The sequence below is a fragment of the Halomonas sp. PBN3 genome (assembly GCF_000475415.1).
GTDB classification, from domain to species: domain Bacteria; phylum Pseudomonadota; class Gammaproteobacteria; order Pseudomonadales; family Halomonadaceae; genus Halomonas; species Halomonas shengliensis.
Genome location: NZ_AXCA01000156.1, coordinates 1 through 44,382 on the forward strand (window position 1 = coordinate 1; position 44,382 = coordinate 44,382).

General features: G+C 69.4%; 42 protein-coding genes. 25 read left to right on the forward strand and 17 right to left on the reverse strand.

The features are described 5' to 3' along the window. The 5 genes from Q673_RS26505 to Q673_RS26520 form a co-directional block, all read left to right on the forward strand. Positions 1-654, forward strand: a 654-nt coding sequence (locus Q673_RS26505; protein WP_023005717.1) for an MFS transporter, incomplete at its 5' end; no start/stop codon positions are given. 81 nt (positions 655-735) lie between these two features. Further along, positions 736-861 (forward strand): hypothetical protein, encoded by a 126-nt coding sequence (locus tag Q673_RS37090; RefSeq protein WP_268744279.1) that lies wholly within the window; start codon positions 736-738, stop codon positions 859-861. Further along, positions 858-1,049 (forward strand): hypothetical protein, encoded by a 192-nt coding sequence (locus Q673_RS37160; RefSeq protein WP_023005718.1) that lies wholly within the window; start codon positions 858-860, stop codon positions 1,047-1,049. Before Q673_RS37090 ends, Q673_RS37160 begins: the two co-directional genes overlap by 4 nt. A gap of 25 nt (positions 1,050-1,074) precedes the next feature. Beyond that, entirely contained in the window at positions 1,075-1,500 is a 426-nt protein-coding gene (locus tag Q673_RS26515; protein WP_023005719.1) for a GFA family protein, read from the forward strand. Positions 1,501-1,679: 179 nt separating this feature from the next. Beyond that, entirely contained in the window at positions 1,680-2,090 is a 411-nt protein-coding gene (locus Q673_RS26520; protein ID WP_023005720.1) for a GNAT family N-acetyltransferase, read from the forward strand. 22 nt (positions 2,091-2,112) lie between these two features. On the opposite strand, the gene cobA is transcribed toward Q673_RS26520, so the two are convergent. Together cobA and Q673_RS26530 are read right to left on the reverse strand one after the other, a co-directional pair. Continuing rightward, complete coding sequence (cobA, locus tag Q673_RS26525; RefSeq protein ID WP_023005721.1) at positions 2,113-3,054, reverse strand: uroporphyrinogen-III C-methyltransferase; 942 nt, start codon at positions 3,052-3,054, stop codon at positions 2,113-2,115. Next, positions 3,014-5,782, reverse strand: coding sequence for a nitrate reductase (locus Q673_RS26530; RefSeq protein WP_023005722.1), 2,769 nt, complete (start codon positions 5,780-5,782; stop codon positions 3,014-3,016). Before Q673_RS26530 ends, cobA begins: the two co-directional genes overlap by 41 nt. A gap of 462 nt (positions 5,783-6,244) precedes the next feature. Between Q673_RS26530 and Q673_RS26535 the strand changes: the two genes are divergently transcribed. The 7 genes from Q673_RS26535 (at position 6,245) to Q673_RS26565 (ending at position 15,193) form a co-directional block, all read left to right on the forward strand. Next, positions 6,245-6,877 (forward strand): ANTAR domain-containing response regulator, encoded by a 633-nt coding sequence (locus Q673_RS26535; protein WP_023005723.1) that lies wholly within the window; start codon positions 6,245-6,247, stop codon positions 6,875-6,877. Further along, on the forward strand, positions 6,874-7,905 hold the full coding sequence (locus tag Q673_RS26540; protein ID WP_023005724.1) for a CmpA/NrtA family ABC transporter substrate-binding protein: 1,032 nt from the start codon (positions 6,874-6,876) through the stop codon (positions 7,903-7,905). Before Q673_RS26535 ends, Q673_RS26540 begins: the two co-directional genes overlap by 4 nt. A gap of 237 nt (positions 7,906-8,142) precedes the next feature. Further along, on the forward strand, positions 8,143-9,453 hold the full coding sequence (locus tag Q673_RS26545) for an NAD(P)/FAD-dependent oxidoreductase (protein WP_023005725.1): 1,311 nt from the start codon (positions 8,143-8,145) through the stop codon (positions 9,451-9,453). Further along, the gene (nirB, locus tag Q673_RS26550; RefSeq protein ID WP_023005726.1) at positions 9,450-11,987 is read left to right on the forward strand and encodes a nitrite reductase large subunit NirB; all 2,538 of its coding nucleotides are present in this window, start codon (positions 9,450-9,452) and stop codon (positions 11,985-11,987) included. Before Q673_RS26545 ends, nirB begins: the two co-directional genes overlap by 4 nt. 71 nt (positions 11,988-12,058) lie before the next feature. Then, complete coding sequence (nirD, locus tag Q673_RS26555; protein WP_031218057.1) at positions 12,059-12,430, forward strand: nitrite reductase small subunit NirD; 372 nt, start codon at positions 12,059-12,061, stop codon at positions 12,428-12,430. Positions 12,431-12,516: 86 nt separating this feature from the next. Further along, complete coding sequence (locus tag Q673_RS26560) at positions 12,517-13,542, forward strand: patatin-like phospholipase family protein (protein ID WP_023005728.1); 1,026 nt, start codon at positions 12,517-12,519, stop codon at positions 13,540-13,542. Between the two features lie 250 nt (positions 13,543-13,792). Continuing rightward, positions 13,793-15,193: a PhoH family protein gene (locus Q673_RS26565; RefSeq protein WP_023005729.1), complete on the forward strand. Its 1,401-nt coding sequence runs from the start codon at positions 13,793-13,795 to the stop codon at positions 15,191-15,193. A gap of 80 nt (positions 15,194-15,273) precedes the next feature. Here Q673_RS26565 and Q673_RS26570 read toward each other — a convergent pair whose 3' ends face one another. The 7 genes from Q673_RS26570 to Q673_RS26600 form a co-directional block, all read right to left on the reverse strand. Further along, positions 15,274-15,495 (reverse strand): hypothetical protein, encoded by a 222-nt coding sequence (locus Q673_RS26570; RefSeq protein WP_023005730.1) that lies wholly within the window; start codon positions 15,493-15,495, stop codon positions 15,274-15,276. 88 nt (positions 15,496-15,583) lie between these two features. Beyond that, complete coding sequence (locus Q673_RS26575; RefSeq protein WP_152527094.1) at positions 15,584-16,225, reverse strand: GGDEF domain-containing protein; 642 nt, start codon at positions 16,223-16,225, stop codon at positions 15,584-15,586. Positions 16,226-16,276: 51 nt separating this feature from the next. Continuing rightward, complete coding sequence (trpB, locus tag Q673_RS26580; RefSeq protein WP_023005732.1) at positions 16,277-17,479, reverse strand: tryptophan synthase subunit beta; 1,203 nt, start codon at positions 17,477-17,479, stop codon at positions 16,277-16,279. 81 nt (positions 17,480-17,560) lie between these two features. After that, positions 17,561-18,229, reverse strand: coding sequence for an alpha/beta hydrolase (locus Q673_RS26585; RefSeq protein WP_023005733.1), 669 nt, complete (start codon positions 18,227-18,229; stop codon positions 17,561-17,563). A 242-nt stretch (positions 18,230-18,471) separates the two neighbouring features. Further along, the gene (locus Q673_RS26590; protein ID WP_023005734.1) at positions 18,472-18,678 is read right to left on the reverse strand and encodes a cold-shock protein; all 207 of its coding nucleotides are present in this window, start codon (positions 18,676-18,678) and stop codon (positions 18,472-18,474) included. Positions 18,679-18,886: 208 nt separating this feature from the next. After that, entirely contained in the window at positions 18,887-20,533 is a 1,647-nt protein-coding gene (locus Q673_RS26595) for a GMC family oxidoreductase (RefSeq protein ID WP_023005735.1), read from the reverse strand. A 71-nt stretch (positions 20,534-20,604) separates the two neighbouring features. Then, the gene (locus Q673_RS26600) at positions 20,605-22,116 is read right to left on the reverse strand and encodes a CoA-acylating methylmalonate-semialdehyde dehydrogenase (protein ID WP_023005736.1); all 1,512 of its coding nucleotides are present in this window, start codon (positions 22,114-22,116) and stop codon (positions 20,605-20,607) included. Between the two features lie 167 nt (positions 22,117-22,283). On the opposite strand from Q673_RS26600, the gene Q673_RS26605 reads away from it, so the two are divergent. The 3 genes from Q673_RS26605 (at position 22,284) to Q673_RS26615 (ending at position 24,622) form a co-directional block, all read left to right on the forward strand. Beyond that, the gene (locus Q673_RS26605; RefSeq protein ID WP_023005737.1) at positions 22,284-23,192 is read left to right on the forward strand and encodes a LysR family transcriptional regulator; all 909 of its coding nucleotides are present in this window, start codon (positions 22,284-22,286) and stop codon (positions 23,190-23,192) included. Positions 23,193-23,267: 75 nt separating this feature from the next. Beyond that, complete coding sequence (locus tag Q673_RS26610; RefSeq protein ID WP_023005738.1) at positions 23,268-23,840, forward strand: gamma-glutamylcyclotransferase; 573 nt, start codon at positions 23,268-23,270, stop codon at positions 23,838-23,840. After that, a complete protein-coding gene (locus tag Q673_RS26615) occupies positions 23,840-24,622 on the forward strand; it encodes a sulfite exporter TauE/SafE family protein (RefSeq protein WP_023005739.1) in 783 nt (260 codons plus the stop codon). Before Q673_RS26610 ends, Q673_RS26615 begins: the two co-directional genes overlap by 1 nt. A gap of 88 nt (positions 24,623-24,710) precedes the next feature. Here the strand turns inward: Q673_RS26615 and Q673_RS26620 are convergent, their stop codons facing one another. Continuing rightward, complete coding sequence (locus tag Q673_RS26620; RefSeq protein ID WP_023005740.1) at positions 24,711-25,178, reverse strand: PepSY domain-containing protein; 468 nt, start codon at positions 25,176-25,178, stop codon at positions 24,711-24,713. Between the two features lie 76 nt (positions 25,179-25,254). Here Q673_RS26620 and Q673_RS26625 point away from each other — a divergent pair, with 76 nt between their 5' ends. From Q673_RS26625 to Q673_RS26635, 3 genes are read left to right on the forward strand one after another with little or no spacing between them, the layout of a single operon-like run. Continuing rightward, a complete protein-coding gene (locus Q673_RS26625; protein ID WP_235048504.1) occupies positions 25,255-25,668 on the forward strand; it encodes a PepSY domain-containing protein in 414 nt (137 codons plus the stop codon). After that, positions 25,665-26,336 carry a response regulator transcription factor gene (locus Q673_RS26630; protein WP_023005742.1) on the forward strand — a complete coding sequence of 224 codons (672 nt, stop codon included), beginning with the start codon at positions 25,665-25,667 and terminating at the stop codon, positions 26,334-26,336. The genes Q673_RS26625 and Q673_RS26630 overlap by 4 nt, the downstream gene beginning before the upstream one ends. Then, on the forward strand, positions 26,333-27,688 hold the full coding sequence (locus tag Q673_RS26635) for a sensor histidine kinase (RefSeq protein ID WP_023005743.1): 1,356 nt from the start codon (positions 26,333-26,335) through the stop codon (positions 27,686-27,688). The genes Q673_RS26630 and Q673_RS26635 overlap by 4 nt, the downstream gene beginning before the upstream one ends. On the opposite strand, the gene Q673_RS26640 is transcribed toward Q673_RS26635, so the two are convergent. The 5 genes from Q673_RS26640 to Q673_RS26660 form a co-directional block, all read right to left on the reverse strand. Beyond that, the gene (locus tag Q673_RS26640; RefSeq protein WP_023005744.1) at positions 27,685-28,587 is read right to left on the reverse strand and encodes a cation diffusion facilitator family transporter; all 903 of its coding nucleotides are present in this window, start codon (positions 28,585-28,587) and stop codon (positions 27,685-27,687) included. The two genes, Q673_RS26635 and Q673_RS26640, sit on opposite strands and share 4 nt — an antisense overlap. A gap of 248 nt (positions 28,588-28,835) precedes the next feature. Continuing rightward, a complete protein-coding gene (locus Q673_RS26645) occupies positions 28,836-29,639 on the reverse strand; it encodes an ABC transporter permease (protein WP_023005745.1) in 804 nt (267 codons plus the stop codon). Positions 29,640-29,669: 30 nt separating this feature from the next. Continuing rightward, positions 29,670-30,557 (reverse strand): ABC transporter permease, encoded by an 888-nt coding sequence (locus Q673_RS26650; RefSeq protein ID WP_200861405.1) that lies wholly within the window; start codon positions 30,555-30,557, stop codon positions 29,670-29,672. Continuing rightward, positions 30,550-31,704 carry an ABC transporter ATP-binding protein gene (locus Q673_RS26655; protein ID WP_031218060.1) on the reverse strand — a complete coding sequence of 385 codons (1,155 nt, stop codon included), beginning with the start codon at positions 31,702-31,704 and terminating at the stop codon, positions 30,550-30,552. Before Q673_RS26655 ends, Q673_RS26650 begins: the two co-directional genes overlap by 8 nt. Positions 31,705-31,728: 24 nt before the next feature. Continuing rightward, a complete protein-coding gene (locus Q673_RS26660; RefSeq protein ID WP_023005748.1) occupies positions 31,729-32,847 on the reverse strand; it encodes a substrate-binding domain-containing protein in 1,119 nt (372 codons plus the stop codon). A 296-nt stretch (positions 32,848-33,143) separates the two neighbouring features. Here Q673_RS26660 and Q673_RS26665 point away from each other — a divergent pair, with 296 nt between their 5' ends. Next, positions 33,144-35,066: an alkaline phosphatase D family protein gene (locus tag Q673_RS26665; protein WP_023005749.1), complete on the forward strand. Its 1,923-nt coding sequence runs from the start codon at positions 33,144-33,146 to the stop codon at positions 35,064-35,066. Here the strand turns inward: Q673_RS26665 and Q673_RS26670 are convergent. Next, complete coding sequence (locus Q673_RS26670) at positions 35,051-35,524, reverse strand: phosphatidylglycerophosphatase A family protein (RefSeq protein ID WP_023005750.1); 474 nt, start codon at positions 35,522-35,524, stop codon at positions 35,051-35,053. The two genes, Q673_RS26665 and Q673_RS26670, sit on opposite strands and share 16 nt — an antisense overlap. Further along, positions 35,524-36,273, reverse strand: coding sequence for a tellurite resistance TerB family protein (locus Q673_RS26675; protein WP_023005751.1), 750 nt, complete (start codon positions 36,271-36,273; stop codon positions 35,524-35,526). The genes Q673_RS26670 and Q673_RS26675 overlap by 1 nt, the downstream gene beginning before the upstream one ends. 151 nt (positions 36,274-36,424) lie before the next feature. On the opposite strand from Q673_RS26675, the gene Q673_RS26680 reads away from it, so the two are divergent. From Q673_RS26680 to Q673_RS26705, 6 genes are all read left to right on the forward strand, one after another. Next, positions 36,425-37,672, forward strand: a complete 1,248-nt coding sequence (locus Q673_RS26680; protein WP_023005752.1) for a threonine ammonia-lyase — start codon at positions 36,425-36,427, stop codon at positions 37,670-37,672. Positions 37,673-38,043: 371 nt separating this feature from the next. Next, positions 38,044-39,777: an isocitrate/isopropylmalate family dehydrogenase gene (locus Q673_RS26685; protein WP_023005753.1), complete on the forward strand. Its 1,734-nt coding sequence runs from the start codon at positions 38,044-38,046 to the stop codon at positions 39,775-39,777. Between the two features lie 124 nt (positions 39,778-39,901). Then, on the forward strand, positions 39,902-40,144 hold the full coding sequence (locus Q673_RS26690) for a hypothetical protein (protein WP_023005754.1): 243 nt from the start codon (positions 39,902-39,904) through the stop codon (positions 40,142-40,144). 274 nt (positions 40,145-40,418) lie between these two features. Next, the gene (gcvT, locus tag Q673_RS26695; protein ID WP_023005755.1) at positions 40,419-41,534 is read left to right on the forward strand and encodes a glycine cleavage system aminomethyltransferase GcvT; all 1,116 of its coding nucleotides are present in this window, start codon (positions 40,419-40,421) and stop codon (positions 41,532-41,534) included. 133 nt (positions 41,535-41,667) lie between these two features. Then, on the forward strand, positions 41,668-42,906 hold the full coding sequence (sstT, locus tag Q673_RS26700; protein WP_023005756.1) for a serine/threonine transporter SstT: 1,239 nt from the start codon (positions 41,668-41,670) through the stop codon (positions 42,904-42,906). Positions 42,907-42,960: 54 nt separating this feature from the next. Then, positions 42,961-44,340 (forward strand): L-serine ammonia-lyase, encoded by a 1,380-nt coding sequence (locus Q673_RS26705; protein WP_023005757.1) that lies wholly within the window; start codon positions 42,961-42,963, stop codon positions 44,338-44,340. Positions 44,341-44,382: the final 42 nt, after the last annotated feature.

The window sequence follows — 44,382 nt, forward strand, 5'->3', positions numbered from 1 at the left end:
TTCAAGGCCGCCGCCAAGGACATCCGTGTCTGGGCGCTGTTCGTGGTCTATGCCGCCTGTTTCGGGGTCGAGCTGACCATCAACAACATCGCCGCCATCTATTACTTCGACCACTTCGACCTGAGCCTGGCCACCGCCGGGATGATCGCCGGCCTGTTCGGCCTGATGAACCTCTTCGCCCGCACCCTGGGCGGCATCTTCTCCGACCTGTTCGCCAAGAACGGAGGCCTCAAGGGGCGCGTGCGCTGGCTGTTCATCGCCATGCTCTGCGAGGGCGTGGCGCTGATGTTCTTCTCGCAGATGCACGTCCTGGCGCTGGCCATCGGCATCATGCTGGTGTTCAGCCTGTTCGTGCAGATGGCCGAGGGCGCCACCTTCGGCGTGGTGCCCTTCATCAACAAGAAGGCGCTGGGCGCCGTGGCCGGCATCGTCGGCGCGGGCGGCAACGCCGGAGCCGTGGCCGCCGGCTTCCTGTTCCGCTCCGAGGAACTGAGCTATCAGCAGGGGCTGTTCTATCTCGGCATCGCCGTGGTGGTCGCTTCGCTGTGTGCGCTGGTGGTGCGCTTCTCGCCCGAGGTCGAGGCCGAGGAAGCCAAGGCCTACAGCGACGCCGTGGGCGAGGATACCGGCGCCGCCGCCCTCACGCTGCGCTGATCCCATCGACCCGCTTCTCCACCGATGCCCCGTCGTTTCGCGACGGGGCATCGGCGTTTGTAGGCGATCGCGGATATGGCCATGCTGGAGGACGGCGGGCTCGTGGCATTGCACGCCCCCGGCCTGCGCGCGCCCCTGAACGCCGCGGGCCGGCTCGGCGAGGCCCGCCCTCGACTTCATCCGACCGAAAAGGAGTTTCCCCCATGACGATCGCCACCGGTGACCGCCTGCCCGACGTCACGATCAAGACCAACGGTCCCAAGGGGCCCGAGGACCTCGCCACCGGCGACTTCTTCGCCGGGCGACGGGTGGTGGAATACCTGGGCGTCGATACCCAGAAGGGCATGATCGAAGCCAGCAGCGCCGACACCATCCTCGCCCAGCTCAAGGGCTGATCCGCACGCCAGGAGGCGATACACGATGGATGCCATGACCCTCACCGGCAGCTGCCTCTGCGGCGCCGTGACCCTCGCGGTGGAGGCCTCGCGCCAGAACATCGGCGCCTGCCACTGCCGGATGTGCCGCACCTGGGGCGGCGGCCCGCTGTTGGCACTGGAGTCGGTGTCCCGCGTCACCGTCGAGGGCGAGGACAGCGTCGCCGTCTTCGCCTCCTCGGACTGGGCCGAGCGCGCCTTCTGCCGCCACTGCGGCACCCACCTCTTCTACCGGCTCAAGACCGGCGAGCACTATGCGGTGCCGGCGGGGCTGGTCGACGAGGGGCAGGCCTGGACCTTCGACAGCCAGATCTTCATCGACGAGAAGCCGCCCTGGTACGCCTTCGCCAACGACACCCAGGACCTGACCGGCCAGGAGGTGTTCGAGGCCTTCGAGCGTCGCGACGGCTGAATGGCCGCGTCGGCCCCGCTCCGGCGGGGCCGCCTCGAGCGAGTGAGCGCTCGTCCCCAACCATCGCATCGGAGAGCCACCCCCGTCCCACTGGCCGTCCCCGGGGGCTGCGGTTATGCTGCGCCTGCGGCGCGGTGGCGCCGCTTAACCCCCTGCTGTGTTCCCCCAGGACCGACACCATGACCCCGAGGAAGTACCGAGAGGGTGACGCGCCCCGACTGGCCGCCCTGTGGCGGGCCAGCTTTCCCGACTACACCGGCTACAATGCTCCGGAAGCCATCCTCGCGGCCAAGCTGGCCGTGGACGACCATCTCTACGTGATCGAGGATGCCGGGGAGCTCGTCGCCAGCTGCCTGGTCGGGTACGACGGCCACCGGGGCTGGCTGTATGCCGTCGCCGTAGCGACGGAAAGGCAGGGGCAAGGACTCGGCAAGTGGATCGTCGAACACGCCATCGAGCAGCTAAGAGCCATGGGCTGCGTCAAGGTCAACCTGCAGATCCGCGGCGGCAACGACGCGGTGGCGGACTTCTACCGCCGACTCGGCTTCGATGTCGAGGAGCGCATCAGCATGGGCCGCCGGCTGAGCTGAACCAGCCTGATGCCCAAACGGCTCAGGCGGCGTTTGCACACGCCCGCGGCGCCGCCGGGCTGGTCTCGACCATGCGTACCACGCTGCCCACCACGATCAGGCAGGGCGAAGACAGCGGCAAAGCGGCCAGCTTCTCCGGCATGTCGGCCAGGGTGCCCACCAGCGAGGCCTGCGCGGGCAGGCTGGCGTTGGCCACTAGCATGATCGGCCAGTCGTCGGGCAGCCCGTTGCGGCGCAGCCCGGCGCAGATCGCCTCAACCTTGGTCAGCCCCATGTAGAAGATCAGCGTCTCGTCCTGACGCGCCAGGGTGGCCCAGTCGGGCTCGCCGTCCTTGCGGCACAGCTGGGCGGTGATGAAGCGCAGCTGCTGGGCGTGGGCGCGGTCGGTGAGCGGAATGCCCATGCCGGCCGCCGCCGCCGAGGCGGCAGTGATGCCCGGCACGATCTCGGCCTGAATACCGGCCTCGGCCAGTGCGGCCAGTTCCTCCCCCATGCGCCCGAACACGCCGGGGTCGCCGCCCTTGAGCCGCACCACGGATTTACCCTGCTGTGCCAGCTTCACCAGCAGCGCACCGATCTCGGCCTGGGGCACGCTGTGGTGGCCGCGCTCCTTGCCCACGTAGTAGCGCTCGCGGCCGGTGGGAATCAACGCCAGCGCGTCGCCACCCACCAGGCGGTCGTAGACCACCGCATCGGCCTGCTGCAACAGACGCGCGGCCTTCAGCGTGAGCAGCTCGACGTCGCCGCTGCCCGCCCCCACCAGGTAGACACAGCCGGCGCGGCAATCGCCATCCAACGTCACGGTGGGTGCCGGCGTGGTGCGCGACCCGCCGAACGGCGAGCGCACGATATGGCCGAGGCCGTGCAGGCGCGACAGTGCGGCCTGACCCAGCGTTTTCGGCAGCAGCGCCTTGAGCCAGGCCTCAGGCGACAGCAGGGTCTTCAATTGGCTCAGCGAGCGCATGGGCCTTCTCCTCTTCGATCAGCGATTTCAGCTCGGGAATGCAGCTTCCGCACTGGGTGCCACAGGCTATCCGGGCGCCCAGTGCCTCGACGCTGTCGTCGCCTTCACGGATGGCTCCTAGGATAGCGCGTTGACCCACCTGATGGCAGCTACATACCACCGGTCCCTGATTGGCGGCGCCATCGTCGCAGCCGGCCAGCAGGCGGCGGCGGTGCTCGGCGGCCATGCTCTTGCCACTTACCGCCTCGCCGAAGCGCTCGGCGAGCCAAGCCAGGTTGGGCAGCTCACGAGACGGCCCCGACATGAACCACCAGCGCAGCCGCCCGGCGTCATCGACCCCCGCGGCACGCAGGCGCCCGCTGGCCGGGTCGGTGCACCACAGGGTGGGCGGCACCGGCAGGGTCGCCTCGAGCCAGCTCAGCCACTCCGGCGAGGCGCTCTCCATCTCACCGTGGGCGCTGGTCGGCTCTCCGCCGGCCAACTGCCAGCGCTGGGCGGCGCCCAGCGGAATCCGCGCCCAGTACTGGCAGCGGTCGCACCAGCGCGATTCCGCCACACCCAGGTCGTCCGCCACCAGCAGGGTGGCTTCCCACGCCACCGCCAGCGGCGCCAGCGCCACCGCCCCGTGCTTGGATTCCGGCTGGCCGGAAACGGGATCGACATGGGCCTCGATCAGCGCCCCGGAGAGGGCCGAGCCGCTAAAGTAGCCGTTCCAGTGCATCGGCACGAACACCTCGCCGCGGCGCTGTCCGCGCGACACCCGCACCCGGCCGACATAGCGGCTGCCGACGCCTTGCAGGCAGGCCAGGCCCTGCTCCTCCACCCCCAGCGCAGCGGCATCTTCCGGGGCGATCTCGATGAACGGCTCGGCGCGGTGGTTCATCAGCCGCGGCGCTCGGGCGGTACGGGTCATGGTGTGCCACTGGTCGCGAATGCGCCCGGTGTTGAGCCGCAGCGGGCGCGCCGCGTCCAGCTCTTGGGCCGGCGGACGCGAACGCACCGGCACCATCCGCGCCAGCCCGTCGGGCGTGGCGAAGCGGCCGTCGGTGAAGAGCCGCGCGGTGCCGCGGGGGGCGGCAGCGTTGACCGGCCACTGGATCGGCTCGAGGGCATCGTAGGCGGCGCGGTCGAGCCCGGCCAGGCCGGAGATGTCGAACAGCCGGCGCCGCTCACCCGGACCCTCGCCGTTCTCGAAGCCAGAGAGCCGGGCATGCTCGTCGAAGATCTCGCTGGGGTGGGTGTAGCCGAAGGCCTCGCCGAAGCCCAGCCGCTTGGCCACCTCGCACAACGCCCACCAGTCGTGCCGGGCCTCGCCAGGTGGCGGCAGAATGCCGCGCTGGCGCGAGATGCGTCGCTCGGAGTTGGTCACCGTGCCGTCCTTCTCCGACCAGCTCGAAGCCGGCAGCACGATGTCGGCATAGGCCAGCAGGTCGGCATTGGCCATGCAGTCGGAGACGATCACCAGCGGACATTTCGCCAGTGCCGCCCGCACGCGGTCGGTGCGCGGCAGGCTCACCGCCGGGTTGGTGGCCATGATCCACAGCGCCTGCACCTCGCCGCGCTCGATCGCTTCGAACAGCGCCACCGCCTTGTGCCCCGGTCCTTCGGGCAGGCACGGCACCAGCCCTTCGGTAGCCCAAAAGCGCGTCACACGGTCCCGCGCGCCGGGGGTGTCGTAATCCATATGGGCGGCCAACTGGTTGGCCAGCCCGCCCACCTCGCGCCCACCCATGGCGTTGGGCTGGCCGGTGATCGAGAACGGCCCCGCTCCGGGCAGGCCGATCTTGCCGCCGGCCAGATGACAGTTGATGATGGCGTTGCCCTTGTCGGTACCGCTACTCGACTGGTTCACCCCCTGGGAGAACAACGTGACCACATGCAGGTGGCTGGCGAACCAGTAGAAGAAGGTCTCCAGACGTTCCGCATCCAGGTCGCAGTCGGCAGCGATGGCTTCCACACCGGCCTCCTGCTCCCGCGCCGCGGCCAGCGCCTCCTCGAAGCCCTGGGTATGCGCCTCCAGATAGACCCGGTCGAGCTTGTTGCGCGCAGCCATCCATGCCAGCAGCCCGGTGAACAGGCGGGCGTCGCTGCCCGGCTTGAGCCCCAGGTAGAGGTCGGCGAGCTCGCAGGTATCGGTCACCCGCGGGTCGATCACCACCACCCGCAGCAGCGGGTTGCGCTGCTTGGCCACCTTGAGGCGCTGATAGAGCACCGGATGGTTCCAGGCCAGGTTGGAGCCCACCAGCACCACCAGCTCGGCCTCTTCGAGATCCTCGTAGCAGCACGGCACCGCGTCGGCGCCGAAGGCGCACTTGTGGGCCGCCACCGCCGAAGCCATGCACAGGCGCGAATTAGTATCCAGGTGCGGCGTGCCGAGAAAGCCCTTGAACAGCTTGTTGGCGACGTAATAGTCCTCGGTGAGCAGCTGCCCGGAAAGGTAGGCGGCAAGTGCCTCGGGGCCGTGGGCGTCACGCACCTTCCGCAGGCGGCTGGCCACCGCTTCCAGCGCGGTATCCCAATCGCTCTCCACACCGTCGACGATGGGCCGGGTCAGACGACCGCCATGACCCAGCGTCTCGTGCAGGGCCGAGCCCTTCACGCACAAACGACCGAAGTTGGCGGGGTGCTGCGGGTCGCCCTGCACGTCGACGATCTCGTTCTTCTCGACGCTGGCCACCACGCCACAGCCAACGCCGCAGTAGGGGCAGGTGGTTCGGGCCTCGCGCATGTCGATCTCCTCTGGAGAACTCTTGAAACGACGATCTCGAAACGACGACGCCCGCCAACTCCCCGAATCATGCTGAGGGAAAATTGGCGGGCGTCGTTGCCGCTCGGGCGCTGACGGTGCGCCCATGTCGATATTTACTGATATGGATCAAGCAGAAAGCGTGCCATGGTGAGAATAACCATCCCCTTTCAGGCAGATGTCACACTTTGCCTTAACGCCCAGGGACTTGTTTCATGCTGCTTCGCACCATGACCCGGCGCCTCGGGCCAGCCATGCACCAGGCTGGTGCCGAGTGGCCAATTCCGCAGCCGCTGTGCGGCCTTTCGCCCACCAGGAGAGTGACGACTGGCGGGCGCATGGACGTGAAGAAGCACAACTGGAATATCTCTTGCATGTTTCTTGCCAGATGCCCGGTAGCAAAACCAGAGCCAGACCCGATAACGCCAGACACGAGCGATGCCTATGCCCTCACCCCTGAACATTCTGCTGGTCGACGACGAGGTAGTTCGCGCCGCCATGGTCGAGGAAGCGCTGATGGCCGAGGGGCACCGGGTCATCTGCCGGCTGACCAGCCCCGCCAGCCTCAACGAGATGGTCGCGCGTCACCAGCCCGACGTGGTGATCATCGACATGGAAAGCCCCGACCGCGACACCCTGGAGAGCATGGCCCTGCTCAACCGCGAGAACCCGCGGCCGGTGGTGTTCTTTGCCGACCAGCATGACTCCGACATGCTGCAGGCAGCGCTCAAGGCCGGGGTCAGCGCCTACGTGGTCGACGGCCTGGTGCCCGAGCGGGTCAAAGCCATCGTCGAGGTAGCCATTGCCCGCTTCGACGCCTTTCACAGCATGCGCCAGGAGCTCGACAAGGCACGCAACCAATTGGCCGAACGCAAGCGCATCGAACGCGCCAAGGGCCTGCTGATGAAGCATCAATCCTGCGACGAGGAGCAGGCCTACCGCATGCTGCGCAAGCTGGCCATGGACCGGGGCCAGCGCATCGCCGAGGTCGCCGACAGCGTCATCGACGTACTCGACCGCCTGAACCTGACATCGCCCCAGGGGCGAACCGCTGACAAACGGGGTCCCCGCTCATGAGCCACCCGCACCATCACGCCACCTCGCCGGAACTGGCACGCCTCACCCTCGGCTTCGTGCCCCTGCTCGATGCCGCTCTGCTGATCGTCGCGCGCGAACGCGGCTGCTTCGCCGACCAGGGGCTCGACGTCTCCCTCTCGCGGGAGAACGCCTGGGCCACCCTGCGCGACAAGGTCGCTGCCGGCCTGCTCGACGGCGCCCAGATGCTCGCGCCCATGCCGCTGGCCATGAGCCTGGGGCTGGGCCGGGCCCCCTGCGACACCCTGGCTCCGCTGCTACTCAGCCGTAACGGCAACACCGTGACGCTTTCCACGGCCCTGAGCGAGGCCAGCGGCGCGACGCTAGGCGACGCCCCGGTCGTCAGCGCGCTGGCACTTGGCAACTGGCTGCGCAGCCCTGGCAACGGCAAGCGCCCCCGCCTGGCCATGGTCTATCCCTACTCCTGCCAGCACTATCAGCTACGCGAATGGCTGACCCTCGGCGACATCGATCCCGAGCGCCACGTGGAGCTGGTGGCCCTGCCGCCGCCGCGCATGGTGGAGGCGTTGCGCAGCGGAGAGATTGACGGCTTCTGCGCCGGCGAGCCATGGGGCACCCTGGCCCGGCACTGCGGCGCCGGACGGCTGGTGGCCACCGGCGACCAGCTATGGCCCGGCCACCCGGAAAAAGTGCTTGGCGTGACCCGCTCCTGGGCCGAGCACTACCCGGCCACCCTGGCGGCCCTGTTGCGTGCTCTGGTAGCGGCCAGCGAATGGCTGGCCGCCTCCCCGGCGAATCGCCGTCAGGCGCGGGACTGGCTGGCGCTGCCACCTTATCTGGATCGCGCCCTGGACCACCTGCCGACCCTGCCGCTGAGCGAGGCGCCGGTGGACCAGCGATTCTCCCAGCTGCGCCCGGAGGCCGGCGAGATGGCAAGGGTCGTGGACCACCTGGCCCGCCAGTTCGATGTCCCCCTCCGGCGCGGCGTGGTCGATGCCTGCTACAGCCCCGTGCATTTCGATGCCGCCACGCACCAGGGCTGTGCATGATGCTCGGTCGGGGGCAAGGCTCCGCTCCCGCCGCGCGAAAGACTTACAACCCAACATAATGTATTAAAAGGATTTTTACAGGAATTGGCCCGATAATTGATTGTTACTGATCGAACGGAGGGCCGAGGCCCCCGGCGGTCAACGGCGATCGCACATCGAATGCCAGACGAAGACGTCTCCACGCTCCCCACCGACGGGGCGCGTCGAGGCGTCTTCTGCGTTTCAGGAGGTAATCCCATGTGCTCCGATGGCTCCACCAGGGCTCAGGCAGCGCCAGACCCCATCGATCATCTCGTGATCGTGGGTAACGGCATGGCCGGCCAGCGGCTGGTCGAAGGCCTGGTCCGCCGGGACGGCGCACCGCGCCGCATCACCCTGGTCGGCGAGGAACCCTGCCCGGCCTACAACCGCATCCTGCTCTCGCCGCTGTTGGCCGGCGAGATGGAACGCGAGGCCCTGACCCTGCGCGACGCCGCCTGGTACGCCGAACACGGCGTCGAGCTGGTGCTCGGCGAGCGGGTCGAGACCATCGACCGCGAGGCGCGGCGCCTGACCACCGACGGCGGTCGCGAGATCGCCTACGACCGCCTGGTGCTGGCCACCGGCTCGCGCCCCGCCATGCCGCCGATCCCCGGGCTCGACCTCGACGGCGTGCGTGCCTTCCGCGACCTCGACGACGCCGCGGTCCTGACTCGCACCGCCGAGAACGGCGGCCGGGCCGTGGTCATCGGCGGCGGCCTGCTGGGCCTGGAGGCCGCCGAGGGCCTGCGCAAGCGTGGCATGACGGTGAGCATCGTCCAGCGCGACGACCGGCTGATGAACCGCCAGCTCGACGCCACCGCGGCCGACCTGCTCGAACGCGAACTCGCCGGCCGCGGCCTGGAGATCGTCACCGGGGGCCAGCTCGATCACCTGGAAGACGACGGCCGCGGTCATGTCATCGCCGCCCGCCTGGCCGACGGCCGTCGGCTGCCCGCCGAGTGCGTGGTGGTGGCCATCGGCATTGCGCCCAACGTGGCGCTGGCTCAGGCGGCCGGGCTCGAGGTCAACCGCGCGGTGGTGGTCGACGCCCATCTCACCAGCTCCGACCCGGCGATCCACGCGCTGGGCGAATGCTGCGAGTTCGAGGGCCAGACCTTCGGGCTGGTCGAGCCGATCTGGCGCCAGGTCGAGGTGCTGGCCGCCCGGCTGGCCGGCGAGGACGTCGAGGGCTACGTGGAAGCGCCCACCGCGACCAAGCTCAAGGTCAGCGGCATCTCGCTGTACGCCTTCGGCCCCATCGAGCCCGACGTCGACCACGAGGTGCTGACCTACCACGACCCCGAACACGGCGACTACCGCCGCCTGCTGCTGAGAGGCGGCCGCCTGGAGGGCGCCGTGCTCTACGGCGACACCGCCTCCGGCCCCTGGTACTTCGAGCAGGCCCTGGCCGGTCGCGACCTCACCGCCTGCCGCGCCGCGCTGCTGCTCGGCGCCGCCGACGCCCAGGCCCTGCTCGACGACGCATCGAACGAATCACCGCACAGCCCCGCCAAGGAGGCCGCATGAACACGCCCGTCAAACCGCAACTGATCGTCATCGGCAACGGCATGGTCGGCCACCACCTGGTCGAGCAGCTGGTCGAACAGGGCGCCACCGAGCGTTACGCCGTCACCGTGTTTGGCGAGGAGCGTCACCTGGCCTACGACCGCGTGCACCTCTCCGAGTACTTCAGCGGCCGTGACGCCGCCTCGCTCGCCCTCTCCACCGCCGACTACTATGCCGAGCACGGCATCGAACTGCGCCTGCATGAAGCGGTCACCGAGATCGACCGCGACAAGAGCGAAGTGGTGACACCCCAGGGCCGCTACCCCTACGACCGCCTGGTGCTGGCCACCGGCTCCTACCCCTTCGTGCCGCCGATTCCCGGCAACGACCGCGAGGGCTGCCTGGTCTACCGCACCTTGGAGGACCTCGACGCCATTCGTGCCGCTGCCGAAACCGCCACCACCGGCGTGGTGGTGGGCGGCGGCCTGCTCGGCCTGGAAGCCGCCAACGCCCTGCGCGGGCTCAACCTCGATACCGCCGTGGTGGAATTCGCCCCGCGGCTGATGCCAATGCAGGTCGATGCCGAAGGCGGCGAGCTGCTGCGCGAGAAGATCGAAGCGCTGGGCGTACAGGTGCTTACCGGCCGCGCGACGCAGGAGATCGTCGACGGCGAGGCCAGTCGCCACCGCATGGTGTTCCAGGACGAGAAAGTGCTGGAGACCGACCTCATCGTCTTCTCCGCCGGCATTCGCCCCCGCGACGAACTGGCCCGCGACAGTGGCCTGGAGATCGGCGAGCGCGGCGGCGTGGTGATCGACGACAACTGCCTCACCAGCGACCCGGCCATCCTCGCCATCGGCGAAGTGGCGCTGTGGAACAACAGCATCTTCGGCCTGGTCGCCCCCGGCTACCAGATGGCCAAGGTCGCCGCCGCCACCCTGCTCGAGGGAAATGAAGCCTTCAAGGGCGCCGACATGAGCACCAAGCTCAAGCTGATGGGGGTCGACGTGGGCTCCATCGGCGATGCCCACGGCGACCGTACACCCGGAGCACGCCAGTTCCGTTTTCTCGACCCGCTCAAGCAGCAGTACCGCAAGCTGGTGGTCTCCAGCGACGGCAAGCGCCTGGTCGGCGCCATGCTGGTGGGCGACAACAGCGTCTACGACACCCTGCTGCAGTACTACGCCAACCGCATCGAACTGCCCGAGGACCCGGCCGCGCTGATCCTGCCGGCCGGCAGCAGTGCCGCCCCCGCGCTGGGGCCGGACGCCCTGCCGGACACCGCGATGATCTGCTCATGCCACAACGTCACCAAGGCGGATGTTTGCACCTCCATCGACGGCGGCGCGGTGGACCTGGGTGCAGTGAAAGGCGCCACCAAGGCCAGCACCGGCTGCGGCGGCTGTGCCGCCCTGCTCAAGACCCTGGTGGATCACGAACTCGAAAGCCGCGGCGTGGAGGTCGACAAGTCGATCTGCGAACACTTCCACTACACCCGCCAGGAGCTCTACGACATCGTGCGGGTGGAGGGCATCAAGACCTTCAGCGAGCTGATGGAGAAGCACGGTTCCAAGGTGGGACATGGTCTCGGCTCTTCATCAGCCCCGGGGCTTGGCTGTGACATCTGCAAGCCGGCGGTGGCCTCGATACTGGCCTCCTGCTTCAACGAGCCGATCACCGACGCGGCCCACATTCCGCTGCAGGACACCAACGACACCTTCATGGCCAACATGCAGAAGAACGGCACCTACTCGGTGGTGCCGCGCATCGCCGGCGGGGAGATCACCCCCGACAAGCTGGTGGTGCTGGGCCAGGTGGCGCAGAAGTACGAGCTCTACACCAAGATCACCGGCGGCCAGCGCATCGACCTGTTCGGCGCCCGCCTGGAGGACCTGCCGGCGATCTGGGGCGAACTGATCGAAGCCGGCTTCGAGACCGGTCACGCCTACGGCAAGTCGACCCGTACCGTGAAATCCTGCGTGGGCAGCACCTGGTGCCGCTACGGCGTGCAGGACAGCGTGCGCATGGCAATCCGGCTGGAGGACCGCTACAAGGGTCTGCGCGCGCCGCACAAGCTCAAGTTCGCCGTTTCCGGTTGCACCCGCGAGTGCGCCGAGGCCCAGAGCAAGGACGTCGGCGTGATCGCCACCGAGAACGGCTGGAACCTGTACGTGTGCGGCAACGGCGGCATGCGCCCGCGCCACGCCGAGCTGTTCGCCACCGACCTCAGCGACGAGGAGCTGTTCCGCTACATCGATCGCTTCCTGATGCTCTATATCCGCACCGCCGACCGCCTGCAGCGCACCTCGGTATGGCGCGAGAACCTGGAAGGCGGCCTGGACTACCTCAAGGAAGTGATCCTCGAGGACAGCCTCGGCATCGGTGAAGAGCTGGAGCGGCAGATGCAAGCCGTGGTCGACACCTACGAGTGCGAATGGGCCAACGCCATCAGCGACCCGGAGAAGCTCAAGCGCTTCCGCAGCTTCGTCAACGACGCGCGCCCGGACCCGGACATCATCTACACCACCGAGCGCGGCCAGCTTAGGCCAGCCTAAGGAGAGTGGCGGCGCCCAGCGCGCCGCCCTTCCCTGACCGCTACTGGCATAAAAGATCAAAAGGATTCGAAATGAGCACAGCAACTGCGGCGAAGACCATGACCCAGACCTGGCAAACCCTCTGCACCCGCGCCGACCTGGTGCCCTACTCCGGCGTCGCCGCCTGGGTGGAAACCCCGGAAGGCCCCGTCCAGGTGGCCATCTTCTATTTGCCTGGGTACGCGCAGGAACTCTACGCCCTCGACCACCACGACCCTTTCTCCGGTGCCAACGTCATCGCCCGCGGCATCGTCGGCGACCTCAAGGGGCAACTGGTCGTCGCCTCGCCGATCTACAAGCAGCACTTCCGCCTGGAAGACGGCCAGTGCCTGGAAGAAGAAAGCGTCACCCTGCGCACCTGGAAGGTGAGCTTCAAGCACGATGAGGTGTGGATCCAGGCCTGACAGCAGCGCTGGCCGCCCCGAGGTGAACTCTCTATGCTGTTCGTGATGCAATGCAGCACAGCGTAACCGCCATGAGAGGCAAGCCGATGAGCGAGACCAAACGGATCGACCTGGCCCTGCAGGGCGGCGGCGCCCACGGCGCCTTCACCTGGGGCGTGATGGACCGCCTGCTGGAGGATCCCCGTATCGAAATCGAGGGCATCAGCGGCACCAGCGCCGGCGCCATGAACGGCGTGGTGATGGCCGACGCCCTGACCCGTGGCGACCGCGACACCGCCCGCCAGGCGCTCCACGACTTCTGGGCCGCGGTGAGCCGCGCCGGCATGGCCAGTCCCGTTCGTCGCACCCCGCTGGACATGCTCACCGGCAACTGGAGCCTCGACCACTCGCCGGGCTATGTCGCCATGGACCTGATGAGCCGGCTGGTCTCGCCCTACCAGTTCAACCCCTTCGACCTCAACCCGCTGCGCGACATCGTCACCGAGCGGGTCGACTTCGAGCGCGTGCGACGCAGCCCCGACCTCAAGCTCTTCGTCACCGCCACCAACGTGCGCAGCGGCAAGCAGCGCGTCTTCTCCCGGGAGGAGATGAGCGTCGATGCGGTGATGGCGTCGGCCTGCCTGCCCACGCTGTTCCATGCCGTGGAGATCGACGGCGAGGCCTACTGGGACGGCGGCTACACCGGCAACCCGGCACTGATGCCGCTGATGGAGCACTGTGGCTCCCGGGACATCGTCATCGTGCAGATCAACCCCATCTACCGCGACGAGGTGCCCACCAGCGCCGCGGGGATCATGAACCGCCTCAACGAGATCACCTTCAACGCCTCGCTGATCAAGGAGGTGCGCATGATCGCCATGCTCCAGCGCCTGCTCGGCGACCACGGCGTCGACATCGGCTGCTACGCCGGCGCCCTGTTTCACCGTATCAGCGGCGACGAGGCCCTCGCCGAGCTCTCCGTGTCGAGCAAGATGAACGCCGAATGGCCCTTCCTCTGCCACCTGCGCGACGCGGGCCGGCGCACCGCCGAGGCGTGGCTGGCCGAACACTTCGCGGACCTGGGCAACCGCTCCACCCTGGACGTCGAACAAGTCTATCACCACGCGGAGTGAGCCCGGCTGCATTGCCCCTTCTGCGTTGACCCTGCATCGACCGCTCGCCTTGCCACGTATCGCGGCGCCGACCATGCTCGGAGACAGCGGGGCACCCTGTTCCCCGCCGCTTGTCCAAGGCCACAGGAGGAGTTACCAGCGCTACTGACGCCGTCAGGCCGCTGTCACCTTCCTGACATCGTGCGCTGACAGTGTCGAAAGGAGGGCGTCACATGACGCCTGTCTCGCGACAATCAGGAGAGCTGCGCCGATGGTACGCATCGACAAGAAGGCCACCCGGCTGTACGTGCTGGACACCAACGTGCTGCTGCACGACCCCGCCGCCCTCTACCAGTTCGACGAGCATGAGGTGGTCATCCCCATGACCGTGCTCGAGGAGCTCGACAAGCACAAGAATGGCATCCGCGAGATCGCCCGCACCGCCCGCCAGGTCAGCCGCACCCTGTCCGACCTCACCGCCGACGTCGGCCTCGAGCAGATCCGCGACGGCATCCCCATCCCGCGCCTCGAGGGTCACCAGGGGCGGCTGCGGCTGCTCTGCTACCCCGACCTCGAACCCCTCGACACCCTGGAGGACAGCCCCGACAACCGCATCCTCGCCGAGACCTGCCGGTTGCGCCGCGAGCGCGACGACGCCTCGGTGATCCTGATCACCAAGGACATCAACCTCAGGGTCAAGGCGGCCGCCCTGGGCGTGCCGGTGGAGGACTACCTCACCGACCGCGCCTTCGACGACAGCGACGCCATGCTCGAGGGGGTGCGGGTCTATCCCGACGCGGGCAGCGAGCTGTGGAACGGCCTGGCGCTCGAGGTCGAGGTGGAGCGCGACGAGCACCGCGTGCTCTACCGCCTGGTGGGCGAGATCCCCGCCGAGTGGCACCCCGGCATGCTGGTCGCCGACGGCGACTGCGAGGCCGGCTTCGAGGCCATCGTGCGTGCCACCAGCCGCCGCCAGGCCACCCTGGAGCTGCTCACCAACTACCGCCACGGCGCCAGCGTGTGGGGCGTGCACGCCAGCGACTGCCGCCAGAACTTCGCCCTCAACCTGCTGATGGATGACGATATCGACCTGGTCACCATCGCCGGCAGCGCGGGCACCGGCAAGACCTTCATGACCCTGGCCGCGGCCTTCCAGCAGACCCTGGACAGCAAGCGCTTCGAGCGCATCGTCTTCACCCGGGCACCGATCTCCATGAGCGAGGACATCGGCTACCTGCCCGGCACCGAGGAGGAGAAGATGTCACCCTGGATGGGCGCCTTCCACGACAACATGGACAACCTGCTGCGCGACGAGGATGGCGGCTCGAGCTGGGACAACGGCGCCACCCGCCAGCTGCTCGGCGCCCGAGTGCAGATCCGCGCCCCGGGCTTCATGCGCGGGCGCACCCTCAACGACACCTTCCTGATCATCGACGAAGCCCAGAACTTCACCCCCAAGCAGCTCAAGTCGCTGGTCACCCGCGCCGGGCGCAACACCAAGATCGTCTGCCTGGGCAATGTCGGCCAGATCGACACCCCCTACCTGACCGCCAACAGCTGCGGCATGGCGGCGGTGGTGCAGCGCTTCCGCGACTGGCCCCACGCCGGCCACGTCACCCTGAAGAGCGTGGAGCGCTCGCGCCTGGCCCTGGCCGGCGAGGAGCTGCTGTAGCCCAGGGCAGGTGCCGCAACGGCGGAAGGCCGGCGCCATCGGCGCCGGCCTTCCTGTTGCCACCTCGCGGCTGACGCCACTCAGCCGCGGCGATTGACCGCGGCCTCGATCAACGCTTCGCTCTCGCTGCCGGGGCCCTGGCGGATCACCGTCTGGGCCTCGTGCCACAGGCAGACCGTCTTGCCGCAGGAGGCGCAGTGCACCGCGTCGTCGGGATTCTTCACCTGGGAGACCCGCATCAGGTGGCTGCCGCAACCCGGGCAGGCCACCGGCAGGCGAAAGTCTTCGGAGAGTCCGGACATGCTGATGTGCTCCTTGTGCTTGGGGTCAACCTGGGATCAGGTCTCACTGATCGTGACGGGGTGCGACGTTGATTTCCAGCCTCCCTCCTCACGGAGCCCCGGGATCCTGGATGAGTGCCTCGGGGCCGCAGATCCGGTTGCGCCCGCTGCGCTTGGCGCGATAGAGCGCGCGATCCGCCTGGGCGAGACCCGATTCCAGTGAGCCCTCGCCCCCGAGTACCGCAAGCCCCAGGCTGACGGTGAAGCGTATGGTCTCGCCGTCGGCCTCGAGCTCGATGGCCGCCACCGCCTGGCGCAGCCGCTCGAGGATGGCCCAGGCCTCCTCGGGGCGGCTGTCCACCAGCAGCACCACGAACTCCTCGCCACCGATGCGGGCGAAGAGGTCGTAGGGGCGCAGCGACTCGCGGCAGGTGGTGGCGAAGGCCTGCAGGGCCAGGTCGCCCGCGGCGTGGCCATAGGTATCGTTGAGGGCCTTGAAGTGATCCAGGTCGAGCATGGCCAGCGACAGCGTCTGGCCGTGACGGGCGGACCGGGCCAGCGCCGCCTCCCCCTGCTCGAGGAAGGCGCGTCGGTTGAGGGCACCGGTCAGCATGTCGGTGCCCACCAGGCGCTGGATGCGCTGCTCGACCTGCTTGCGTTCGTCGATGTCGATCAGCACCCCGTCCCACATCTGCTCCCCTTCGCGGCGTGCCAGGGGGATGGCGCGGGCCTCTCCGAGCCCTGGCCCCACCCTACTCCAGTTTTCCGCGCAGGGCACCACCCGACGGCCGCGGCGCGCCGCCTACAGCCCCAGCCGCGCGGCCACGTAATCGGCATCCTTGTCGCCGCGGCCGGAGAGGTTGACCAGGATATGCTGGTCGGCGGGCAGGGTCGGGGCCATGCGCATCGCCCAGGCCACGGCGTGGGCGCTCTCCAGCGCCGGGATGATGCCCTCGACCCGCGACAGCGTCAGGAAGGCCTCCAGGCACTCGTCGTCGCTGGCGCTCTGGTAGTCGACCCGTCCCAGCTCCTTGAGGTAGCTGTGCTGGGGCCCCACGCCCGGGTAGTCGAGGCCGGAGGCGATGGAGTGCACCGGCATGGGATTGCCGGCCTCGTCCTCCAGCACGTAGCAGGCCATGCCGTGGATCTCGCCGGGCTTGCCCAGCGTCAGGGTCGCCGAGTGGCGCGGGGTGTCGAGGCCCTCGCCGGCAGGCTCCACGCCCACCAGGTGCACGGAGTCATCGTCCAGGAAGGCGGTGAACATGCCCATGGCGTTGGAGCCACCGCCCACGCAGGCGGTGACGTGGTCCGGCAGGCGGCCGTGGCGCGCCAGGAACTGCTCCCGCGACTCGCGGCCGATGACCGACTGGAAGTCGCGCACCATCTTGGGGAAGGGGTGCGGCCCCACCACCGAGCCGATGGCGTAGATGAAGTGCTGCGGGTCCTTGAGGTACTCCTCGAAGGCGCTGTCCACGGCGTCCTTGAGGGTCGCCGTGCCGCGTGTCACCGGGATCAGGGTGGCCCCCAGGATCTTCATCTTGGTGACGTTGGGGTGCTCCTTCTCGATGTCCACCTGGCCCATGTGGATCTCGCAGGGGATGCCCACCAGGGCGCAGGCGGTGGCAAGCGCCACGCCGTGCTGGCCGGCGCCGGTCTCGGCGATCACCTTGGTCTTGCCCATGAACCTGGCGAGCAGCGCCTCGCCCAGGCAGTGGTTGATCTTGTGGGCGCCGGTGTGGTTCAGGTCCTCGCGCTTGAGGTGGATCTGGGCGCCGCCCAGCGTCTCGGAGAGACGCCGGGCATGGAAGATCGGGCTGGGGCGACCCACGTAGTCGGCGAAGAGGCTGGCGAGCTCGGCCTGGAAGTCCTCGCAGACGCGGATCTCCTCATAGGCGGCGTCGATCTCGTCCATCACCGCCTTGAGCTCCGGGGGGATCAGCTGGCCGCCAAAGCGGCCGAAGTAGCCCTGGGCATCGGGGAGGTTGGCGTAGGGGGAGGTGCTCATGTCGGATACCTGCGGGCATGGAGGGTCGTGAGACGCATCCTGCCCGCCGGCGACGGGGCTGTCGAGGCGACCTTCGGCGACTCAGCGCGCCAGGCGCTGGCCGAGCCAGTGGCCGATGTCCGCCACCTGCTGGGGGCAGACGGCGTGCGCCATGGGGTACTGGCGGTAGTGGGCCGGGTAGCCCAGCCGCTTGACCGTCTCGAAGCCCGCCTTGCCCAGCGCCTCGGGCACCACCGGGTCGAAGCTGCCGTGGTGCACCTCGATGGGCAGCTCGCGGTTGGCCTCGGCGAGCGCGATGGAGTCGGCGGTGGCGAAGTAGGTGGAGAGCGCCAGCAGTCCGCCCAGCGGCTGCTCGAAGGAGAGCGCCGCCTGATAGGCCACCGCGCCGCCCTGGGAGAAGCCGGCTAGGATGATGCGCCGGCTGTCGATGCCGTGGCCGATCTGCTCGCGCACCAGGCCCTGGATGCGCTCCGCGGAGGCGATCAGCTGCGGCTCGTCGACGCGACGGTCGAGGCTCATCTCCTTGATGTCGTACCACGCCGGCATCACCATGCCGCCGTTGATGGTCACCGGCAGGCGCGGGGCGTGGGGCAGGATGAAGCGCACGCTGGCATCCCGCGGCAGCGACAGGGCCGGCACCAGCGGCTCGAAGTCACGACCGTCGGCGCCCAGGCCGTGGAGGATGAAGACGCAGGCGTCGGCGGGGGTGCCGCCCTGGGGATCGATGATCAGCTCACCGGGTTCGCTCATGGCTCGGGGTCTCCAGCGGGAAAAGGACTTACCCTAGCGCACTGCGCCGGGGCTGGCCATGGCGGGAACGAGTCCCCCAGGGTGATCGCAGACAGAAGCAAGGCGCAAGGCGCTACCGGCGCCTTTCGCTATCGCCGCATGGCTAACGGCGATAGCCCTGACGGGCACCCAGACAGCAGAAAGGCCCGCCGAGGCGAGCCTTTCATCATGCGCAGGGCTTACGCCCGGGCAATCACATCAGATCAGTCGATGACCTTGATGTTGGAGGCCTGGAGGCCCTTCTTGCCCTGAGTGACCTCGAAGGAGACCTTCTGGCCGTCCTGCAGGGTCTTGAAGCCGTCGGCCTGAATCTCGGAGAAGTGTGCGAACAGATCGTCGCCGCTGTCGTCCGGAGAGATGAAGCCGTAGCCCTTGGTGTCGTTGAACCACTTGACGGTACCGGTAGCCATGATCGAATTCCTCGAATAGCGTTTTGATTTGCCGGGAAATACCCGAGTTGCAGTGGGTAAAACAAGAAACGTTCCCGGGAAAATCGAGGCGCTAGAGCGTTCGATGCCTACCTGGGGTGTTACGACTTGCTAACCAACTGCGTGCAGCATGCGCCCTTGGCGGGCGCACGTCAAACACTATTTGCACTGGATGACCGGAACGTGACGCTCAGGCCCCGGCGAGGATCCAGCGTGCCGCCTTCTCGGCGATCATCAGCGTCGGCGAGTTGGTGTTGCCGCTGGTGATGGTGGGCATCACGCTGGCGTCCACCACCCGCAGGCCCGCCACGCCCCGCACCCGCAGGTGCGGGTCGACCACCGCCATGGGGTCGTCATCGCGCCCCATCTTCGCCGTGCCCACCGGGTGGAAGATGGTGGTGCCGATGTCGCCGGCCAGGCGCGCCAGGTCGTCGTCGCTCTGGTACTCGAGGCCGGGCTTGACCTCCTCCGGCGCGTACCTGGCGAAGGCGGGCTGGCTCGCGATGCGCCGGGTGACCCGCAGCGAGTCGGCCGCCACCTGGCGATCCTCGGGGGTGCTCAGGTAGTTCGGCGCGATGGCCGGGGCCTGGCGCGGATCGCGGCTTCGGATGCGCACCGTGCCGCGGCTGGTGGGGTTGAGGTTGCAGACGCTGGCGGTGATCGCCGGGAAGGTGTCGAGGGGCTGGCCGAAGGCGGGCAGGCTCAGCGGCTGCACGTGGTACTCGATATTGGGATGCGTGAAGGCCTCGCTGCTGCGTGTGAAGGCGCACAGCTGCGAGGGCGCCATGCTCATGGGCCCCGAGCGCTTCAGCGCATACTCCAGGCCGATCTTCGCCTTGCCCACCAGGGAGTTGGCCATGGTGTTGAGGGTCCTGGCCCCGGTTACCTTGTAGACCGAACGGATCTGCAGGTGGTCCTGGAGGTTCTCCCCTACCCCAGGCAGGTCGGCCACCACCGGGATGTCGTGTTCGGCGAGCAGCGCCGCCGGGCCGATGCCGGAGAGCTGCAGCAGCTGGGGCGAGCCGATCGCCCCGGCGGCCAGGATCACCTCGCGCCCGGCGCGCACCACGGTTTGCTCACCGCCGCGCTCGACGCGCACGCCGCGGGCCCGGGGCTCGCCTTCCTCGCGGTCGAGCTCCAGCCCCAGCACCTGGGTGGAGTGCCACAGGGTCAGGTTGTCGCGCCTCTCGACGTCGCGCAGGAAGGCCTTGGCGGTGTTCCAACGGAAGCCGCGGCGCTGGTTGACCTCGAAGTAGTCGACCCCCTCGTTGTCGCCACGGTTGAAGTCGCGGGTGCGCGGGATCCCCGCCTCCACCGCCGCGGTGGCGAAGTCGTCCAGCACCTGCCACCTGAGGCGCTGCTTCTCCACCCGCCACTCGCCGCCGTGGCCGTGGTAGTCGGCGTGATCGGGGTCGGCATCGCCCCCCTCGTCCAGGCGATAGTGGTGCTCGTGACGCCGGAAGTCGGGCAGGCAGCGCTCCCAGCGCCACTCGGGCTCGCCGGTGAGCTCGGCCCAGCCGTCGTAGTCGCGGGCCTGGCCGCGGATGTAGAGCATGCCGTTGATGCTCGAGCAGCCGCCCAGGGTCTTGCCGCGGGGGTAGATCAGCGAGCGGCCGTTGAGGCCGGCGTCCGGCTCGGTGCGGTAGCGCCAGTCGGTGCGCGGGTTGTCGATGCAGTAGAGGTAGCCCACCGGGATATGGATCCAGTGGTAGTTGTCGCGGCCCCCCGCCTCGATCAGCAGCACCCGGTTGGCCGGGTCGGCGCTCAGGCGGTTGGCCAGCAGGCAGCCGGCGGTGCCGGCTCCCACCACGATATAGTCGAATTCTTGTTCTGCCATGGCGTGCTCTCACGTCGCAATCGGCGAGAGGCGAAACCGGCGCCTCTCGCCTGGGCATTGGGTGGCCGGAGTTACTTATGGGTCGGCATGGCGAACTCGGCGCCGCCGCGGATGGAGTCGGACCAGCGCTGCATGATCGACTTCTGCTTGGTATAGAAGCGCACACCCTCTTCGCCGTAGGCGTGGGTGTCGCCGAACAGCGAGCGCTTCCAGCCACCGAAGCCGTGCCAGGCCATGGGCACCGGGATCGGCACGTTGATGCCCACCATGCCCACCTGGATGCGCCGGCCGAACTCGCGGGCCACGCTGCCGCTCTCGGTGAAACAGCTCACGCCGTTGCCGAACTCGTGGGCGTTGATCAGCTCGATGGCGGTGGCGACGTCCGGGACCCGTACGCAGACCAGCACCGGGCCGAAGATCTCCTCCCGGTAGATGGTCATCTCCGGGGTGACATGGTCGAACAGGGTGCCGCCCATCCAGAAGCCCTGCTCGCAGCCCTCGCCAGTAGTGGAGGCATCGAACTCACGGCCGTCGACCACCAGCTCAGCGCCCTCCTCCACGCCCTTGGCGATGTAGCCGGTGATGCGCTCGTGGGCCTGGCGGGTGACGATGGGCCCCATCTCGGCGTCAAGCTGCATGCCGTCCTTGACCTTGAGGGCGCGCGCCCGCTCGGCCAGGCGCGGCACCACCTGGTCGGCCACGTCGCCCACCAGCACCGCCACGCTGATCGCCATGCAGCGCTCGCCGGCGGAGCCGTAGGCGGCGCCGACCAGGGCATCCACCGCCTTGTCGAGGTCGGCATCGGGCATCACCACCATATGGTTCTTGGCCCCGCCCAGGGCCTGCACCCGCTTGCCATGGCGGGCGCCACGCTCGTAGATCAGGTTGGCGATGGGCGTGGAGCCGACGAAGGAGAGCGCGCGCACCTCGGGGTGGTCGATCAGCGCCTCGACGCTCTCCTTGTCGCCCTGCACCACGTTGAAGACGCCGTCCGGCAGCCCGGCCTGCTTGAGCAGGTCGGCGATCATCAGCGAGGCGCTGGGGTCGAGCGGGCTCGGCTTGAGGATGAAGGTGTTACCGGTGGCGATGGCCACCGGGAACATCCACATCGGCACCATGGCCGGGAAATTGAAGGGGGTGATGCCGGCCACCACGCCCAGCGGTTGGCGCATCGTCCAGTTGTCGATGCCGCCGCTCACCTGCTCGGTGTAGTCACCCTTGAGTAGCTGCGGGATGCCGCAGGCGAACTCGACGATATCGATGCCCCGGGCCACCTCGCCCTGGGCGTCGGTGAACACCTTGCCGTGCTCCCGGGTGATCGCCTCGGCCAGGGCATCCTTGTTGGCGTTGAGCAGCTCGAGGAACTTGAACAGCACCCGGGCACGGCGGATCGGCGGGGTGTCGGCCCAGGCCGGGAAGGCCGCGGCGGCGGCACTCACCGCGCCATCGACATCGGCGGCGCTGGCCAGCGCCACCTGGCCGGTGACCTCGCCGGTGGCCGGGTTGGTGACCGGCTGGGTGCGCCCGGACTCGCCGCCGGAGATGGCGCCGTTGATATAGTGCTGGATGCTGGCAGTGCTCATATCTCGCCTCGTCATTGTCATCGGGATGCTCCCGAGGGGTGTGGCTCGGGACGCCCGTATCATGGGGATGCAACGCTTCCAGACTAACGCGCCGCCGGCCGGGATCAATTGAGAAATCCAAAAGCAGCGTATAAGTTTCTCTGATATCACTCCTCCCGGAGCGCCCCATGGCCGACCTTCAGACCCTGCGTGCCTTCGTCGGCGTGGCCCGCGCGGGCAGCGTCTCCCGCGCCGCCGAGCGCCTGCACCTGACCCAGCCCGCGGTCAGCCTCAAGCTCAAGCAGCTCCAGCAGGAGGTGGGGCTGACCCTGTTCCGTCGCCGCCCCCAGGGGCTCGTGCTGACCGAGGATGGCGAGGCGCTGCTGCCCGCCGCCGACAAGGCGCTGGCCGCCATGGCCGCCTTCGAGCAGCAGGCCCGGGCCCTGCACAGCACCCTGCGCGGCCGGCTGCGCATCGGCACCATCGTCGACCCCGAGTTCATCCGCCTGGGCGCCTTCCTGCACCGCCTGGTGGAGCGCGCCCCGCAGCTGGAGACCGAACTCTCCCACGGCATGAGCGGCAGCGTGCTGGCCCGCCTGGGACGAGACGAGCTCGACGTCGGCTTCTACCTGGCGCCGCCCGGCGAGGGGCCCGGCGCGCAGGCCGACACCATCGCCCACCGCGAGCTGACCCACTTCGACTACCGGGTGATCGCCCCGGCGGGCTGGGGCGGTCGCCTGGCCGGGGCGGACTGGACCCGGCTCGCCGGCCTGCCCTGGATCGTCACGCCGCCCGACTCGGTGCACCAGCGCCTGCTCGAGGGGACGCTGGCGCCCCTGGGGCTGGCGCCGCGCGGGGTGGCCCGGGTCGACCAGGAGGCGTGCATGCTCGACCTGGTGCGCGCCGGCGTGGGGCTGAGCCTGGCGCGGGACACCCTGGCCATGACCGAGCGCCAGGAGCGCGGCCTGGCACTCGCCGAGGGGATTCGCCTGCCCTGCGCGCTGTGCTTCCTGTGGCCCCGGGGGCGAGAGGAGGAGCCGGTGATCGCCGAGGCCCTCTCGGCCCTGGAGGCGGTGTGGGGAGGCTCGGAGGCCTGAGGCTGTCTTCGACATCGCGCCGGCGGCGGCGCATCATGGACGCTTTTCCGCCTAACAATCTCCACGACCTCACTCATGAGCCACGATACCACCCAGCAGAATCGTCAGCGCAACCACTTCGCCGGCCACGACGCCATCTGGCTGTTCGGCTACGGCTCGCTGATCTGGAAGGCCGATTTTCCTTATATCGAACGCCGCCCGGCGCATATCCACGGCTGGGTGCGGCGCTTCTGGCAGGGCTCCCACGACCATCGCGGCACCCCTGAGGCCCCCGGCCGGGTGGTCACCCTGGTGCGCGAACCGGGTGCCGTCTGCCACGGCATGGCCTACCGCATCACCCCGGAGGTGCTCGCGCCGCTCGACGTGCGCGAGAAGAATGGCTACCTGCGCGAGGTGATCACCCTGGGCTTCGACGACGACGCCGGGGGGCATGCGGAGGGGCTGGTCTACCTGGCCGGCGCCGACAACGCCGCCTACCTCGGCGACGCCCCGCTGGACGCCATCGCCGCCCAGATCGCCGCCGCCCACGGCCCCAGCGGCCCCAACCGCGACTACCTGCTGCACCTGGCCGAGGCGCTGCGCGCCCTCGAGGTCGAGGATGAGCACGTCTTCGCCCTGGCCGCCAGGCTGCCCGGAGAACGTGACTGATGGAGGCGCTCGCGACCTGGCAGTACCTGGCGATCGCCCTGATCTTCGTGTGGAGCGGCTTCGTGCGTACCAGCCTGGGCTTCGGCGGCGCGGTGCTCTCGCTGCCCTTCCTGCTGCTGGTCCACGACCAGCCGCTGGTGTTCCTGCCGATCATCGCCATCCACCTGCTGATCTTCTCCAGCTGGATCGCCTGGAACGGCCATCGCCAGCTGGTGGCCGAGAACGGTGGCCGCAAGCCGGCCGAGGGCAACATCGACTGGGCCTACCTGTGGCGGGCCATGAAGGTGATGATCGTGCCCAAGCTGGTCGGGGTGGTCGGCCTGCTGACCCTGCCCGGCCATGTGATGACCAGCATCATCTTCGTGATCGTGATGGTCTATGCGGTGGGCTACGTGCTCGACAAGCCCTTCCGCAGCCACCACCCCTGGGTCGACGCCCTGCTGCTGGCGCTGGGTGGCTATGTCAGCGGCACCTCGCTGATCGGCGCGCCGCTGATCGTGGCGGTGTTCGCCACCCACGTGGCGGCCCGCCAGCTACGCGACACGCTCTTCGTGCTGTGGTTCATCCTGGTGCTGATCAAGATGGTCTCCTTCCTGATCGCCGGGGTCGACCTGCAGCTGATCCACCAGCTGTGGCTGCTGCCCTGCGCCCTGGTGGGGCACCTGCTGGGCGAGCGTGCCCACCGCTACCTGGTGGGCAGCCGCACCAACCTCTACTTCCGGGTGCTGGGCGCGGTGCTGATCCTGGTCAGCCTGGTGGGGCTGCTCGCACCCCTGCGCTGATGGGCACGCCCCTGCCCCGCCAGGGGCGGGGGCCATGCAGCAAGGCACGCACAAGAGAGCCCGGCGCCTGTCGCGCCGGGCCCTCGAATCACTCGTGCTCGACCTCGAGCACCTCGCCGTCGCGGCTCTTGACCTCCAGCTCACGGCCGTCGGCGTCATAGCCCTCGATGTCGACGCGGCCGTCGCGGTCGACCTGGAGCTCCTCGAACGCGACCAGGCCCTCGGCCACGGCCAGCGCCATGGCGTCGCGCACCTCGGCCTCGGAAAGGCCCCAGGCGCCGCCGTCGCGCTTCCTGCGCTCCTCCTTCAGGCTCTCGCCGCTGGCCAGGTCGAAGCTCACCTCGGCCTGCCACTCGTCGTCGAGCCAGCCCTCGACCTCGACGCGGTCGTCGCGCTTCACCTCGATCTCCTCATAGGTCTGGAAGCCGAAGTCGCCGGCCTGGGCCAGCACCTCGTCGAGGCGCTCGCTGGCCAGGCGATCGTCCGCGGCCTGGGCCAGGGTGGCGGCGCCCAGCAGGGCGGCCATGGAGGCGGTCAGGATCATCTTGCGTTGCATGGTGTCGTCCTCTTGTCTGCGGGTTGCCGGGCTATTACACGCCTTCCCACCTTGCCCGAAGGTGACGAGGCCGTTCATGCTCTGTTCATGTTGCCCCTGGCACCCTGAGCCCATGCTGATACCTCGCCCCTACACTACCCTCCTCCATCGTGCCCGCGCGCTGCTGCCGGCAGCCCTGCTCGCCGGGCTGCTGGTACCGTTGGCCGCCGCTCCCGCGGTCGCCGAGGAGCACTGGCAGGAGCTCCACGAGGCGGTGCGCGAGGAGCGGATCGTGGCCCTGCCCGAGCTCCTCGACTGGCTGGAGGCGCGCTACGCGGGCCAGGTGCTGGAGGTGGAGCTGGAGCGCGACGACGGCCGGCTGGTCTACGAGATCGAGATGCTGGGGCCCCAGGGGCAGAAGGTGGAGTTCGAGTTCGATGCCGAGAGTGGCGAGCTGGTCGGCATGGAGGGCGTGAGAATCGACGCCATGCGGCGCAAGGAGGCACCGTGAAGGTACTGCTGGTGGAGGACGACCCGGCGCTGGCCGAGGCGCTGGGCGAGGCGCTCGGGGATGCCGGCCTGCTGCTCGAGCACACCGCCAGCGGCGGCGAGGCGGACTTCCTGGTGCGCACCGAGGCCTACGACGCGGTGATCCTCGACCTGGGCCTGCCCGACGGCGACGGCAGCCGCTGGCTCGCCGAGTGGCGTGAGGACGGCCTCGAGCTGCCGGTGCTGGTGCTCACCGCCCGCACCCGCTGGGCCGACAAGGCCGCCGGCTTCTCCGCCGGCGCCGACGACTACGTGACCAAGCCCTTCGAGACCGCCGAGGTGCTGTTCCGACTCCACGCCCTGGTGCGCCGCAGCCACGGCCACGCCCACCCGGTGATCCGGGTCGGCGAGCTGGCCTTCGACACCCACACCGGCAGCGTCACCCTAGCCGGGCGCCCGGTCAGCCTCACCGCCCAGGAGTCGCGGCTGCTCGCCTACCTGGCCCACGCCGCGCCACGGGTGGTCAGCCGCAGCGAGCTCGCCGAGCATGTCTATGACCGCGACCACGAGCCCGACTCCAACGTCATCGACGTGCAGGTCAGCCGCCTGCGTCGCAAGCTGGGGGCCGCGCGCATCGAGACCCGGCGCGGCCAGGGCTACCGCCTGGTCGACACCGACGCGGCTTCATGACCGCACGTCGCCTCTCCCTGGCCAGCCGGCTGATGCTGGCGACGCTGACGGTCCTGCTGGTCTCGCTGCCGCTGGCCGGCATCGCCCTCTCCCGCCACGTCGAGGCCACCGCCACCGCCAGCTTCGACGAGCGGCTGGAATCGCTGCTGCGGGTGGTGGTCGCCGGGCTGGCCTGGGACGAGGTCGCCGGCGAGCTGGTGCTGCAGCGTGACCTGGGCGAGCCACGCTTCACGCGGGTCTTCTCCGGCTGGTACTGGCAGGCCAGCGACGGCGGCGGGCACACCCTCGCCTCGCGCTCGCTGTGGGACCAGCGCCTGGCCACCGCCGCCCACCCCGAGATCGCCTTCCGCGACCTCACGGGGCCGCGCGGCACGCCGCTGCGCGCCATCGAACGCGACATCCGCCTGGCCCCCCTGGCCGAACCGCTGCATGTCGCCGTGGCGATCTCCCGGGAGCCGCTGGACAGCGAGATCGCCCGCTTCGACCGCCTGCTGGCGCTCTCCCTGGCCGGCCTCGGCGCACTGCTGCTGGCCGCCCTGGCGCTGCAGATCCGCTGGGGGCTGGCCCCGTTGCGCCGCCTGCGCGCCGACCTTCGCCGGGTGGAGGATGGCCAGGCCGAGCGCCTGGATACACGACTCCCGGAGGAGCTCGCCCGCCTGGCCGCGGCCATGAACGGGGTGCTGGAGCGTGACCACCGGCTGATGGCCCACGCTCGCCACGCCGCCGGCAACCTGGCCCACGCCCTGAAGACCCCGGTCAGCGTGCTGACCACCCTGGCCGACGGCATCGAGGAGCCGCGGCGCGGGCGCCTGCGCGATGAGCTCGCGCGCATCGACGCCGCGGTGCGTCACCACCTGGCGCGGGCCACGGCGGGGGGCGACGCCGGCCTGGCGCCGCGGGTGGCGGTGGCCGAGGTGCTCGCTCCCATCGTCGAGGGGCTGGGCCGCCTGGCCGAGCGACGCGGCATCGAGCTCCGGGTGGCACTGCCCGCCACGCTGCGCGTGCGCCTGGATCCCCAGGACCTGCAGGAGCTGGTCGGCAACCTGCTCGACAACGCCCTGCGCTGGGCGTCGCGCGAGGTGCGCCTCGACGGCGGCGAGGCGGATGACGGGGTGTGGCTGGCGGTGGAGGACGACGGCCCCGGCATGGACGAGGCCCAGCGCCAGGCGGCCCTGGGGCGCGGCGCACGGCTCGACGAGCGGCGCTCCCAGAGCGGCCTGGGGCTGGCCATCGTCGGCGAGCTGGTGGCGCTGCACGGCGGCGAGCTTACGCTGACGCGCTCGACGCTCGGCGGACTGGCCGCACGGGTCCGGCTGCCGGCGAGCCTGCTGCGCGAGCGCGACCCGGGCTAGCGCGGCGGGTCGTCAGCGCAGTCGCCCGGCGTCTCGACCTGGATGGTGGCGTGGCGGATGCCGTAGCGCTCCACCAGCAGCGCCTTGATCGCCACCAGGGTCGCCTGGCGATCCTCATCCGCGGCCACCGCGGCGTGCAGCGAGACCAGGTGACGTGCCGGGGTCAGCGACCAGACGTGCACATGGTGGACGTCCTGCACCGCCGGCAGCGCCGCGGGGATCTCCCGGCGCAGGGTCGCGGCATCGGGATCCTCGGGCGAGCCCTCCAGCAGGATATGCCCCGCCTCGCGGGTGAGCTTCCAGGCGCTCCTCAGGATCAGCGCCGCCACCAGCAGCGACAGCAGCGGGTCGATGGGGGTCCAGCCGGTGACCAGGATCACCACGGCGGCGACGATGGCCGCCACCGAGCCCAGCAGGTCGCCCAGCACGTGCAGGGCGGCCCCGCGCATGTTGAGGTTGTCGCGGTCGCCACCGTGGAGGATGGCGAACACCACCAAGTTCACGACCAGCCCCAGCACGGCGATGGTCAGCATGGTGGTGCCCATCACCGCCACCGGCGCAAGGAAGCGGCGCACCGCCTCGATGGCGATCCACACCACGATGGCGATCAGGGTGATGCCGTTGACGAAGGCGGCCAGGGTCTGCACCCGGTGGGAGCCATAGCTGCGCCGGCCGTCCGCGGGCCGCTGGCTGATCCAGGCGGCAAACCAGGCCAGCGCCAGAGCAGCGGTGTCGGTCAGCATATGGCCGGCGTCGGCGAGCAGCGCAAGCGAGCCGGAGACGATGCCACCCACCACCTCGGCGACCATGAAGCCGCCGGTGAGCAGGATCGCCCAGCTCAGCCGGCGCCGGCTGTCGTGGGCGTGAGGGGCGTGGTCATGGGCATGATCGTGGGACATGGGGCCCTCCTGTGGCGGGCCCCCAGCATAGCATCAGGCCCGCCCACGGGGCTTACCTGGGGGCAGGTCTACGGGGAGGCGCTGTGAACCCCTCCCTGGGCGCTACCAACGCCCTGCTTCGCTCTCGCGTCCCGCTCCGCTTGCAGGAGCGGTGCTGGCCATCCGTGGCCAGCCCGTTCGGAGCAGTGCTCCTCACCCCTGGCGTATGGCCTCCCCTTCGACCTGCCCCCAGCGCCCCTGCTATACACCTATACGCCTGCTACCCTTGCAGCCTCGCGGCGTCGCTTGAGCTCGTAGGCCGTCGCCAGCAGCACCGTGACCAGGATCAGGATCAGCCCCAGGGCGTTGACCGCCGGGGTCAGACCGGTGCGCACCTTGGAGGCGATATAGACCGTCAGGGTGGTGTCGTAGCCCACCACGAACAGGGTGGTGTTGTAGTTCTCGAACGACTGCAGGAAGGCGATCACCCCCGCCGAGAGGATCGCCGGCCTGAGGAAGGGCAGCAGGATGCGCCGGAACGCCTGCCAGGGGGTGGCACCCAGGTCCAGGGCGGCGCGCTCCAGGGTGCGGTCGAAGCGCTGCAGCCGGGCGGTGACCATCAGCATCACGTAGGCGGCGATGAAGGTAGCCTGGCCCACTACGGTGAGAAAGATGCCGCCGCCCACGCCCCACTGGCGCCAGAAGATCAGCGTCGAGATGCCGATGATCACCCCGGGGGTGAGCAGCGGCGAGAGGATCAGCGCGTAGAGGAAGGGCTTGGCGCGGCTCGAGACGGTGTTGAGGAACAGCGCGGTGGCGATGCCGATGGGCACCGCCAGCAGGAGCACGCCGATGGCAACGATGGCGCTGTTGGCCAGCGCCTGCCACATGGCGCCATCCTCGGCCAGTTCACCGAACCAGCGCAGGGTGGTGCCGTCCCAGGGGGTCACGGTGGGGAAGCGGCTGTCGTTGAAGGTGGCCGCAGCCATGATGGCGAGCGGCAGGAAGAGGTAGCCGAAGAACACCACCACGTAGAAGCGCAGGCCCCAGCCCAGCAGCCGTTGCGAACTCATCCGACCCGACTCCTCATTTGGCCCAGTGTTTCATTTAGCAATGTCTCCCAGCCCCACCTTGAACACCTTCATCACCAGCGACATGAAGCCGATGCACAGCACCAGCAGCAGGAAGGCGTAGGCCGCCCCCTGGTTCCAGTTGCCGCCCTCGAAGAACCAGTTGTAGATGATCTGGGTGAACCAGCGGCTGCCCGGCGAGCCGAGCAGCGCCGGCACCGCGTAACTGCCGGCGGCCAGCATGAAGGTCATGATGCAGCCGGTGGCGATGCCCGGCTTGGCGTGGGGGATGACGATGCGCCGATGGGTGCGCAGGGTGCCGGCACCGAGGTCCCGGGCGGCGCGCACCTGGTTGTCGTCGAGGCTCTCGATGGCGTTGTAGACCGGGAACACCATGAACAGGATGTAGGCGTAGACCATGCCCACCATCACCCCGGCATCGCCGCTGAGGAAGCGGATGGGGCGGTCGATCAGCCCCAGCATCATCAGCAGCTCGTTGAGCGGCCCGCGAAACGCCAGCAGGATGAACCACGAGTAGGTACGCAGGATCTCGTTGATCCAGAAGGGGATGATCAGCAGCAGCAGGCACAGCGCCGCCTGCCGTGGGGTGGCCACCTTGGCCAGGTACCAGGCCAGCGGGTAGCTGACGCCGAGCGTCAGCAGGGTCACCAGCACGCTGGACCACAGCGTCTTGAGGAAGATCGCCCGGTGGATGTCGTTGGCGAACAGGGTGGCGTAGTTGGCGAGCGTCCAGCCATCCTCGGGACCGCCGCGCTGGTCGGGCAGCAGGTTGGGGCGCAGCGAGTAGTCGATCATCTGCAGCTGCGGCAGGGTCACCATCAGGATCAGCCAGATGCCCAGCAGGGTGAGGATCGCCGCCGTCAGCGGACCGCCGAAGCGCGCGGCGAGCTGCCTAGCGATGCCCATCGCTCGCCTCCACCACCTCGCCGGTCTCGGCATCGACGCGCGGGCCGTCATCCCGGGGCAGCACCACCGTCTCGGCGGGATCAAAGCCCAGGGTAATCGCCTCGCCGCGGGAGAGGGCATCGGCGAAGCCGCGCGATACCTCGCTGCCGAGCTGCATGCGCAGCACCTCGCCGGAGCCCTCGAGGCGCGCCGCCACCATCAGCCAGGCGCCCTCGAAGCTCACCGACTCGACCCTCGCGGGAAGGGTCATGCCGCCGGCATCGGCGGCCACCGGGCGCAGCTGCTCCGGGCGCAGGTAGAGCGCCACCTCCACGCCAACGCCGAGCCCCGCCTCCTCGCCCACGCGCCCCTCGAGCTCGCCCAGGGCCCCGGCATCCAGGCGCACCCGCTCGCCCAGGCGCTCGATCACCCTGGCCTCGATGCGGTTGTTCTCGCCGACGAAGGCGGCCACGAAACCGGTGGCAGGCTGGCGGTAGAGGGTCACCGGGTCGGCCACCTGCTGCAGGCGCCCCGCCGACATCACCGCCACCCGGTCGGACATGGTCAGCGCCTCGCCCTGGTCGTGGGTGATGTAGATGAAGGTGATGCCGGTCTTGCGCTGGATCGCCTTGAGCTCGCTGCGCATGTGCTGGCGCAGCTTGAGGTCCAGCGCCGAGAGCGGCTCGTCGAGCAGCAGCACCCGCGGCTCCACCGCCAGCGCCCGGGCGATCGCCACGCGCTGCTTCTGGCCGCCGGAGAGCTCGTCGATGCGCTTGGGGCCGCTGCCCTCCAGGGCCACCAGCGCCAGCAGGCGCTCGGCGGTGGCGCGACGGGTGCGGCGGTCGACCCCGCGCACCTCCAGGCCGAACTCGATGTTGTCGAACACCGTCATCAGCGGGAAGAGCGCCAGGTTCTGGAAGATCATCGCCGTGGGGCGGCGATTCACCGGCACCCCGGCCATGGGCTCGCCGCCGATCAGCACCTGCCCCTCGCTGGGGGTCAGAAAGCCGCTGACGATGTTGAGCAGGGTGGTCTTGCCGCATCCCGAGGGCCCGAGGAAGCTGAAGAACTCCCCCGAGCCGATGGTCAGCGATGTCTTGTCGATGGCGGTGAAGTCGCCGAAGCGCATCACCACCTCCTCCAGGCGGACACTGCCGTCCATGGTCACCTCGCGGCCAGGCATCCGTCAGGCGGACAGGTAGCGATCCTGATACTCGTTGCGCAGCGCCACGTACCAGGGCTCCTGGATCGGCCACCACCACAGGTTCTCGAGGTCCTGCTCGGTGTAGGACTCGGTGAAGAAGCGCCGGGTCGCCTCGGGCAGCAGCTCGGTGGCCCCCCTGGAGGTGGAGTTGTAGCCGGTGGCCTCGACGAACATGGCGCCCGCCTCGGGGGTGTAGTACCAGTTGATCAGCTCGTAGACGGCGTCCGGGTTGCGGGCGTTCTTGGGGATCACGAAGCCCTCCATCCACGCCAGGGCGCCCTCCTTCGGCGCGCCGTAGGCGATGTCGTCGCCCTCTTGCTGCAGGCGGAAGGCGGTGGAGTCCCAGGTCTGGCCGATGATGGCGCCGTTGGTGCGGAAGGCGGCCTGGGCCTCGTTCTCGGTGTTCCAGAACTGCACCAGCATCGCCTTGTGCTTGATCGCCTCCTCGAGGATGACGTCGAAGTTGGCGCGCATCGCCTCCTCGCTGGCGTAGGAATCCAGCAGTGGCCGCGGCAGGCGCCCCTCGCGCTCCAGCCACAGGCCGATGCCCACCAGCGCCGAGTGACCGCGCACCGTCACGCCCTGGCCGTGCTCGGGATTCCACAGGTCGGCGTAGCTGAGGTTGGCGCGGTCGATGTCGGCGTAGCGGCGGTGCCAGGTGATCGCCTCGGTGCCCCAGTCGCTGGGCGCGAAGTAGCGCTTGCCATCCACCACGCCGCCCACCTCGGAGCCCTGGATGGCGCTCTCCAGGGCGCCGTCCCAGTGGATGCGCGACTCGTCCAGGGGCTGGATCAGATCGTAGTCCAGGTAGCCCGGCACCCGGTCCACGGTGGGCATGATCACGTCGAAGCCCTCGCCGGCGCTGGCGCGCAGCGAGTTCATCAGCTCGTCGTTGGTGCCGTAGGGGGTGAAGGTGGCGGGGATGCCGGTCTTGTCGGTGAAGTCGGCCAGCATGGCGTCGTTGAAGTAGCCCGCCCAGGCGTAGATGCGCAGCGGCTCCTGCTGGGCCAGCGCCCGGTTGATGTAGAAGGGGGTGGGCAGCGTGGCGGCCGCGCCGGCGGCCAGGGAGCCCTGCAGGAAGCGGCGACGGGTGATCGACATGGGCGAGTTCTCCTTGTGTGACGAGGTCCGTACTGGCGAGACGAGGTCCGACGCCGTAGCGGGTGCGACGCGCCTTCCCCTTATGGCGCCCGGCCATGACGGCCGGATGACACCCGCATGACGCTTGCATGACCGTTCAACCTGAATCTCCACTGTAGGCGATTCCCCGCACCGCGCCAGTGAGGCGCCTCAACGCGACGCTTGTCGAGGTGTGTTGCATCGGCGAGGGTGGAACCTCGACCCCGCGCGCCTGTCGGTGACGGGGTGCCCCAAGGAAATCGCAGACGACCTCGCCCATGGACGACGCTTCCCTCCCCACCGTGCTCGCCGGCCCGCTGCTGCGCCGCCTCACCCCCGACCGCCTGGTGCTGTGGCTGGCGGCGAGCCGCCCCCTCGCGCCGACCCTCGCCCTCACCCCGGCCGGCGAGGCGACGCGACGGCTGCCCCTCGACGCCCACTGCCGGCGGGTACCGCTGGGCCGCCACGCCTGGCTGCACCTGATCGACCTGCCGCTGGAAACCCCGCTGCCGACCGACACCCTGGTCGCCTACGACCTCTGCGTTCAGGAGGGCGAGCGCGCGAGCGGCATCGCCGACTGGGCCCCCCACCTACTCGAGGCCGACGGTGCGCTGCCCACCTTCGTGCTGGCCGGCCGCCACCACCGGCTGCTGCACGGCTCCTGCCGCAAGCCCCACCACGACGGCGGCGACGGCCTGGTGCGCGCCGAGGCCTGGCTGGCCGAGCGCCGCACGGCCCCCGAGGAGCGCCCCGCCTGGCTGCTGATGACCGGCGACCAGGTCTACGCCGACGACGTCGCCGGCCCCATGCTGGTGGCCATCCATGCCCTGATCCGCCGCCTGGGGCTGTTCGACGAGCCGCTGGAAGGAGCCGTGGTGGCCGACAGCCGGGCGCTGCATGGCGAGGCCGCCCACTACTACGATCGCGAGTCGCTGCTGCCCGATGTCGAGAGCAGCGAGAACCTTCGCGAGCGCTTCTTCGGCGGGGTGCGCAAGCCGGTGTTCACCTCCGCCAACGCCCGCAACCACCTGGCCACCTTCGCCGAGGTGGCGGCCATGTACCTGCTGGTGTGGTCACCGACGCCCTGGGAGCTGATCGAGGTGGCCACGCCCGCGCTGGATGACCGGCATGCCGCGCTGTTCGCCGAGCAGCGCGAGGTGATCGAGCGCTTCGTGGCCGGGCTGCCCGCCGCCGCGCGCCTGCTGGCGCGGCTGCCGACCCTGATGATCTTCGACGACCATGACATCACCGACGACTGGAACCTCACCGCCGACTGGGAGCGCACCGCCTACGGCCACCCCTTCTCGCGGCGCATCATCGGCAACGCCCTGCTCGGCTACCTGCTCTTCCAGGGCTGGGGCAACGACCCCGAGCGCCTGGCCGAGCCGCTGGCGGCGGCCATCGAGCCCCTCGAGCGGGCCGCGGCCGGCGACGGCTGGCTCGACGCCGCCGGGTGGGACGCCCTGATCCGGGACCTGCTGCGCTTCGAGGGGTGGGAGTACCAGGTCCCCGGCGAGCCGCCGCTGGTGGTGCTCGACACCCGCACCCGGCGCTGGCGCAGCGAGAGGAGCCCCAGGCGCCCCTCGGGGCTGATGGACTGGGAGGCGCTGAGCGACTTCCAGCAGGCGCTGCTCCACCACCGCTCGGTGATCATCGTCTCGCCGGCGCCGATGTTCGGGGTCAAGCTGATCGAGGTGGTCCAGAAGCTCTTCACCCTGGCCGGCAAGCCGCTGCTGGTGGACGCCGAGAACTGGATGGCCCATCGCGGGGCGGCCAGCGTGCTGCTCAACATCTTCCGCCACTCGCGCACCCCGGGGAATTACGTCATCCTCTCCGGCGACGTGCACTACTCCTTCGCCTACGACATCCGCATCCGCCAGCGCCGCCAGGGGCCGCGGCTGTGGCAGATCACCTCCAGCGGCATCAAGAACGCCTTCCCCGACACCCTGCTCGACTGGTTCGACCGCCTGAACCGCTGGCTCTACGCGCCCCGCTCACCGCTCAACTGGTTCACCAAGCGCCGCCGCCTGGCCATTACGCCCCGCGACCCGGATCGCGCCAAGGCCGGCGAGCGGCTCTGGAATGGCAGTGGGATCGGCCTGGTCGACTTCGACGACCAGGGCCGCCCCCGCGCGATCCGCCAGCTCGACGCCCGTGGCTTCGATGTGACCTTCCCGCCACCAGCTCACGAGGAGGGCTGACGCCGCCGCCACAGCGCCAAGCCGCCGGCCATCACCAGCCAGGCCAGGGCCGCGGCGATCAGGTCGTCGAGCACGATGCCAGCACCGCCGGGCACCGCCTCGGCCAGGCTCACCGGCGGCGGCTTGGTCGCGTCGAAGACCCGGTAGACCACGAAGGCGGAAGCCATCGCCCAGGGCTGGCGGGCCGCCGCCAGCCCCAGCACCGCCACCGGGAAGGCGACGATCTCGTCGAGCACGATGCGCCCGTCATCCTTGGCGGAAAGCGCCTGCTCGGCCAGGTGGCAGACCGGCACCGCGGCCACCAGCAGCGCCAGCGTCACCGCGACCTGCACCCGCCGTGAGCGACCCAGGAGCCACCACGCCAGCGGCACGCCGAGAAGCGACCCCAGCGTGCCCGACGCCCAGGGCGAGAGCCCCAGCCCCAGGCCGGTGGCCAGCACCATCAGCGTCTCGTGCATCAGCCGGCCTCACGCGCCTGATGCTCCAGCGCCGAGGTGACCTCCCCCGGCAGCGCCAGGGCGCGGCCCAGCTGGTCGAGCCAGGCGCGCTCCATGGCGTTCTGCTCGTCCACCACCGCCACGCTGATCAGGTAGATCTCGCGGGCCGCCTGGGGGGAGTCCACCTGGGCGGCCAGGGCCTCGGCGTCCAGCGGCGCCGACAGCTGGCGCTCGACCCAGGCGTGGAGCTCGTCGTCCGCCCCCAGGGCGTCGATCTGGCCGGCGATCAGCTCGCGCTCCTGGGCGTCGATATGGCCGTCGGCACGGGCCGCCATGATCATCGCCTGCAGCAGCTCCAGGCTGCGCCGCTCGCGGGCCTCGCCCCCCAGGCGCTCCACCGGCTCGCCCTCAGCGGGGGCCCCCTGTACCTGGTCGGCGCCGCCACGGGAGCCCTGCCACGCCTTCCAGGCCAGCATCCCGACCCCGGCGATGGCGCCGTACTTGAGCGCCTTGCCGCCCAGCTTTCGGCCGCGCTTGGAGCCCACCAGCAGCCCCAGGGCGCCGCCGCCGAGCAGGCTCTTCACGTCGACACCGGAACCGCCACCCTGGCCCGAGGCGGACTCGCCGCCACCGCCCAGCTGGCGGGAGAGGCCGTCCAGCATGCCCTTGATGTCCAGGCCCGAACCGCCCTGGCCGCCGCTTCCGCCGGCGTTGCCGGACTGGCCGCCGGCCTGGCGCATCAGCTGCTCGAGAATCTTGCTGGCGTTCATCGCGCTCTCCTCGTGATCCCATGTATGAAGGAAGGGTGTCCTGGATGGACTCTATCCCAGCCGCAGGGTTTCGACATTCCCCGCGGGCGTTTCGACATCCCCGGTGCGAGACAGCATGATGAGGGATGACACGAACCACGGAGCGGCCCAGATGAGCGTCACCCTAGAAGACATCCGCACCGCCGCCGAGCGCATCCGGGGCAGCGTGGAGCGCACCCCCTGCCTGCACTCCCGTACCCTGTCGCGGATCACCGGCTGCGAACTCTTCATCAAGTTCGAGAACCACCAGTTCACCGCCGCCTTCAAGGAGCGCGGCGCGCTGAACCACCTGCTCACTCTCACCCCCGAGGAGCGCGAGCGTGGGGTCATCGCCATGTCCGCCGGCAACCACGCCCAGGCGGTGGCCTATCACGCCGCCCGGCTGGGCATCCGCGCCACCATCGTCATGCCGCGGCATACGCCCAACCTCAAGGTGCACAACACCCGCCGGCTCGGTGCCGAGGTGCACCTCCACGGCGACGGGGTCGCCGAGGCCGGCGACTACGCCCACCGCCTCGCCGCCGAGCGCGACCTGGTGTTCGTCCACCCCTACGACGACGAGCGCATCATCGCGGGGCAAGGCACCATCGCCCTGGAGATGCTCGAGGACGCCCCCGACCTCGACGCCCTGGTGATCCCCATCGGCGGCGGCGGGTTGATCGGCGGCAACGCTATCGCCGCCACGGAGCTCAAGCCCGGCATCGAGGTGGTGGGGGTTCAGACCACCCGCTTCCCCGCCATGCAGCAGGCGCTGGCTGGCGAACCGATCCACTGCGGCCTGGCCACCCTGGCCGAGGGCATCGCCGTCAAGCAGCCGGGCAAGCTGACCCTGCCCATCGTGCGCGAGCGGGTGCGCGATATCGTGCTGGTGGACGAGCCCGAGATCGAGCGCGCCATCCTGCTGCTGCTGGAGATCGAGAAGAGCGTGGCGGAGGGCGCCGGCGCCGCCGGCCTGGCCGCGGTGCTAGCCGACCCCGAGCGCTACCGGGGCCGCAAGGTGGGGCTGATCCTGTGCGGCGGCAACATCGACATGCTGGCGCTCTCCTCGGTGATCCAGCGTGGCCTGGTGCGCTCCGGGCGCATCGTGCGGGTGCGCGTGGCGATCCCCGACGTGCCCGGCGCCCTGGCCGAGCTGACCCGGCGCCTGGCCGAGTGCCACGCCAACGTCATCCATATCGCCCACCACCGCACCTTCACCGACCTCTCGCTGCGCGCCACCGAGGTCGAGGCTACCCTGGAGACCCTCGGCAGCGACCACACCCGGGAGGTGATCGAGGCGCTGCGCCAGGATGGCTACGACCCGGTGCTGCCCGCCAACGAGGTCCACCCCGACGAGCGCTGGGCCGGCAGCGAGGGGTAAGGGCCCTCTCCCACTGCTGGCTATCGCGGTTACCGACAGGGCGATAGCGAAAGGCGCCGGGGACAGGTCGGAGAGGGGGTCCGAGGACCAGGGGTGAGGAGCACTGCTCCGAACGGGCTGGCCATGGATGGCCAGCACCGGACCTGCAAGCGTAGCAGGATGCGAGAGTGCCGCAGGGCCGAGGTAGCCTACAAGGACGTACTCGTAGCGCCCCATCGACGGTCCGGCGCCCCGGGGCCTGTCGCCGGAACAGCCTTGATCGGTGCTGCCATCGGCGATGGCCCTGCCTTCCCCCTTGGGGGAATGGCGCCTCCCGGGCTTCCGGCGTACCCTAGGCGCACTTCCCAGCGTGCTGAAAATGAGACGAGGCGATGAGCAGCAAGATCACAGTCGACGCCCCCCTGGTCATCCTCCACGGTGACGAGATGGCCCAGGTAGCCTTTGAGAAGATCCTCGACACCTTCGTGACCTCCCGGCTGGAGATCCCGCTGGTCGAGATCGACCTCTCCGCGGAGAACCGCCTGGTCACCAACGGCCAGGTGGTGGTCGACGCCGTCGAGGCCCTCAAGCGCCACGGCGTGGGCATCAAGAACGCCGGCATGACGGTCAACCGCGCCCAGCTCGGCGAGCTGCTCGCCAAGCACCCCGAGCTCGACGGCACCAAGCTGCACCCGCTGGCCACCAAGTCGCCCAACGGCGCCATCCGCAAGGGCATCGGCGGCAATATCACCCGCGAGGACATCCAGTTCCGCAACCTCCAGGTCAAGCGTCCCGAGTGGGTCGGCCGCGACATCGAGGTGGAGACCATGGAGGTGGGTGGCATCAAGGAGAGCTACAACGAGCTCTCCCGCGCCACCGGCATCGTCAAGCTGATGTTCGTGGGCGCCAGCGGCGACCCGGTGGAGCTCCACCGCCGCGAGGTCAAGAAGGGCGACCCCTGGCTGCTCGCCACCAACGACCTGGAGGATGTCAAGGCCTGGGCCCACCGCTTCTTCCAGCGCGCCATCGACGAGAAGCGCGACATCTACCTGGGCCTCAAGGACACCGTGATCTCCGGCTACGACGGCGTGATGCGCGCCGCCATCGAGGGGATCTTCGAGCAGCACTACCGCGAGCAGGTCGAGGCCCTGGGGCTGGCCTACTTCTACGAGCTGATCGATGCCCAGGCCGCGCGGCTCGTCGCCAACCCGCCCGAGCGGGCGCTGTGGGGCGTGCCCGACAACACCACCGGGCGCAAGCTCTTCAAGCTGGTGGAGCAGCTCAAGCGCTTCGGCATCCCCGACCGCAAGGCCCAGGTCTCCATCTCGCGCATGAGCGCTGGCGGTGGCGACCAGTACGGCAGCTTCAACGCCCCCGCCGACGAGGACGGCATCCTCAAGGTGATCGTCGACGGCGAGGAGAAGCACGCCCGCCACGTGAAGAAGGGCGACCCCATCCTGCTGATGTCCAACGACCACGAGGCGATCAAGGACTGGGTGCTGCAGGTGTTCCGCGATGCCTCGCGCAAGAGCAAGGAGGTCTACTTCGGCCTCAAGCGCGAGTACATGGAGTACGACGAGGTGTTCAGCACCGTGATCACCGACGTGCGCCGGGAGCTCGCCGAGGCCGGCACCCCGCCGCCCTCCTTCATGATCATGCGGCCCTCCAGCCAGCTCATCAAGATGATCACCGACCCGCCCCGCAACGCCCTCTACCCGGCGCAGAACCTGGACGGCGACATCTTCTCGGACATCTCCGCCGCGCTGGGTGGCAGCCTGGCCACCGCTAGCTCCATCATCGAGAGCAAGGACGGCACCATGCTGTTCGAGGCGCCCCACGGCACCGCCCACGACCTCTACCTGAGGTACCTGGAGAGCGACGGCAAGGAGGCCCACTTCAACTCCTCCGCCCTGCTCTACGCCGTGGCCAACGCCCTGGAGACCCTCGGCGAGCGCGAGGAGAACGCCGCCCTGGTCGACTACGCCCACCGCCTCAAGGCGGCGCTGATCGACACCGTGGACGCCGGCATCATCACCGGCGACCTCAAGGGCAAGACCAACGCCCCGGAGAACGAGACCCTGGTCGACATGCAGGGCTTCCTGGACGCCGTCGCCAGCCGACTCTGAGCCCCCGCCTACCCTCCCGACCCGACGGGGCCTGCCAGGTGCAGGCCCCGCGTCATTCGGCCACTCGCCTCGCGGCTCGAAAATGCCGATACTGGGGGCAATCGACGACAGACGGAGCCTCCCCATGAGCGAGCACGAACACACCGTCATGGCCTTCGACGACCAGGGCCGCGAGGTGATGATCGATATCCTGGTCAGCGTGAAGGAGCTCGGCGAGCTGGCACGCAGCGGGCCGGTGAGCGGCGAGCCCGCCCTGCGCACCCGCGAGGGGCACCCGGTCAGCTACCTGGGCGGCGGCGAGTTCTCCGTCACCCTGCCCGGCGAGGAGGCGACCCTCTTCCGCACCGACGCGCTCGACGCCACCTGAGCCGGACGCCAGTTTCCGATAGGAAAACCGGCACTCGAGCGGGCCACCTGAACGCCCCCTCGACGCCCCACCACCGCGCCCCCTCAGCGGGACAACCTCACCCCCCTGGGCCATTAATCAGCACATCGACCGCCGCCGGCCTACCCGGCGGCGGTTTCTTGTCATGGCCCCATTGTTTCTTATAGGAAACTTCGTCTACTCTAGGCGTCATGACGCCGGTTGCCGCTATCCTTGAGGCAAGCCGCTTCGATTCCCCTGATTCCGGAGGCCCCACATGAGCGAGCTGAAGCGCACTCCCCTGTATGACCTGCACGTCGAACTCGGCGCCAAGCTGGTGCCCTTCGCCGGCTACGAGATGCCGGTACAGTACCCGCTGGGCGTGAAGAAGGAGCATGAGCACACGCGCACGGCCTGCGGACTCTTCGACGTCTCGCACATGGGCCAGCTGCTGCTGCGCGGCCCCTCCCCCGCCGAGGCCCTGGAGACCCTGGTGCCGGCGGATATCGTCGGCCTGCCCGAGGGCATGCAGCGCTATGCGCTGTTCACCAGCGAGGAGGGCGGCATCCTCGACGACCTGATGGTGGTCAACGCCGGCGACCACCTTTACCTGGTGGTCAACGCCGCCTGCAAGGCCCAGGACATCGCCCACCTGCGCCGCGGCCTGCCCGAGGGGCATACCATCGAGGAGCTCGACCGCGGCCTGATCGCCATCCAGGGCCCGAAGACCGCCGAGATGATGGCGCGCCTCTGCCCCGAGGCCAACGAGATGGTCTTCATGCAGCACCGCCACGTCGAGATCGACGGCATCCCGGTGTGGATCAGCCGCAGCGGCTACACCGGCGAGGACGGCTTCGAGATCTCGGTGGCCGCCGAGCAGAGCGAGGCCCTGGCCCGCCGCCTGCTGGCCGAGCCCGAGGTCGAGGCGATCGGCCTGGGCGCCCGCGATTCCCTGCGCCTGGAGGCCGGCCTGTGCCTCTACGGCCACGACATCGACACCACCACCACCCCGGTGGAGGCCGGCCTGATCTGGGCCATCGGCAAGCCGCGTCGCCGCGACGGCGAGCGCCCCGGCGGCTTCCCCGGCGCCGACCTGGTGCTCCATCAGGTCACCGAGAAGGACCACACCCGCAAGCGTGTCGGCCTGCTCGGCGAGGGGCGCGCCCCGGTGCGTGAGGGCGCCCCGCTGCTCGACGCCGACGGCAACGCCATCGGCCAGGTCACCTCCGGCGGCTTCGGCCCCAGCGTCGGCGCCCCGGTGGCCATGGGCTACGTGACCATCGCCAACGCCGAGGTGGGCACCACCGTCTACGCCGAGGTGCGCGGCAAGCACCTGCCGATGACTGTGACCAAGACCCCCTTCATCACCCCGGGCTACTACCGCGGCAAGTAGGCGCCCCGCCGCGACGCAAGGGGAATACCCTGCCCCGGCACTACCCCGCCGGGGCAGGTCGAAACGATCGAGGCCGCCCGATCCGGTCTCGGCCACCCAGCATGTCAACTTCCTCAACACCGAGAGATCCTCGATGACCTCCACGCTGAACGCCCTCTTCGGCCCGCTGCTGCGCCTGGGTCTGATCACCCAGATCGCCATCGGCATCGTCTGCGGCCTGCTGCTCGCCCTGCTGGCCCCCGAGCTCGCCACCTCGTTCTCGCTGCTTGGTCAGCTGTTCGTCTCCGCCCTCAAGGCCGTGGCACCGATCCTGGTGTTCGTGCTGGTGGCCGCGGCCATCGCCGGGCACCGCCAGGGGCAGCCCACCCATATCCGCGGCGTGCTGCTGCTCTATGTCATCGGCACCCTGGTGGCGGCGCTGGTGGCCGTGGTGGCCAGCTTCGTCTTCCCCACCACCCTGACATTGGACATGCCCGAGGTGAGCGGCAATCCGCCGGGCGGCATCATCGAGATCCTCCGCGACCTGCTGCTCAATGCCGTGAGCAACCCGGTCAGCGCCCTGATTGAGGCCAACTTCATCGCCATCCTGGCCTGGGCCATCGGCCTGGGGCTGATGCTTCGCCAGGCCAGCGAGACCACCCGCAGCGCCCTGAATGACCTTTCCACGGCCATCTCCGGCATCGTCCACCTGGTGATCCGCTTCGCCCCGCTGGGCATCTTCGGCCTGGTCGCCAACACCCTGGCGGAGTCCGGCCTGGGCGCGCTGCTCGAGTACGGCCAGCTGCTGGGGGTGATCGTCGGCTGCATGCTGTTCGTGGCGCTGGTCACCAATCCGCTGATCGTCTTCTGGCAGACCCGCACGAACCCCTACCCGCTGGTGTTCGCCTGCCTGCGCGGCAGCGCCATCACCGCCTTCTTCACCCGCAGCTCGGCGGCCAACATCCCGGTCAACATGGAGCTGTGCGAGAGGCTCGACCTGGACCCCGACACCTACGCCATCTCCATTCCGCTGGGAGCCACCATCAACATGGCGGGCGCGGCGATCACCATCTCGGTGATCACCCTGGCCGCGGCCCACACCCTGGGCATCCCGGTGGACTTCCCCACCGCGCTGCTGCTGTGCGTGGTCTCGGCGCTGGCCGCCTGCGGGGTCTCCGGCGTGGCCGGCGGCTCGCTGCTGTTGATCCCCATGGCCGCCAGCCTGTTCGGCATCTCCACCGACGTGGCGATGCAGGTGGTGGCGATCGGCTTCGTGATCAGCGTGGTCCAGGACTCCACCGAGACGGCGCTCAACTCCTCCACCGACGTGCTGTTCACCGCGGCCGCCTGCCGCGCCGCCGAGAGCCGGCAGGCGCGAGTCGCGACGCAATAGTACCGAGCCGCCAAGACAACAAAGAGGTTCACGACAACAAAGAGGTTCACGACCATGTCCATCAGCGTCTTCGACCTGTTCAAGATCGGCATCGGGCCCTCCAGCTCGCATACCGTGGGGCCGATGCAGGCCGCCTGCGACTTCGTGGGCGAGCTCGAGGCCCGCGACCTGCTGACCCGGGTCGCCCGGGTCGAGGTGCAGCTCTACGGCTCGCTCTCCGCCACCGGCATCGGTCACGGTACCGACCGTGCGGTGCTCATGGGCCTGATGGGCGAGCGGCCCGACCGCATCGACCCCGATATCATCGCCCCCTCCATCGAGGAGCTTAAGGAGGCCGAGGCGCTGCGCCTGGCCGGCCGCAACAGCGTGCCCTTCATCTGGGCGCGTGACCTGCAGCTGCTCGAGGAGAGCCTGCCACGCCACCCCAACGCCATGCGCCTGATCGCCCACGGCCATGCCGACGAGCTCTACCGCAACACCTACTACTCGGTGGGCGGCGGCTTCGTGATCGACGAGGCCCAGGCCGCCGAGGGGGCGCTGGACACCGACCACACCGAGCTGCCCTATGACTTCCAGACCGCCGACGAACTGCTGCGCATGTGCCGCGAGCACGACCTGCGCATCAGCGAGCTGATGCTGGAGAACGAGAAGGTGTGGCGCAGCGAGGCGGAGATCCGCGAGGGGCTGTGCCGGATCTGGCAGGCCATGCAGGCCTGCGTCGCCAAGGGGCTCGAGGCCGAGGGCGTGCTGCCCGGCGGGCTCAACGTCAAGCGCCGCGCCCGCGCCCTGCACCAGCGCATGCTGGCCAGCACCGACGACCATTCGCTGATCGCCTCCACCATGTCGGCCATGGACTGGGTGAACCTCTACGCCTTGGCGGTCAACGAGGAGAACGCCGCCGGCGGGCGCATGGTCACCGCCCCCACCAACGGCGCAGCGGGCATCATCCCGGCGGTGCTGCACTACTACATGCAGTTCCAGAAGGGCGCCTCCGATCGCGACGTGGTCGACTTCCTGCTCGCCGCCGGTGCCGTGGGTATCCTGTGCAAGAAGAATGCCTCCATCTCCGGCGCCGAGGTGGGCTGCCAGGGCGAGGTGGGTTCCGCCTGCGCCATGGCCGCCGCCGGCCTCACCGAGGTGATGGGCGGCACCATCGACCAGGTGGAGAACGCCGCCGAGATCGGCCTGGAGCACAACCTGGGGCTGACCTGCGACCCGGTGGGCGGGCTCGTGCAGGTGCCCTGCATCGAGCGCAACGCCATCGCCTCGGTGAAAGCGATCAACGCCACGCAGATGGCGCTGCGTGGCGACGGCCAGCACTTCATCTCGCTGGACAAGGTGATCCGCACCATGCGCGACACCGGCGCCGACATGCAGGCGAAATACAAGGAGACCTCGACGGGCGGGCTGGCCGTCAACGCCATCGAGTGCTGAGCCGATGCTCGCCACTCGAGCGGATCGAGTAGGAGGGGGAGT

Coding starts and splice junctions, on each gene's coding strand:
- Q673_RS26685 (WP_023005753.1), top strand. CDS start 38,044: ATGAGCAGCAAGATCACAGTCGACGCCCCCCTGGTCATCCTCCACGGT.
- Q673_RS26610 (WP_023005738.1), top strand. CDS start 23,268: ATGAGCCACGATACCACCCAGCAGAATCGTCAGCGCAACCACTTCGCC.
- Q673_RS26615 (WP_023005739.1), top strand. CDS start 23,840: ATGGAGGCGCTCGCGACCTGGCAGTACCTGGCGATCGCCCTGATCTTC.
- Q673_RS26640 (WP_023005744.1), bottom strand. CDS start 28,587: ATGTCCCACGATCATGCCCATGACCACGCCCCTCACGCCCACGACAGC.
- Q673_RS26655 (WP_031218060.1), bottom strand. CDS start 31,704: ATGGACGGCAGTGTCCGCCTGGAGGAGGTGGTGATGCGCTTCGGCGAC.
- trpB (WP_023005732.1), bottom strand. CDS start 17,479: ATGAGCACCTCCCCCTACGCCAACCTCCCCGATGCCCAGGGCTACTTC.
- Q673_RS26645 (WP_023005745.1), bottom strand. CDS start 29,639: ATGAGTTCGCAACGGCTGCTGGGCTGGGGCCTGCGCTTCTACGTGGTG.
- Q673_RS26625 (WP_235048504.1), top strand. CDS start 25,255: ATGCTCTGTTCATGTTGCCCCTGGCACCCTGAGCCCATGCTGATACCT.
- Q673_RS26675 (WP_023005751.1), bottom strand. CDS start 36,273: ATGAACGCCAGCAAGATTCTCGAGCAGCTGATGCGCCAGGCCGGCGGC.
- cobA (WP_023005721.1), bottom strand. CDS start 3,054: ATGCGCTCGCTGAGCCAATTGAAGACCCTGCTGTCGCCTGAGGCCTGG.
- Q673_RS26670 (WP_023005750.1), bottom strand. CDS start 35,524: ATGCACGAGACGCTGATGGTGCTGGCCACCGGCCTGGGGCTGGGGCTC.
- Q673_RS26590 (WP_023005734.1), bottom strand. CDS start 18,678: ATGGCTACCGGTACCGTCAAGTGGTTCAACGACACCAAGGGCTACGGC.
- Q673_RS26530 (WP_023005722.1), bottom strand. CDS start 5,782: ATGCGCGAGGCCCGAACCACCTGCCCCTACTGCGGCGTTGGCTGTGGC.
- Q673_RS26585 (WP_023005733.1), bottom strand. CDS start 18,229: ATGAGCGAACCCGGTGAGCTGATCATCGATCCCCAGGGCGGCACCCCC.
- nirB (WP_023005726.1), top strand. CDS start 9,450: ATGAACACGCCCGTCAAACCGCAACTGATCGTCATCGGCAACGGCATG.
- Q673_RS26560 (WP_023005728.1), top strand. CDS start 12,517: ATGAGCGAGACCAAACGGATCGACCTGGCCCTGCAGGGCGGCGGCGCC.
- Q673_RS26665 (WP_023005749.1), top strand. CDS start 33,144: ATGGACGACGCTTCCCTCCCCACCGTGCTCGCCGGCCCGCTGCTGCGC.
- Q673_RS26690 (WP_023005754.1), top strand. CDS start 39,902: ATGAGCGAGCACGAACACACCGTCATGGCCTTCGACGACCAGGGCCGC.
- gcvT (WP_023005755.1), top strand. CDS start 40,419: ATGAGCGAGCTGAAGCGCACTCCCCTGTATGACCTGCACGTCGAACTC.
- Q673_RS26545 (WP_023005725.1), top strand. CDS start 8,143: ATGTGCTCCGATGGCTCCACCAGGGCTCAGGCAGCGCCAGACCCCATC.
- Q673_RS26595 (WP_023005735.1), bottom strand. CDS start 20,533: ATGGCAGAACAAGAATTCGACTATATCGTGGTGGGAGCCGGCACCGCC.
- Q673_RS26515 (WP_023005719.1), top strand. CDS start 1,075: ATGGATGCCATGACCCTCACCGGCAGCTGCCTCTGCGGCGCCGTGACC.
- Q673_RS26705 (WP_023005757.1), top strand. CDS start 42,961: ATGTCCATCAGCGTCTTCGACCTGTTCAAGATCGGCATCGGGCCCTCC.
- Q673_RS26540 (WP_023005724.1), top strand. CDS start 6,874: ATGAGCCACCCGCACCATCACGCCACCTCGCCGGAACTGGCACGCCTC.
- Q673_RS26635 (WP_023005743.1), top strand. CDS start 26,333: ATGACCGCACGTCGCCTCTCCCTGGCCAGCCGGCTGATGCTGGCGACG.
- Q673_RS26535 (WP_023005723.1), top strand. CDS start 6,245: ATGCCCTCACCCCTGAACATTCTGCTGGTCGACGACGAGGTAGTTCGC.
- Q673_RS37090 (WP_268744279.1), top strand. CDS start 736: ATGCTGGAGGACGGCGGGCTCGTGGCATTGCACGCCCCCGGCCTGCGC.
- Q673_RS26620 (WP_023005740.1), bottom strand. CDS start 25,178: ATGCAACGCAAGATGATCCTGACCGCCTCCATGGCCGCCCTGCTGGGC.
- Q673_RS26565 (WP_023005729.1), top strand. CDS start 13,793: ATGGTACGCATCGACAAGAAGGCCACCCGGCTGTACGTGCTGGACACC.
- Q673_RS26605 (WP_023005737.1), top strand. CDS start 22,284: ATGGCCGACCTTCAGACCCTGCGTGCCTTCGTCGGCGTGGCCCGCGCG.
- Q673_RS26660 (WP_023005748.1), bottom strand. CDS start 32,847: ATGTCGATCACCCGTCGCCGCTTCCTGCAGGGCTCCCTGGCCGCCGGC.
- Q673_RS37160 (WP_023005718.1), top strand. CDS start 858: ATGACGATCGCCACCGGTGACCGCCTGCCCGACGTCACGATCAAGACC.
- Q673_RS26520 (WP_023005720.1), top strand. CDS start 1,680: ATGACCCCGAGGAAGTACCGAGAGGGTGACGCGCCCCGACTGGCCGCC.
- sstT (WP_023005756.1), top strand. CDS start 41,668: ATGACCTCCACGCTGAACGCCCTCTTCGGCCCGCTGCTGCGCCTGGGT.
- Q673_RS26570 (WP_023005730.1), bottom strand. CDS start 15,495: ATGTCCGGACTCTCCGAAGACTTTCGCCTGCCGGTGGCCTGCCCGGGT.
- nirD (WP_031218057.1), top strand. CDS start 12,059: ATGAGCACAGCAACTGCGGCGAAGACCATGACCCAGACCTGGCAAACC.
- Q673_RS26600 (WP_023005736.1), bottom strand. CDS start 22,116: ATGAGCACTGCCAGCATCCAGCACTATATCAACGGCGCCATCTCCGGC.
- Q673_RS26680 (WP_023005752.1), top strand. CDS start 36,425: ATGAGCGTCACCCTAGAAGACATCCGCACCGCCGCCGAGCGCATCCGG.